The organism is Legionella brunensis (assembly GCF_001467025.1).
Taxonomy (GTDB): Bacteria; Pseudomonadota; Gammaproteobacteria; order Legionellales; family Legionellaceae; genus Tatlockia; species Tatlockia brunensis.
Genome location: NZ_LNXV01000036.1, coordinates 1 through 57,671, shown reverse-complemented (window position 1 = coordinate 57,671; position 57,671 = coordinate 1). Strand labels below are relative to the sequence as shown.

The following is a 57,671-nucleotide window of genomic DNA, read 5'->3' as shown; positions in this document are numbered from 1 at the left end:
ATCTTTTCATTACGGTTTTCTTGAGCCCACTGCATGGCAGTAAATCCCATGTAATCACTCAGTGTTACATCTGCTCCTTTCTCTACTAAGAGCTGTAACATCTCGAAATCATTGCGTTTGGCGGCAAGTAAAGCCGGTGAAGCTCCGTATTGGTCTTGAGAGTTCACATCACCATCATGCTTTTCTATTATCAATTGAGCCTGTCTACGATTGCCATCCATAATAGCCTCATGTAAGCTCCTATCTATTAGCCTGAATTGGTTTCTATCCGTCATTCTAATTCTCCATTATAAATGGCTTATTATATCAAATTTTAGTCTGCGTAGGATTTTTACCTACCTCCACCTCAGTCTCAGTCTCAGCTTTGGGAGATGTGCTAACTACAGGCGTCGGTGTTTTCTTTTGTTGCCAAAAAGTAGGCAAAACAGACACATCAAAGCTCATTTTAGCAGATTCTTTGATGTCAGGTAAAATAGCTGGCCTATTTGGGTTTGCATGTAACTCCTTGGCACTACATTTAAACAAACTCTGACATAGCTTATTGCCTGCTTCAGTATCAGGAATAAGTTTTGCCAACACTTCTAAAGCATGACTGTTATAAAGCTTTCCATTTCCCTGAGCTTCCTGAACCGCATTGTAATATCTAGCAAAAATTTCCATGCATAACGACGTATTTTGCTTGCTGACAAATAAATTCCTCGCATGCTCAGCACCCTCAAAATAATCTTTAGTTTGGTCACTATGTTTAGACATTCCTTCCTCTGAATGCCAGCTTGGGACATTGGTAAATACCCTCACTAAACTTTTAAAATGATAGTAACCATACTTCACATGATTAATTTCAACTTCAATAGGGGGTCTATTTTTATCTTCACTGGGTAATTTAAGACCTCCGGTTAACTCCACTACAGCAGGATCAGGAGGAGCCATACCCTGGCGCCAACTCTCTCGTTGGCAAGCGACAACAAGAGGCATCAAGGTGTAACGTTCATCCCCTAATTTGGCTGGGAAAAAATCGAACGTTTGACCAGGATTATATTTATCAGGAACTCGCACTCTATATGTGAGGCCGTATTGACACATGCCTTCACCAAAAGCGATGTCATATACTCCATTACAAGACTCACTTTTATGCCACTTATCTGAATTATACTTGGTACAATAATCAACCAATGTTTTTTCAAAGATTGCAGGTAGTTTGCTATCAGAACTTGTAAATACAAGCTTGTTATGTGCAGAAACATAAACTTCAGAACAGCGGCTTGCATTAAGTGCATCTTTATTTGCTGCAAACGTTAGCTCATACAATCGCTCAAAATCATTATTAGCCCAAGTAACATTAGAATCGGTCTGTAAACAAGGGTGTCCTGCATTATCGATAATGGTACGTGTTTTCACGATATCAGCAACGCTTCCCATTGATTTACAGTCTCTTAGAAAATCGAGCTCCGCTTTAGAGACTTTAGAAGATAAAAAATCTTTAATTATAATGTCTTTTCCATAGAATTGTTGTGCATCGTCAAGCATCTTTTGCTTTGCTTTTAAATAACTCGGAGAATTGTAATCTTCTCCTTTACTCCAATCTGGAATTAGAAACAGTGTAATTTCTACCTGTGGCGGGATGCCTCCTTTTTTTATGGAAGCTTTTTTAAGCCCCTCTTGCAGTCGCAAAACATCCTTTCTATTTTCCTCACTTAAAATTCCTGTGTAATATCCTGGATCTTTCTCTGTGCGTTTGGAGTAAAAGGTAATAGCTACCTTAGGCGAGCTATCTTTAAAGTTTTGAAGTTCTTTCTTCATTTGAGCCATAAGAATGAATCGCCAAATACGTGGTCAATATAAAACCATTATAGAGTAATTTTTATCGATTTGATTGTTATTTTTGCTTTTTATTGGTAAAGGAATAGAAAAGTTTTTAGAGGTGTGGCCTTAATACTCTTTTAAATGAAAGGAGTATGCAGATGACTTGATAAACAATTGTTACTGGTGAAGCTTAAAAAGGTGTAAAAGTCCTGTATTGCAAATTGCAGAATTGATGAAGAAAGTGAAACTGAAGAAGGTTAGATCTTGCAGCGGTTACTGTGCTTAGGTGAATGTCACCAAAAGTATTTTAGGCGTCTTAGTCGTTGCCAAGCTTGCTCACCATACCTTTTTTTGACTTTCAAAATTGTATTGTTAGCCGTGCAAGATTTTAACCACAATTTTATGGTAACAATTACTAAGCATCTCAACAATTGAAATAATCGTCTTTATTGTAAAGAAAATGAAAATCCCATTCATAATCCATCATCAACATTCTAATGCTAATGAGGATTCTCCTGATAGCGAGCATGAAATCCTAAATTGAACTAAATTTTCATCAATAAATTGTTTATTTCCTCTTTTACTTGGTTATTTTCATCAAGCCAATTCATTTCTCGCATCACTTGCTGGCTGCGTTTGCCACTACCTTGGTTTGATAATCCTTGAGCATGTCGTACTAATTCTTTTAAAGACATATCTTCGCTAATATAGCTTTTAGCAAAAAAACCATAGAGTCCACACCATGCCTTTTTGTCTGCAGTTAATTTTTCTTTGTATGCGTTTGTAAAAGAGTTTTTTAATCGCTCTACTTCTGCATTTAACTGTTCTGCAGTTACTTTTTCTTCCTCTGCAATCGCCTTAGATTTTTCTAGAACAAGATGGGTGTTTAAATGGTCGATGATGGGTTGGCGGCCATATTTTTTGGCAGTTCTCATGATGTCATCAATATCTTTTTGAGACAAGTCGGTGGGATTTTTATCCATGTGGAAAAAGTTGATGACTAAGTCGAGTGAGTCTACTGAAATAGCGGAACTAATGAGCTTAACAAAAATCTCATCGCTAATTTTATCCTTAACCTCACCCAAATTAGCAAGCAATTTATTAAGTGAATCAATTCCAAGTTCCCTTGCATGCTCTAGGGCTTGGTTTAATATTTCATCGTCATTTAACGCGAATTGAAAATCAGTTTGAATCCCTCTAACAAATTCCCAACTATCAGGTATATTTTGATAATTCATTTCAAGCATGGCGCAAGCAATACCATTAGCAAGATTTCTTAATCCTCTAAGAGGTTCCCAAAAAAGACCTGAGCTTTCTCTAGAGCCTGATTTTAAATCAGCTAGTGTTGGGACTAATGGCAGATTTATTCCACTAAAATCAGAGACAACGTCCCAAAACATGTAGCGTGCTACAGGTGGTTCTGTGGCGTCTGTAGACAATTCAAAGCAATAATGCTCACTGTCATCAAGAGAATTCAAAATGCTGATCGGTAATGAAAATGTGAATGCAATAGCATATTCATGAACGATTTTTTTAAGCATTTTTTGAGCAAACAGTTTATCCTTAAATTGCTCTCTCATGGCAATAAAATCAGGAGGAATGCCAATAACTTTCTGATCGCCTTTTTGATTATAAATGACAATCGATTCCTCTTGGCAAAGACTCTCAAAATCCCTTGTTACAAGAACATTAATTCTATAGTTCGGCTGTCCTGGCTCTTGAATCTCCATAGGAGAAACTTCAAAGCGTTGGGTTTTTAATCCTAAGCCATTGATTTCATCAAGAAGGAGTTTTTCAGTGAGAATTTTGTTATTCCATCCATCTTCACTTCGCCATTTGTGTGGAATAAAAAAACATTGGTTCGAGCCTTTAATTTTATAGACATTTTTCTCAGATCCGCCACCTACTCTTTCACAATCTGATTTTTTAATGACTGTACCATTCAAGACCAATGTAATATCTTGGTTCTCTGAAAAAAAGCGCTTTAGCCAATCTTTCATTTTTAGTTTAAACAGAAGGAGGAAGTGCATATATGATAACACTCGATCAAAAATCTATCAATGTGATGTTAAATTGACTGTTTTGCGACGATCGGTATAAGGCTCTGAATTGGACGTTCAAATCGGTATCGTAACTACTTCGGTTGCAGGCTTTGTGCTGTAATGTATAAAATTTGGTCATTGTCTGGTGAGTTAGCACAATAATCAGTACACTAAGCTTTTAATTATCTTAAAGTCCTATGAATTTAAATCATATTGCAAAGCTATTGGCTACTTCTTGCTCCAGCAACGAGGTAATTACGGGTGTTTGCACAGACAGTCGGCAGCTTAAACCCGGAAATTTATTCATTGCTTTAGTGGGCGAGCGCTTTGATGGGCATGACTTTATTGAAGAAGTTGCGGCTAAAGGCGCTGCTGCAGTTGTATGTAATCAAAAAAACAATAAGGTTGCGATGCCGCAATTGCTTGTCGATGATACCCTAAAGGCTTTAGGACAAATTGCTACCTATCACCGCCAAACAATGAATTGTCCAATCATTGCTTTAACTGGGAGCAATGGCAAAACCAGCGTGAAGGAAATGATTGCTTCCATTTTGCCTAAACCAGCACATGCGACCATCGGAAATTTAAATAATCATATCGGTGCACCTTTGAGTGTGCTGCAACTAAATTCCACACATCGTTATGCTGTTTTTGAGTTAGGGGCGAATCACATTGGGGAAATCGCTTATACTGCTGCAATCGTACAGCCTGATGTTGCTCTAATCAACAATATCGCACCAGCGCATATTGGTGAGTTTGGCTCAATTGAAGGAGTGGCGCGAGCTAAAGGTGAAATCTATCAAGCATTAAAAGGTGGTTGTGCGGTGGTTAATGATGATGATGCCTATGCGCACTTTTGGGACGATATTTTAGTCGGTAAAAAAGTATTGCGTTTTTCATTAACAAAGCCTGTTGATGTTTATGCACGAAATATTCACTTCAATGCGCAAGGCTTCGCTCAGTTCGATTTAATACTTCCCTCGGGACATGCTCAGGTGACATTGCAAGTTCCTGGTGAGCATACTATATCGAATGCTTTAGCTGCCGCTTCTTGTAGTTATGCTGTCGGTATTGCTTTGAGCGATATTGTTCAAGGCTTAAATAAATTTTGTGGTGTTCCTGGTCGAATGACATTTTTAAATGGTAAAAACCAATCCCTTGTGATTGATGATACTTACAATGCTAATTTACGTTCAGTGTTGGCTGCCGTCTCTGTACTGGCAAAACGTCAGGGGTACCGTATTCTTGTTTTAGGTGATATGGGAGAGTTGGGGGATTGGACCCAAGAACACCATGAAGAAATAGGCCATGTGGCACAGAAGCAAGGCATTGACTTATTAATGACTTGTGGTGTGTATAGTGCTCATACGAGTAAAGCCTTTGGTGTTAGTGCCAGACATTATAAAAACCAGGAAGATTTGGCTCAAGATTTGCTCGGTAAACTTGATGCTAACACAACAGTTTTAGTAAAAGGTTCGCGTTCTGCGGGCATGGAAAAAATTGTGCGTCAACTGGTGGGTTGAATCACTCAGAATATGATATGCTTGGCAATTTTTTGCGCGACCCTAAAATTGCGCGGGATATCTGGGGTATGTCCCCTAACTTTTTTATGAGGTATAGATAACATGCTTTACTGGTTAACGCAGCTATTACAAGGACAGTACCATGCGTTTCGAGTGTTCCAATATTTGACATTCCGCTCTATTTTGGCGGCATTAACGGCTTTACTCGTCGGTCTTTTTTGTGGCCCTGTTATGATTCGGTGGCTACGAAATTTACAAATTGGCCAAATGGTTCGAGACGATGGGCCAAAGACACATCTTTCAAAAGCAGGCACACCTACAATGGGTGGGGTATTGATCCTGTTGGCTATTATTGTAAGTAGTTTATTGTGGGGTGATCTAAAGCAGCCTGCTTTATGGTTAGTATTAATAGTAATGACTGGTTTTGGTTTGATCGGTTGGGTTGATGATTATCGTAAACTTGTTCGTAAAAATAGTAAGGGTTTGCCAGGGAAATGGAAATATTTTTGGCAATCCGTAATTGCTCTTGTTGCTGTACTTTATCTTTATTGCAATGCAGAAATTCCGGTACAAACACAATTAACTGTTCCGTTTTTTAAAGATTTATTCATTAACCTGGGGCCTTTCTTTGCTGTTCTAGCCTATTTTGTGATAGTAGGGAGCAGTAATGCAGTGAATTTGACAGATGGCTTAGATGGCTTGGCTATCATGCCTATCGTGATGGTGGCTGGTGCATTGGGGATTTTTGCCTATGCGAGTTCCAACGCTATTTATGCTCATTATTTAGCAATTCCTTTTGTGCCTAATACTGGTGAGTTAACTATTTTTTGTTCAGCAATGGTTGGTGCTGGTCTTGGTTTCCTCTGGTATAACAGTTACCCTGCTCAAGTATTTATGGGAGATGTTGGGTCTTTAGCCCTTGGGGCCGCTTTAGGAATGGTTGCTGTAATCGTTAGACAAGAGCTAGTACTTTTAATTATGGGTGGTTTATTTGTTATTGAGACCGTGTCTGTCATTTTGCAAGTGGGATATTTTAAATACACTGGTGGTAAGCGCTTATTCCGTATGGCACCGCTACATCATCATTTTGAATTAAAAGGATGGTCTGAGCCAAAAGTGATTGTGCGTTTTTGGATTCTGACAGTAGTATTTGTGCTCTGCGGTTTGGCAACCTTAAAACTACGTTAGGTGCAATTATGAGCCAATCACTTTATTTGGTCGCAGGATTAGGGAAAACAGGGCATTCTATCGCTGGTTATTTGCGTCGACGTAATCAACCTTTTGTAGTTTTCGACACTCGTAAAGAAGTAGCGGGTTTAGCTGAGTTTACTGCCGAATTTCCTGGCGTTGATGTTTTTTTAGGCGAATTGCCGCTCACGATTTATCAACAATTAGCGGGGATCATCACTAGTCCAGGAGTTTCTCTGGATGAACCCTTTTTACAGCAGGCTTTTAAATTAAACATCCCCGTGTTTGGGGATATTGAATGCCTGGCTCGGGAAATCCGGGGGCCCGTAATTGCTATTACAGGAACCAATGGTAAATCAACGGTAACAACCTTGGTTGGTGAAATGGCTAAAGTAGCCGGTTTGTCGGTTGCTGTTGCAGGTAATATTGGCTTACCCGTACTAGATTTGCTAGATGATGAACATCATTATGACTTATGGGTATTGGAACTATCTAGTTTCCAATTGGATTTAACGCATTCACTTAAATCAACCGCGGCAACTATCTTAAATCTTTCCCCTGATCATTTAGATAGGCATCATACATTCGAAGCTTATGTCGCCTCAAAGCAGCGAATTTATCGAAATGCGCAATTTCTTTTATACAATCGTCAAGACAAAGAGACATATCCGGCGTCAGAATTTGCTCAGATCAATGGAATTAGTTATGGTTTAGATAAACCCGCTGCTTCTCAATGGGGGATTGTTGAGAAAAATGGCGTTAACTATCTTGCTTATGGTGACCATTGCTTTTTAGCAGTAGATAAGCTTCGCATTAAAGGTAAACACAATTGGGAGAATGCTTTAGCCGCATGTGCTTTAGCTAAAGCTGCAGGAATAGAGTTTAAATCAATGATTAGTGTCCTTGAGTCCTTCAAGGGGCTTCCCCATCGTTGCCAGTGGGTCCGAACTTTGGACAAGGTTGACTGGATAAATGATTCTAAGGGAACCAACATTGGCGCAACTATTTCTGCTATTTCGGGAATAGGAGGTTCCATGCAAGGAAAAATTGTATTAATTGCTGGTGGTCAAGGAAAGGGGGCGGATTTTAATGAGTTACGCTCACCAGTTGCGGATTATGTTCGCTCTGTGATCTTAATTGGCGAAGATGCTGACAAGATTGAAGCAGCCCTTGCCAGTATAGTGCCGACTGTACGAGCTCCCACGCTAGATGGCGCAGTGGTGCTTGCCAAAGAGCAGGCAATGCCTGGGGATGTAGTCTTATTATCTCCTGCCTGTGCAAGTCTTGATATGTTCCGAGATTTTAATCATCGAGGAGAAGTATTCACTAATTTAGTAGGTAAATTGTGAGTACGATGCATCCTAGACACTATAATATGCATGGCAAACCCACCCATAAGCCCATTGCTCTTTATGACAAATGGCTGATGGGGGCTGTGCTTGGTTTATTGATTATAGGCTTAATGATGGTTGCCTCTAGTTCAGTAATGATTTCAACAAAATATTACCATCAGCCATTCCATTTTTTGATTAGGCAATCTTGTTACCTTTTCGCCGGCTTTTTAGCGGCGCTGGCTGTTATGCGTATAGATAGTAATGTGTGGGAAAAAATGAGTGTGCCTTTGCTGCTCATTTGTTTACTGATGTTACTAATTGTTTTAATTCCAGGGGTTGGGCGAATAGTCAATGGCTCCAGACGTTGGCTAGCATTAGGTCCTATTGGCATTCAAGTATCAGAATTGGCCAAGCTGACGATGATTTTTTATGTTTCTGGCTATTTGGTGCGCCAACAAGAAAGTGTGCGGTACTCTATCTTGGGTTTTATTAAGCCGATGATCATTTTGGGTTTAGTTTCCGTATTGTTGCTTATGGAACCTGATTTCGGGGCGACAGTGGTTATTTCTGGCACCGTCATGGCACTTTTATTTTTAGCAGGTGTCAGGCTTCGTTATTATGTCGGATTATTAATTATTGTTATTTGCTGCCTAGCTATGCTTGCGTTTTCATCACCTTATCGTGTCGCGCGATTAACTGCTTTTTTAGATCCTTGGGCTGATCAATTTAATAGTGGTTATCAATTAACACAATCTCTTATTGCTTTTGGCCGAGGGGGATGGTTAGGCGTGGGGTTAGGAGACAGCGTGCAAAAACTATTTTATTTACCGGAAGCCCATACCGATTTTTTATTCGCAGTGTTAGCTGAAGAATTAGGCTTAATTGGCGTACTGTTGGTATTAATCTTGTATAGTATATTAGTAACAAGAGGAATGATTATAGGCTTTACAGCCTATAATCAGGAACGTATGTTTGCTGCCTTTACGGCTTATGGTTTGACCTTTTGGTTAGGGTTACAAGCAGCCATTAATATGGGCGTCAACTCGGGATTGCTGCCAACAAAGGGATTAACGCTGCCAATGTTAAGTTATGGTGGTGCCAGTATGGTAGTTAATTGTGTGGTGGTCGCACTGTTATTGCGCATTGATCATGAAAATCGTTGGCAAGCTTTAGGATTAAGATCGCCAACCTAAGTAAACCGTTTGAGAGGATAAGTATTAATCAGGATTTTAAATAAAGATGAAATACTTATCTCATAATAAAGGGGAATTTTGTGAATAACATAGGGCAGTTTCTATCACCAAGGATGGGTCGAGTAGAACAAATTCATTTCGTGGGAATTGGTGGGGCAGGAATGTGTGGTATAGCCGAAGTGCTACATAACCAAGGTTATCGCATTACGGGTTCCGATCTTAGTGAAAGTCGTACTGTACAACGACTGCAATCCTTAGGGATCAAGGTTCAAATAGGGCACCGTGTTGAAAATATTGTTGGTGCAGATGTCGTTGTACGCTCAACGGCAGTTAGTGCCGATAATCCAGAAATTATTGCTGCTAATGAACAATTAATTCCCATTATTCCTCGTGCAGCTATGCTTGCTGAGTTAATGCGATTCCGCCATGGTATCGCTATTGCTGGTACCCATGGAAAAACAACAACGACAAGTTTGGTAAGCAGTTTATTGGCAGAGGGTGGCCTTGACCCAAGCTTTGTTATTGGTGGTAAATTAAATAGTTGTGGATCCAATGCACAATTGGGCAAGTCTGCCTATTTTGTTGCGGAGGCAGATGAAAGCGATGCCTCATTTTTATTCCTAAAACCGATGATGGCTGTGGTGACTAATATCGATGCTGATCATATGGGTACTTATGATGATAACTTTGATAAATTACGTAATACCTTTATTGAGTTCCTACATCACCTTCCATTTTATGGTTTAGCTGTACTCTGTATTGAAGATGCCGAAGTGAATGGAATCTTGCCCTTTGTTCAACGACCCACCCGAACCTATGGGTTTCGTGAAGAAGCTCATTACCGTGCTTTGAATTGGACACAAAATGGGTTACTAAGCGAATTTACAGTACAAAGACCTGCACCCTATAAACCGTTAAATATTAAATTTCAATGGCCTGGCCGTCATAATGTTTTAAATGCTCTGGCTGCAATTGCAATAGCTACGGAATTGGGGGTTGATGATGAGTCTATCATCAATGGCCTGTTGAAATTCCAGGGTGTTGGTCGACGTTTTCAAATGCTTGGCGAAAGGCAATTTGAGCGTGGCTCTGCTATCGTCGTTGACGATTATGGTCATCATCCACAAGAAATCAGGTCAACGATTGATGCGTTTCGACGTGTTTGGCCAGATAAGCGTTTAGTCCATGTATTTCAACCGCATCGTTATAGCCGTACGCAATCTTTATTTAATCAATTTGTTGATGCGTTAAGTTTATCTGACGAGTTGCTTTTAATGGATATATATTCAGCAGGTGAGCAGGCTATTCCTGGTTTAAGTAGCGAAATTTTACTGCAGCAAATCAGCCAGAATCAGCCCAATGCGCGATTAGTAAATGATAAAAATCTTACGCAAATCTTGGATGAATTAATTACAACAGATGATAGTGTTATTTTGATGCAGGGAGCCGGCAATATTGGTCAGTTGGCGCTTAATTTAATGCAGACTTCAGTGCGAGAATCAGCGTGAGTACCTTAAATAAAGAGGGTGCAGTTGCTTATCAAGGTCAATTGCTCATTGATGAGCCGTTGGCTGATTACACCACTTGGCGAGTTGGAGGTGTGGCGAACAAATTATATAAGCCTGCTAGTATCCCTGATCTAGCGCTTTTTCTTAAACAGTTGCCTAAAGATGAGCCTTTATTGTGGTTGGGTTTGGGAAGTAATTCCTTAATTCGGGATAAGGGCTTTGTCGGGACCGTTATTCTCACTCAGGGTTGCTTAAAAGAAATTAAACTAATCGGCGAAGATCTTGTTCATGTTGAAGCAGGGGTGTCCTGTGCTACGATGGCTAGATTCTGTGCTCGGGCTAATTTAGCAGGTGCCGAGTTTTGGGCTGGGATTCCAGGCACAATGGGTGGTGCTTTACGGATGAATGCTGGCTGTTTTGGTGGTGAAACTTGGCAGTCTGTGATTGAAGTGGAAACGATAACGCGTCAGGGTGAATTGCGAGTACGCAAACCCGAAGAGTTTGAGATAGCATATCGTCATGTTGCTGGTTTGCAAGACGAATGGTTCGTAGCCGCTACTTGCCGTTTAGTCAAAGGGGAGAAAGAAAAATCCCTGCGACTTATTAAAGAGTTGCTAGCTCATCGAGCAAATACGCAACCCACAAATGAATACAATTGTGGCTCTGTTTTTAGAAACCCCCCTGGTAATTTTGCCGCTCGCCTAATTGAGTCTTGTGGGCTTAAGGGAAAGAAAGTAGGGGGAGCCATGGTTTCGGAAAAACATGCCAATTTTATTATTAACCAAAATGGTACTGCATTGGCTAGTGATATTGAATCATTGATTGAATTAGTGCGTAATACTGTGCATCAGGAGACTAGTGTTGAGCTAATTCGCGAAGTGCATATCATCGGAGACCTTTAATGTCTACATTGATCAACCTTGTATTACTTTATGGCGGAAAATCTGGAGAGCACGAAGTTTCATTAATTTCTGCAGCTTCTGTATTAAGGGAGCTGGATACCAGTAAATATAATATTATTCCTGTAGGTATGGATAAAGAGGGAAAGTTTTATTTAAACGATTACGAGGAATTAAAAGCTTTTAAGGACAGCTTACCGGTCAAGGCAACTCGCTCATGTCCTTTAGCAAGTTTATTGGTAGAAGGGCGGCTTGCAATTGATGCGGACGTTGTTTTTCCGATAGCGCACGGTCCTCTTTATGAAGATGGTTGCATACAAGGGTTATTAGAATTAGCCGGTGTTGCTTATGTTGGTTGTGATGTCTTGACCTCTGCAATTGGGATGGATAAAGATGTTGCTAGACGACTTGCATGCACTGAGACGATTCAATCGGCGCGCTATCGCATGTTGTCATGGTTTACTACCCCTGTTGAAAGACAGCAGTTTTGTCATCAAATCGCTACAGAATTTGGTTGGCCGCTATTTGTCAAGCCTTGTTCACTTGGTTCAAGTGTCGGCATTCATAAAGCAAAAAATATGGCTGAGTTAATTGCCGCTGTTGAGGATGCATTGCGTTACGATGAAACGATCTTGGTTGAAGAGTTTCTTCCTGGGCGTGAAATTGAATTGGCAGTACTCGAAAACACCTCTCCTTCAGCAGCCCCAAGAGTGAGTTTACCTGGCGAAATTTGTGTACATCATGCTGATGGATTCTATTCTTATACAGCAAAGTATTTGGAAAGTAATCAAACAGAATTACATGCACCTGCCAAGCTTGAAACAAAAGTCGTGAAGCGATTGCAAGCGATAGCGGGAGAAATTTTCACACGATTAAAATGCAAAGGCATGGCTCGGGTCGATTTTTTTGTTAATGATCGTGATGGTAAGATTTATTTTAATGAAATCAATACTATTCCTGGTTTTACTCCCATTAGCATGTATCCAAAATTGTGGCAGGTTAGTGGTTTAGAGTACCCATTACTGTTAGAGGAATTGATTAGTTTGGCAATGATTCATCAACGCTGTCGACAGCAATTGGTGACTGATTATCAGTAAAAGGAAATTAGGTAGCGTAAAGCAATAAGAGCTAATTATGGCAATAGGTGGTGGATAAGTGGATGGGTGCTGATACTGGACGATTACGCTACGCAAGCTTTTTAACAATATTAATTCTTTGCGCTCTTTTTTTAACGGCCAGGTTAGTTTATTTATATCTGGCTGATCCAAAGAAATTCCCTATTAATACTGTCAAAATTGCTGCAAGCTACCACCATATTACTCATAAAGATCTTGAAGTCGTTTTAACTAAATATTTGGATTCAAGTTTTTTTTCAGTACCGGTGGGGAAGCTATATGCCGATCTTATTTCTTTTGATTGGGCAAATCAGGTGCAAATTGAGCGCATCTGGCCAGATACTTTGAAAATCACTTTAGCAGAAAAAATTCCAATAGCTACATGGAACGATGCCATGATGACGGAAGAGGGAGAATTATTTAATAATGGTGGGAGACTGGATTCTTCATTACCTCACCTCAGTGGTCCTGTGAATCAACAGAAGGAAGTCTTACAAGTTTTTAAAAAAATGAGTAAGATATTATCAATATATGGTTTGCATGCAGCTTCATTAGAATGGCGTGATAATCGAGCGTGGGAACTTACTTTAGCTAATGGTGTACAGTTACATTTAGGAAAGCGAGATTTGGAAACACGGATAACCCGATTCTGTAAGGCATATCCTGCTGTTTTTGCAGAAAAATCGGACCAGTTAGCGAGTGTTGATTTACGTTATCCGCGAGGCATGGCAGTGCAATGGAAAAAATAAGCGGGAAGAGAATGGCAAAAAAATTAGAAAAAAATATCATCACTGGGTTGGATATCGGTACTTCTAAAGTAGTGGCTCTTATAGGAGAGGTGACTGCTGATGGTGCTATAGAAATTATAGGTATTGGACGTCACCCTTCTCGTGGATTAAAACGAGGTGTAGTTGTTGATATTGAAGCTACTGTGAATTCTATACAACGAGCGGTTCAGGAAGCCGAGTTGATGGCTGGATGTGAAGTGCGGACCGTTTATGCCGGGATTGCTGGTAGCCATATTCGTAGCCTAAATTCTCACGGAATTGTGGCTATTAAGGATTTAGAAGTTTCACAAGTTGATGTGGAGCGAGTTCTTGATGCAGCAAAAGCAGTAGCAATTCCAGCTGATCAAAAAATTCTTCATATTCTTCCCCAAGAATTTATTATCGATAACCAGGGTAGCATCCGTGAGCCTGTAGGCATGGCTGGTGTTCGCTTGGAAGCTCGAGTTCATATTGTAACCGGGGCAGTTAGTGCTGCTCAAAATATAGCAAAATGTGTTCGTCGATGCGGCTTGGAAGTTAGCGATGTCATTCTTGAACAATTAGCTTCGAGTCATGCAGTACTCACTGAAGATGAAAAAGAGCTCGGAGTCTGTATTATTGACATTGGAGGTGGCACTACTGATATTGCTGTTTTTGCTGAAGGAGCAATTCAATATACGGCAGTAATACCGATTGCAGGTGACCAAGTAACTAATGATATTGCTATGGCACTTCGCACGCCTACAAAGGCTGCTGAAGCCATCAAAGTCAAGTATGCTTGTGCTATGCCCGAGTTATCCAATGCCAGTGAAATGATCGAAGTATTGAGTGTGAATGAAAGGCCTGGGCGAAAAATTTCCAGTAAGGTACTTTCTGATGTTGTTTCAGCACGTTATGAAGAATTGTTTTCTCTGGTTCGTAATGAGCTACGACGTAGTGGATTTGAACAGCGAGTTGCGGCTGGCATGGTAATGACCGGTGGTGGATCCTGTGTCCGTGGTGCTATAGAGTTGGCGGAAATGTGTTTTGAAATGCCCGTTCGTCATGGTTGCGCTCATCATATTTCTGGTTTAGTTGAAGCGACGGTTAATCCTTCCATGGCAACAGGAGTTGGTTTGTTGTTGCACGGCTTTCAACAACAATACGAAGGTGGTTATAATGTAACCACCTTTAGTGATAGTGGCAAAGGAATGTGGGCGCGGATGAAAGAATGGTTTAATGGTAATTTTTAGTAGGTTCAATCCAGATTGATTACAATGATAATTTAGGATAGAACCTCTTTATTGACAGAATTTTTGGGGGAGAGGTCAAATGTTTGAATTAACGGAGAGTCAACTAGACAATGCCGTAATAAAAGTTGTTGGTGTTGGCGGTGGTGGTGGTAATGCAGTTCAACACATGGTCGCTGAAAATATTGATGGTGTTGAGTTTATTTGCGCCAATACTGACGCCCAAGCGCTCAAAAATTCAAATGCTAAGATTCATATTCAGTTAGGTGAGGAGTTAACAAAAGGTCTGGGGGCTGGTGCTAACCCACAAATTGGCCGGGAAGCAGCTGAAGAAGACAGAGGCAGAATTAAAGAGGTTCTAGCTGGCGCTGACATGGTATTTATTACCGCAGGAATGGGCGGAGGAACGGGTACTGGTGCCGCTCCTGTGTTTGCTGAAGTAGCAAAAGAGTTAGGTATTCTTACTGTTGCAGTAGTGACAAAACCATTTTCTTTTGAAGGGAAACAAAGAGCACTGGCTGCTGAGGAAGGAATTCGTCGTTTGGGTGAGCATGTTGATTCATTAATAACCATACCGAACAACAAACTTCTCAGTGTGCTTGGTAAAAATATTAGCCTTTTGAATGCATTCAAAGCCGCTAATAATGTTCTCTTAGGTGCAGTAAAAGGTATTTCTGATTTAATTACCCGCCCAGGCTTAATCAACGTCGATTTTGCCGATGTACGCACTGTTATGTCCGAAATGGGTATGGCAATGATGGGGACTGGTAGCGCTACTGGTGAGCAGAGAGCCCGCCAAGCTGCGGAAGCCGCCATTGCATCACCTCTACTCGAAGATGTCAATTTCTCGGGTGCAAGAGGAATTTTGGTCAATATTACCGCTGGTCTTGATATGTCTATTGGTGAGTTTGAAGAAGTAGGCGATGTAGTCAAAGAGTTTATTTCCGATGATGCAACCGTTGTCGTTGGTACAGTGATTGATCCACAAATGACTGACGAAATGCGTGTTACAGTAATCGTAACAGGTCTTGGCGATCAACGTGGCCGTCATCAGCAACAACAAACGACTATTAGTACAAAAACCCGTATAGCGGAGACAACTCGTAGCGATGGTTCACTGGATTATCAACAATTTGATAGACCAGCTGTGATTCGCAAGCAAGCGGCTGCGGTTGCCGCAAAACCAACTGTTGAATCTTCATCTATACCAGATGTTGATTATTTGGATATCCCAGCCTTTTTACGTCGACAAGAGGAAAATGTTGATTAACCTAAAGGACTTATTGCTGGATATTTTGTAGTATTCAGGCATAACTGATTAGGCAAGCGCTAAAATTATATTGCCTGTATGAGGGTTATGCCTATGCTACAAAAAATTAGACTAATCAGTAAATTGTTGATATGATTTGGTAGTCTATTGCGCTTAAAAATGGGATATCAAGAAGGTGATTACTGAATGATAAAACAAAGAACTCCAAAAAAAGTCATTCAAGCAACAGGTGTAGGTTTGCATTCCGGGGAAAAGGTTCTACTCACTTTGCGTCCCGCTCCCATAAATACTGGCATCATTTTTAGGCGTACCGATTTGAATCCTGTGGTAGAAATCCCAGCCTTATACGATCAGGTTGGCGATACTATGCTTTGTACTTCTTTACAGTGTGGTGGCGTCAAAGTCGCGACAGTTGAGCATTTGCTTTCTGCCTTTGCGGGATTAGGTATTGATAATGCTTATGTTGATATCAATGCGCCTGAACTTCCAATTATGGATGGTAGCGCCGCACCTTTTGTATTCCTGATTCAATCAGCGGGTATCCGTGAGCAAAGTGCTGCAAAACGATTTATCCGTATATTAAAGCCTATTCGTGTTGAAGATAATGGCAAATATGTTCAATTTCTTCCTTATAATGGCTATAGAGTTTCCTTTACTATTGATTTCGATCACCCTGTGTTTAATGATAAACCACAGACCGCAACTTTTGATTTTTCCAGCACTTCTTATGTAAAAGGAGTATGTCGTGCTCGTACTTTCGGCTTCCTTTCGGACTATGAAAAATTGCGAGAAAACGATTTGGCCAAAGGCGGCAGTCTTGATAATGCAATTGTTGTGGATGATTATCGTATTTTAAATGAAGATGGTTTGCGTTTTGATTCCGAATTTGTCACCCACAAGGTATTGGATGCCATTGGAGACTTATATCTTTTAGGCTGTGGATTGATTGGAGCTTTCGAAGGTTATAAATCAGGACATGGCTTGAATAATCGACTTTTACGTGAGTTGATGGTTCGTCAGGATGCTTGGGAATATACCTATTTTGATGCGGAAAATTACCAGCCTACTGTTGCTGCTGATTTTTTACCTGCTGAAGCATAAATATCTTTTATTTTTGCGTCATCTTTACTAACGACTAATTATGGTCACCAAATTCACGAATATTAATATCGAGACTTTAGTATTAGTCGCAGTTTGGAGGCGGCCATTTGTTTTTCAAGGATGTTTTAAAATCACCAAAATAGAAACGCAAGAAAGACACTTTCTCTTCTTTAGATGTGAATCTAATATAGCAAAGCAAACAGCAATTCTAAACGATGATTTTACGCCTGATGCTTACGAATTTACTCATCTCTACCATGCTTCATCCCGGATTCAATTGGATAGTTTGGACAATGCCTGTGAGCAAGCTCTTTATCTTTTAAAGTACACACTTAACTTGACCTTGCAACATTTGTTAAAAAATTCCAAAAAATCATTAACTTATATGGATGAGGTTGCTGAGGAAATAGTTGCTCAGCGAATTAAACCTATATTAAATTATGGGTCATGGAGTGGGCTTGAAAACATTGGCTTTGCCGTGGCAGTTGATTTTAATCCACAAGAGGAAATAGGTGAGGCAGCTGCAAGCGCTTTAACTGATGAAGCAAAGCTTGGCAATTCCAAGCTAAATTAGCATCTGTTATGGGTTTTTCCTTCTTGGCTAGCTTTAATGATCAGCTTAAACTAATAAAGTTATCTCTTCCTCCATTTCTTGAGTTTTGTCTTTGGTTTGTCCTTCGTTTAGTAGTTGTCCAAGAGAGGGGAACATCGTTGGCGTTCGTTTACCTTGATAAGCTATTTTATGGAAAGACTGTTGTTGGCATAACTTATAAATTTCTTCAAAGTGATATTCAATTTTTTGTTGCAACACTGGGGATAAGCGAAATCCATTTACTAAGAGCTGCAGGCCGGGTTTATTAAACTGATGCTCAGAATTTCCAGGGTTCTCATTTAGAACATCTTCTACTGAAATATGCTCACTTTTTGATTGTTGATGTTCCGTCATATGAGAGAGGACAGATGTTTGTGAAGAGGGGAGGGGCTTTTGAGTCCGATACTTTGAAGCCCAAACGACTTCTTCATCAGCTAAATAGCATTTTTGATCTGTTGGATTAAAATATATTTGTTTAATTTCCTCACGCGTTAATTGACGGTTATTTAAAGTTATATAATTTCGTCTATAAAAGGCCTCGTCGGTAATCACTTTTCTGCCATCTACATTTTTCAAAATTTTAACTTGTGAGGGCACCTTTTCTTGGGGTACAGGTTCTCCATTATAGAAAAAATATTTTCGCTTGTCCCGCGATTGGAATTCATACATTTGCCCTATAGTAATAATTTCTCGGTTATTAACTTTTAGGGGAGTGTTTTTTTTACGTTTGGTTACTGGGGGAATTAAGTTTACGGGAACTAACTTTTCATGTAAGCGTAAATCTCCTCTCTCAATAAGATCTTTATAGATGAATTGACGCCGATACTCGCAGGATTTAGATATTTTCTTTGCGGGTTCTGATGATGACAGATTCTCGCTCTTCCTTTTACGATTTGAGTCTGACTTGACATTCTCAGCATCAACTGATTCTCCAGAAGGCTCTGTAGCTAAAAAACTGTCAGCATCAATAACCTGCAGATCGGAGAGCTCGTTATAGCTATTTTCAAATGGTGTTGTGGATTGCAATTGTCTCAAGAAAATATTTAAATCCTCCTCTGTAAGGGCATCGGGATTCAAAACATACTCTAAGCTATCTTCCTTATCCTTTTGATTTTTTTCGCCAAACATGGCCACCTCGTTGCAGATTTTATAGTAAGTTAGCAGTTATACTGAAGTATAATAAAACAATCAAATTGTTTTAAAAAAGTTGTCTTAGAGATTTAATTAAGGTGCTGTATGGATTATTTCATTTGCATGAGCGCTCAATAAAAATTGGATTTATTCTTCCTCAAACGCATTCAAGAGAAATATATACACAATGTTATCCACAGAATTTGGGGATAATATTTAGAGAATTAAACAACCTTTCAACCAAATAAATCATACTCTGGTAAGTGATCAAAAAGAAAAGAAAGAAAATAATTTCTGTAGATAAAATAAAGTTATCCACAGGCATTAAAGCATAAGATAAATTCGAATTATGATGATAGCCAAATAAATTTTGAAAAAACAGTCTTGACATGAAAAAATTAAATTTGTTTTTAATGGTTGTTTAATTTGTAATATCAGGCTAAGGTATTTTCCCCTATAGTGTTAATGGATTAAAAAATATGTTGTCAAAAGCTGCAGAAACTTTAACTCAAGCAAGTGGTAACCTACTTGATTTCTTCAATGTTGGCGGGTTGGCAAGACAACGTACCCGCGAAACATTGACTGGATTATGGACACATTACAGTTGGCGAGAACTTTTTGTAAGAGGTGGCATTATAGTTAGCACCGCAGTATTAGGTTATATGGCGGCTGACACCTGTCAAAATGAAGAGTGCTCTGCATTGGTCAGGGGCGTAGGGGGGGCCGCGGTTGGTTTTTTTGCTTCTCACACGATTGCTGTAATTCCAACTATGGTACGCAGGAATAACATTAAAGCAGAAACACAAGTTTTTTTTCAGAAAATTAACCATACGTTAGATACGACTTTTAAACAATTTGATTCAAACACAGAAGAGTTTGCCCAAGCAGAAATAGTGACTACTAAAATACGGAATTTCGCAAATTATGCCTTAAATTTGAAACTGCCAATCACAAAGCGTGGGGATGCGATACGTAATTTACTGACTATTAAAAATCTCCTACGAAAAATAGAGGCGCAAGTTAATGAGTTGCAAATGTCGCTACAAGGAGTGGGTTCTGAGGCGACACTATCATTATTAGAAGAAGCCAAAGAATTTTGGGAGCATGATTTCGAGACAATTCAACACAATTTGACTCAAGAGCAGGGGATAAGTGCAGGTTTAAATTAATCCTGAGTCTTGGCTAATTGTTGCAGGGCCTCTTTCAGAGGTTCATAGTCACATTGTTCGCTCGCGATGTGAATAGCATTGCGAGCAGCGGGTGATAAGGTGATTGTCCGTTTAGTTTTGCTGATTGCTGTGAGTGGATTATTCTCACTTTCAATGGAAATCTTTATTCCTGTCAATTGATAAAGACCTGCTTCTTTTCTTAACTTATCACGTAATTCCGGAAGATTATAACGCAATTCAGTTGCCCAGGCTGCATTAGTAATAGTCAGTGTTAATGCCCCTTTTAAAAAACTACCAACTTTGCAATAGTTGGATAAATGGGGGGGTAGATGAGTTTTGACCAGAGTAGATAATCCCTCTAGCTCCAGTGCGTTTTGACAAATTTCTTGCAATTGAGAATTTAGACAGCGATTGATGCGACGCATTAAGAGACCCGAAAATAAAGCTCATAGCATAGCAAATTTTAAGATCCTGTCACAATTTAGTTGAGCGAACAATTCAATTGTAAACGCTAAACGTAATTGATGACAGGGTTTAGTATCTGCAATATGATAATGAACTTTAGATAAGAATGATTTTAAAGGATAATAATGACGGACAGAAGTGTCGTATATTTTGCAAGACTTCATTGGATTTTATTTTTCTGGCCAATAGCACTCGCCTGTTTTGCTATTTTTTTGGGTTCTCAAATTACTCAGTTAAAAGAAGTATCGCTTATGTTTCTTTTTGTAGCTTTAATTTGGACTTTGATGACCTGGGTTACTTACCATTTTTCATCGCTGACGATTAAAAAAAACCAAGTGATTCTTCGCACAGGGATGCTCGTAAGACAAACGGTTGATATTCCCCTATCCAAGATTGAAACGATTGATATCCGCCAATCTATAATAGGCAGTATTTTACGTTACGGTTCCTTAGTCATTACAGGTACTGGTGGAACACGTCATGTTATGAATTTTCTTGATAAACCGCTGACCTGTAGGCGCTACATCGAACAACTTATGCATGAATAATAAGCATTGGTCTAAAGATTTTTTTAAACAATCGATTACTTCGGTATTCCCTTTAAAAAGTGGAGGCCAGCATCAAACTGACTTAATTACATTGGTTGATGGTAGTAAGTGGATTTGTAAAAAACTGGATGAAAATTTTTGGCTAGGGATTATAAATCCAGCGCAATTTGCGTACACAGAACTTGTTGCATCTCAAGTGGCTCATCAATTGGGATGTACCTTTTCCTCAAGATTGCTACCTACTATTAATAGTGAGTATGGGACAGTTACACAGCGATTAATCATTCCTTATTGCGAAGGCGAGGTGATTACTACAGTCACTCAAGGTCAAGCATTCTTGCTTGGGAGATTACTGGCTCAATTACATTCATTAAAGATGCCCCCAGGGGAAGCTACGGGATTTCCTCCGATTATTTTACCGAAGAAGCAACCCTATCCTACATGGCTAGAGCATTTGGTGGAACGTTGTAATACTTTTATTGACTACGAAGCGGATAGCAGAGTGATTAGTCATCGAGATATCCATTTACATAATATTATTTGGCAAAATGAAAAAAAACCTCATTTAATTGATTGGGAAAGCGCGGGCCTTATACACCCTTTTGTTGAGTTGGTTGGCTTGGCAACCAACTGCTCGGGGCTAGCTACCCAAACATTCGATCAGGCACTATTTCATGCTACTTTAATGGGTTATGCCGATTATAAGGGGAAATTACCCCCCACAAATGACATTTTATGGGAGATGAGTCTGCACAGTTGGCTACTCTGGTATGCCTACAGTATTAACAGGGATTGGCAAGAGGATGCTCGGCAAACATTAGAAACGATCAAGTCAATTAACACTAAAATGGTCGAGTTACAACGTGTTTATGCTGCCTTTAAAGCCTAAATTATTTTCAAAATAATGGGTAGGATGATGAAAAAAATAGATTTACGTAGTGATACAATGACAAAACCTAGTAAAGGTATGCTACAGGCAATGATGCAGGCTGAGGTCGGCGATGATGTTTGGGGAGAGGATCCGACAGTTAGGCATTTAGAAGAAATGATCGCTGATAAAGCAGGGATGGAAGCTGCAGTCTTTGCTCCATCAGGGACACAATCTAATTTAATGGGGGTAATGGCTCATTGTGAGCGAGGTGATGAGTATATTGTTGGCCAAACAGCACATACCTACCGTTGGGAGGGTGGCGGCGCTGCAGTTTTAGGAAGTATTCAGCCACAGCCTATTGATTTTGCCGATGATGGTAGTCTGCCTTTGGATAAAGTTGCACTCATGGTAAAGCCACTAGATGATCACCATCCACGTACAAAGTTACTCTGTCTTGAGAATACAACGGATGGCAAAGTATTACCTCTTAATTATCTTCAACAAATACCGCAATTTTGCCGTGAGCATAATCTCAAAAGTCATTTGGATGGGGCTCGAGTTTTTAATGCGGCTATTAAGTTAGCAGTTTCACTAAAAGAGATAAGTAAAAACTTTGATTCTATTTCAATTTGCCTATCAAAGGGGTTAGGCACCCCTGTAGGGTCAGTGCTTTGTGGTAACAAGGAACTGATTAGACGAGCAAGGCGGTGGCGTAAAGTACTTGGCGGTGGTATGAGACAGGTAGGACTTTTAGCCGCAGCAGGTATTTATGCTCTAGAAAATAATATTGAGCGCTTAAAAGAAGATCATGAGAATGCTTTTAATTTGGCAAGTGCTTTAGCAGAGTTAAGTGAGATTGAAGTTGAGCAGAAATCACTACAAACCAATATCCTATTTGTGAAGTTTAAAAAGCATTATGCTGAGTTACAGGCTTATTTGCAGCAAAAGGGAGTTTGGTTTCCTCGACAAGCAAATATATATGGTATGGTAAGACTTGTTACCCATTTGGATGTATCAAGGAGTGATGTGTCTTTAATCATTGAGGAAGTTAAAAATTTCTACAAAAATGTTAGGATTACCTAAGTTTGATATAGGGAGAGTAGCAATGTTAAAAAAAGTAGCATTTACCATGTATCCAGTTGAAGATATCAATCGAGCCAGAAGCTTTTATGAGGAGACACTGAAACTTACAGTAGGTAGCATTTCCTCCAATGGTTGCTGGGTGGAATATGATTTGCCAGGCGGTGGATGCTTCGCTATCACTAATCTTGCCGAGGGACTACAACCAAGCAGTACTGCGGGTGGTTCTATTGCTTTCGAAGTTGATGATCTGGATAAATTGGTTTCTTACTTAAAATTAAAAGGTGTTACATTCAAATTGGACATCTTTGCTTCTCCGGTTTGTCGTATGGCGGTGATGGTAGACTCAGAGGGTAATGCAGTGACCTTACATCAACTGAATAAGCCTAGATAGCTGTGTTGAATTAACCAGTGCCCGTATTAGCGAAATGTAATACGGGAAAATCACAAAAAATTATTCCATTCAGGATGACAAAATTTCAAGCGTCCATTCACTATAAACTACTAAAGTAGAGAATAGTTCAGAATTAAAGATTGGTTTTACTCAAGTATTCATTACTAGATTCAACGAAGAGTTTTATAATGAGAAGATGTGGAAAAGTATCTCGCCATAAAGCAGTACACCTTAGCGTGTTTTAGTACCTAATTTTACCACATTTTTAATGAATCAAATTTAAGAGTTTTGCTTGACAAAAATCATGTTGCATCTAGTATTAAGTTGACTATTTTTAATTTAAATTGATTTTAATTTTTACTCTGGAGCTAGTATGAAATCGCTCAACTTGGTGGCAATTTCATATGAAAAAAATAATGATAGTAAGGTGTTACCTGTACTCAGTGATTCTCGAGCACTCAATTTTAATCCCAATACTCCACCAATCCCTTCAGATCAATTACCGTACAGTGAAATTTATACAGAGACATATCTAAAAGAAAAGGGAAAGCAACGAAATTCTATACCAGCTCTTCTATTGCGGGGAGATACAAGAGCTTTAGAATTAATAGACAGTTTTAGTCCTCAATATACAAACCCAGATTCTACACCCAGAGAAGGAACAACAGGTGGAGTACCTGATAGCATGGATATTGAGAAACATATTGTTTCTGCTAAAGGTTCCGGATTAGTCTCGTTTACACATTCTTTAGGGACGGCAAAAGGATTTACTTATAGTGATGAGAGTGATATTGGGTATATTTATTTAATTAAAGGTAGGGGGGAAATTGTAGTCCCGCCTAGTAAAAATCAAGTTTCAGAATCGGAGCACGCAATTCCTGGCGGAGTAGATAAGGAAGATATCATCGCCTATCGCGAATACAACCATCAAAAAAAAGAGTTTAACGGTAATTTATTTATCAGCAAAGATTTTATGGCCGAGCACCCTAACTGTTTACAGGGAATTTATCAATTGTTCAGAAATAATGATGAATATCGACCAGAGTTAGCTAAAATGCTAACGTTGGCACAAATTAAACAATACGTAGACGGGCAAATTAATATCTTAGAAAAAGAAAATTCGAAAAATAGGCTGCAATACATGAAGTTAATATCAGCAGCAATTAACGTTTCTTTAGATAAATTTCCCTCTTTAGGGCAAAATGAGCAAAATAAAATAATTTCAAATGTTATTCGCCACCTTGACGTTGTATCACATCATAATCCTGGAAGTTTCAAAATACCTGCAAGTGAAAAAAGCTGGTTAGAGTTCAAATCTACACATCAGAAAGAGCTTAAAGCAATTGACCCCACGATCGATACAGATTCACCTTTAAAAAAAGCCAGAATTGCAACTTACCAACAATATAAAGAAAGATATAACCTGACTAAAAAGGATTTAGAGATTGATCTAGCAACCGAAATTCCCCCAAGAAATTCCACACAGTTACCCTAATGATCCCAGTTAATCTTCCCTTCATAAAAATGTTATAAACTTCAACAATAAGTAATTTTTTAAGAGGTAGAACCATGCCAGCCCCAACAAAAGAAGAAGTGGAACAATTTATTAGGGAAAACGAATCTTTTTTCAAAACTCCCCTATCAAATCAAAGCGATTTCAAAGCATTTTATGAAAAAAATGATGCTCTGAAGGTTATTAAGGAGTACTCTGACGGCTTGGAAAAATTGCTATATGCCAATAAAAAACGGCTTACTAAAGAGAGTACAATGGCTGTTGTATATGATTGGCGGAAAGGGGATTTTTCTTCAGCTTTAGAATTTGAGACGATTCGTCAATATATTATGGATAATAAAGATCACCCAGCAATTGCATTATGGCGTGATAAGAGTGTTACTTTTCTTAAAAATCAGCAAGTTCTTAAAGATCAACAAGTTCTTGAAGAGCAGCGAATGCTCAAGGAGCAGCAGCAAATACGAGATGTTCTTGAAACTTCAGGATTGAATTCTTGCTTAGAGCAAATTAAAGAAAAAGCTACTGATTTTAAAGGTAGTTACCCTAAAGCGTGGCGCGCAGCCGATACTCTATATAAAGATTTAACTAGCCAAAAAGAACAATTTATTAGTAAAAAAATTACTAAGGAAGACTTTGTCACGAATTGCAAAAATCTGATTGATGATGCTGAAAAGGGAGAGCTTAAAAATCATCGAGGCTTTTTTGGAAGAATCTTCCATAATATTCAGAAAGCATTAAATGTTATTACCCTTGGCCTTGTCGGGGTAAGCCCCACTGATTCATTGGTAAAAATGGGTATGTTTAAAGATTCCCTGAAAAAAGTTGACAGTGCAACACTCCCGGAAGAAAAAACCGAGCAGCAGATCCAGTTAAAGTAAATTTTTTGCTTACCCCTGATAAATTTACCTAATTCAGGGGAAGGCATGATTTCCAGGCTATTGGCACCAGTTTTGGCGCTTACATTAGATGTTTAAAAAACATGATGCTCGAAGTCAGTCTGTGTTTTCCGTATATCCGCATCCCTCATGAGGACAAATGATTTGCCGTCCGGCGCGCTTGGTTTCTTTGACAGTCAACACAGGCCAGGCGCATTTGGGGCAGGGTTTATCAATAGGTTCATTCCAGAGTGCATAGTCACATTTTGGATAACTACCGCAAGAATAAAATATTTTACCTTTGCGTGACTTGCGCTTTAAAATTTTAGCATTATGGCATTTTGGACATTCTACACCAGTGTCTGCAGGTTTCTCTAAGGGTTCTATATATTTACATTGCGGGTAATTACTACAGCCAATAAAGCGACCGTAACGGCCTGTCTTAATGTGTAAGGGACTAGAACATTCTGGGCAAACTCGTCCTTCAACGATATCTGCTTCTGGTTTTTCATTTTCCTGCGTATTTAAATCTTGCGTGAAATCACATTCAGGATAACCGGTGCAGCCAATAAAACGGCCGCGTTTGCCTAAACGAATAGCTAAAGGCTTTTCGCATTTAGGACATTTCTCTTCAAGCGTTTCTGTAGTGATATCCTTACGCTGTACCTGTGTATCTGTTTCCTGAATTTGGTCAATAAAAGGTTTCCAAAACTCTTCTAAAACAGGCACCCATTCTCTTTCTCCTCGTGAGATGGCATCTAAGGTGTCTTCCAGTTGCGCAGTAAATTTATAATCCACATAACGGGTAAAATGACCGGTCAGGAATCGGTTGACGATCCGCCCAACATCTGTAGGGACAAAACGTTTTTTATCAACAATGACATAATCACGTTGTTGCAGAGTATGAATGATGGCGGCATAAGTTGATGGGCGACCGATGTCATACTCTTCTAAAGCCTTTACTAAAGACGCTTCGGAATATCGCGGTGGCGGTTCGGTAAAATGCTGGTTTGCAAGAATATCTTGCAAATTAACCTTTTCACCTACCTTTAGTGTAGGTAATAAGACGGAATTTTGATCATCTTCCTGAATATCATCATGTCCTTCTTCATAGACAGAAAGAAAGCCAGGGAAAAGAATTGTTGAGCCAGTAGCACGGAAAATATTGCCTTGGCCGCAACTTAAATCAACGGCTACAGTATCAATGACAGCGTCTGCCATTTGACAAGCAACCGTGCGTTTCCAGATGAGATTATAGAGTTTAAATTGGTCAACAGTCAGTGCTTGTTGTACCATCTCAGGGGTGCGTTTAATCGAAGTGGGACGAATGGCTTCGTGGGCTTCCTGAGCATTTTTAGATTTGGTTTTATAAATGCGGGATGTGCTGGGGCAATTATCATTTCCATAACGTTCGGAAATAAAACTACGGATTTCTTCAATTGCTTCATTGGCCAGATTGACTGAATCGGTACGCATATAGGTGATTAAACCCACGGTTCCTGTGCCAATATCAATTCCTTCATAAAGTTGTTGAGCCACCATCATTGTTTTACGAGCAGTAAAACCCAGTTTTCTAGCTGATTCTTGCTGTAGCGTAGAGGTAATAAAGGGAGAAGCCGGTTTGCGTTTACGTTGTTTTTTTTCAATGTTATCAACTAACAAAGATCCTTGGGCTTGTTTTAATAAGCTGTCTTTAACATGATGTGCCCTGGTAGCTTCATTGATAGTAAACTGTTGTAGTTTTTCATTTTCGAAATGAGTAAGTCTTGCTTCGAAATTACTGTTGTTATGTTGGCACGAAGCAAGTATTCGCCAGTATTCCTGTGGAACAAAACGCTCTATTTCCTCTTCTCTTTCTACAATAAGCCTTAGGGCAGGACTTTGTACGCGGCCTGCTGAAAGACCTCGTCGAATTTTTTTCCATAGCAGGGGGGATAGATTAAAGCCTACAAGGTAGTCTAGAGCTCGTCTCGCTTGCTGAGCATTCACTAAATCCATGGAAATGGAACGAGGGTTGCTAATAGCGTCCTGGATGGCGGATTTAGTGATTTCGTTGAAGAAAATACGATGTACTTCTTTATTATTTAATAAGTTTCGCTCTTTCATTAACTCATAGACATGCCAGGAAATGGCTTCACCTTCACGATCTGGGTCAGTTGCAAGAAGAAGTGAGTCGGAATTTTTTAAGGCTTTAGCGATAGAATCAATGTGGCGCAAATTTTTTTCAATAGGTGTGTAAGTCATGTGAAATTGTTTATCGGGATTCACAGAACCTTTCCGCGCAGGCAAATCCCTGACATGTCCATAGGAAGCCAACACGTCATAATCTTTGCCTAAATATTTTTGTATGGTTTTAGCTTTCGCGGGTGACTCCACAATAACCAAGTGTTTACTCATAAGAAATTAACCTTCCTTGTGATAATAATTAATGCAATGCCAGCTTGTCTTCTTTTTGGTATAGCACAAGATCAAGAAAAGCTAGTTGATTTGCATCAAGGTTGTCAGCAAGTGTATTGCGGATGGTCCATTTTGTTTCTTGAAGAGTAACAAAACGTGATTCAGAAAATAAGAGTTGATTAATAATCAATTCTAAGGTTTCTTGAGCAATAATTCCCCAGAGCATGAGTCGTGTTAAAAATTGATAACTTGCTTTGGTAAATTTTCGTTGTTCGTCTTCCGTAAAGACACGCAAAGCTGTATTTTGCGCGTCTCTTACGAAAACAGTACGGTTTTCTAAACTCGCATTATCCAGCTCTTGGTTATCGGTGTCAGCTGTTTGACCCTCTTTTAGTTGTGCCAAGCTCTTTTCAAAAAAACTCATTAACATTTCAAACAAGCTATCTTTCATTACGCACACCTCATGTAACCGCCGGGAACTGCCTTAACAATGCCCTTTAATTCTAATCTAGCCAGGGAGCTGACTACCTCTTCGAGACCTAATCCGCTTCGTGCAATAATTTGATCTACTGTTGTTATTTCAAAGCCAATGAACTTTACTAGGTTTTTATTATCCGTGGCAAGGGATAGTATTGCGTTAGTTTCAATGACTTGCTTTCTATCCAGATTTAACTCATCCATAATATCCTGTATGGAGGTCACTAACTTTGCTCCTTGTTGCAAAAGATAGTGACAACCTCTGGCTTGAGGGTTCAGAATAGAACCTGGTATAGCCAGGACGTCTCGATTTTGTTCTAACGCTAGTCGAGCCGTGATTAAAGAACCACTTTTGATTGCTGCCTCAACAACCAATGTGGCCAATGATAAACCGCTTATTATACGATTTCTACGGGGAAAATGTCCAGCCATAGGTGGTGTTTTTAGGGAAAATTCACTTAATAAGAGTCCGGTTTGGCTAATTTTTTCTGCAAGAGCAGCATGTTGACGAGGATAAATGCAATCAATCCCTGTTCCCATTACGGCAACGGTTTTGCCACAAACAGATAGACAACCGCCGTGAGCCTGTGCATCAATTCCTAAAGCTAATCCACTGACGATAGTTAATTGATTGGCGGCTAATTCCGAGGCAAAGCGCCAGGCTGTTTCGCTACCAAGCACAGAAGGCTTTCGGCTGCCGACCATTGCTACCGTGGGTTGCTGTAAGCACGATAAATCACCGATTCCATAGAGTACAGTGGGTGGGTCGGCAATTTCTTTAAGCAAATGAGGATAATTTTCATCTTCTAAGGTTAATAAATGGTGATCGTCTGTTTCTTGCCAACGGATGTCAGCTTCTACCGTCTTAAAATCAAATTGACTTATGGCATGCGCTACACGCGTGGAGAACCCCATTTGCTCTAATTGCGGGCTTGGTATGCGAAATATCTCTTCCAAATTTGGCCAGGAATGCAATAATTTTGCGGTGGTCCGCGGGCCAATAAAAGGGATTTTGTTTAAAGCAATAAGGTAGGCCCTGTTTTTAATCAAATCAATTAATCCATTAATTGCGGCAAATAGCCGTCGCAAGCTTTTAACAAGCTTTAGATGAGGCATCTTGCAGCGATACGAGGTGTTAGGCGATAATAGCATGCATTATTGCTTTAAAATAGATAACTATGGCTATTCGTAAGATTCTTTATTTACCCGATGAACGATTGCGACAAATTGCAAAACCTGTTGAATATTTTGATGACGCATTGCAAACATTAATTGAAGACATGTTTGAAACCATGTATCAAGCAAACGGCGTAGGCTTAGCAGCCCCACAAATCGGCGTCAGTTTGCGTTTATCGGTTATTGATATCATTGGTGATAAAACTCGTCAGTTAGTTTTGATAAATCCCGAAATTATTGCTTCAGAAGGGGAGATGGAGTATCAGGAGGGTTGCTTATCAGTCCCAGGGGCTTATGATACTGTTGTCCGAGCAAAGAAGGTGACAGTCCGTGCTCTTGATCGTTTCGGTGCGCCTTATGAAATCACTGCCGATGCCCTGCTGGGTGAATGCCTGCAACATGAAATTGATCATATGAATGGGAAATTATTTGTCGATTTGCTATCACCGCTTAAGCGTGCGATGGCTCGAAGAAAATTGGATAAGTACAAACGAAACAAAGCTCGTAAATAGAATCGAGAAGTATAAATCCAGCCCTATTTGGTCTCAAAAAAACCAAGCCCCTTCCTGTCCAAACTGAGGAGTAAATTTGAATATTGTATTTGCTGGAACCCCAGAATTTACTTTACCCTGTCTTCATGCACTTGCTGATTCTTCGCACCATTTATTAGCGGTATATACGCAACCAGACAGGCCAGCAGGGCGTGGTCGTAAGTTGCAGCCTTCCGCAGTAAAAAATTGGGCAAACACGCAACAAATACCTGTTTACCAACCGGCAAACTTTCGCAGTGAAGAAGCTGTAGCTGAACTTGCTGCTTTAAAGCCAGATTTGATGATAGTTATCGCTTACGGGCTTATTTTGCCCCGTAAAGTATTATCAATACCAAAATTAGGCTGTATCAATGTTCACGCCTCCCTTCTTCCTCGCTGGCGAGGAGCCTCCCCTATCCAACATGCTATTCTCCATGGAGACAAGGAAACGGGAGTAACCATTATGCAAATGGATGTAGGTATGGATACAGGCGACAAATTGGCTGAAGTGCGATGTCCTATTTTGCCTGATGATACGGCAGGAAGTCTCCATGATAGGCTAGCAGAGTTAGCGGTAAAACCTTTATTGGCAACTGTGGATGCATTAACGCTAGGACAAGCGAAGCCAACGGCTCAAGATAATAGTCAGGCAACTTATGCGAATAAAATTAATAAAGAAGATGCAGTCATTAATTGGTACAGAACAGCCTACGAAATCAATAACCAAATTCGTGCTTACAATCCTTGGCCAATAGCCTATACCATGCTTGGCGAAGAGACATTACGCATTCATCGTGCTCATATAATTGAGGTGGGGGCTTCTGAGCTACCAGGAACTATTCTTTCTCTGGACAAGAAAGGCATGCTCGTGGCAACGGGACAGCAAGCACTCATGGTCGAATATATTCAATTCCCAGGGTCTAAAGTAATGAAAGTGGCGGATTGGTTAAATGCTAATCGCTCACAACTGCAAGTGAACCTTGTTTTGCAATGAAAAAAACAGAACGCCTCCAGGCATTAAAAATTCTAACTAGAGTTATGGAAGACAAAACACCTCTTTCATATCTTTTGCAATCCACTAAGGATTTAACCCCGTTTACCAAGGAAATTTGCTTTGGTGTATGTCGACATTATTTTCGCCTTGAAGCAATCGCTAATTTTCTTATTGATAAGCAACCTAAAACCCTTGAAGTTTGGCTTGTATTGCTTATCGGCCTTTACCAATTGCACTTTATGCAAAAACCAGATTACGCCGTTGTCAAAGAAACTGTTAATCTACTTGAGCAAATCAAAAAACCTTGGGCAAAAGGTCTGGTTAATGCTGTTTTAAGAAGATTTTGTCGTGAGCAGCAAACGATATTAGCGCAATTACAAGCCGATGAAGGCTTCATTTTGGGTCATCCGCGGTGGTTTGTGCAGCGTTTGCAAAGCGATTGGCCAAGTGACTGGCAAGCTATTTTAAAAGCTAATGATAGCCATCCGCCTATGAGTTTGCGAGTTAACAAGCATCATACGACAAGAGAGCGTTATTTAGAGCAATTACAACAGGTGGGTATCCAAGCCTATCCTCACACTTATTCTACAGCAGGCATCAGACTTGAAACTGCTTGTGACGTTTATAGCCTACCGGGATTTAATCAAGGGGTGGTTTCAGTCCAAGATGAGTCTGCTCAGTTGGCGGTATCCTTGCTTTCTTTACAACCTGGATTAAGACTGCTCGATGCTTGTTGCGCTCCAGGAGGTAAAACCTGTCATATTTTGGAATCTGAGCCGCAATTAAAAAGCTGTATTGCCCTTGATATAGACGAGAAACGCCTGCAGCGAGTAAAGGAAAATTTATCTCGTCTAAAACTAGAGGCAACATTGATGCAAGGTGATGGTTTAAATCCGCATGCGTGGTGGGATGGTAAACCCTTTGAGCGCATACTTCTTGATGCCCCATGTTCTGCAACAGGTGTTATTAGACGCCATCCGGATATTAAACTCTTAAGAACAGCAGAAGAAATTATCACAGTTGCCAAGTTGCAATTAAATTTGTTAAAAAGTTTATGGCCTCTACTTGCGCAAGGCGGCCTACTGGTTTATGCCACTTGTTCTGTGATGAAAGCAGAGAATGAACAACAGATTGCCCACTTTGTGGCAAGTCATAATGATTGTACAGTGGTGACTGATGATATGCCTTGGGGTAAGAATACAGGCTATGGGTGGCAAATCTTGCCGAAAGAGAGCGAGGGTGATGGATTTTTTTATAGCGTGCTTAGGAAAATATGAATATGCAAATTAACTGGCCATTAATCACAGTTCTATTCTGCTTGTCTCTACCAGGAGTGTTCATTGCCGTGCCAAGGTTAATAAATCTTTTATTGCCTAAGAATAGTGATGAATTAAAAAACCGAGTTAACCGTTTTGCAAAAGGACAAACGTTATTTATGGTGTTATTAATGACCTTTGGTGGCAGTGTTTTATCCCTAAAAACAGGGTTAAATGCTTCGGTTCTTGACACTTTGTTACAGGGCGGAGCAGTTCTTGATCAGATTCAAGCCATGTTACTCCCGGTATTGTTGGCAACTATTGGCGGCTTAATTGTTTTCTTCTTTCTCTATTATGGTTTGGTTGCCAGTATTTTAGATGAGAAAACTTTTCATATTATGCGTCAAGTGAGGGTTGTTTTAGGTATTGATGGTTGTATTCTCTACGGAGGGGTAGTTGAGGAAATTATTGCCCGTTGGGGGCTTATGAATGTGGTGGCATTTTTTGCCATTCTTTTTGCTGGTCAAAAGAGCCCTTTGATTATTTGGAGTGCAATCTTGTTAAGCGGATTAGTGATTGCTCTAGGACAGCTTCCTGCCTATCTTGCAGCCGGTTGTCAATCAAGTCGCCGCTTTATCTATAGCATGTTATTGCTGAATGTCTGGCAAGCTTTATTATTCGGTTGGCTTTTTTGGCAATTCGGCTTAGTGGCAGCAATAGTTGCACACATGCTATTTCATGTCGGGTGGTATCTTTACGATAAAACGTAAAGATTTCGTAAAATTTTGCAAAACTAAATCCTCTTAATATTGAGTTAATTTTTATCAATTATTGTTTAGCTTTCATCACTAATAATTAGTAATTATGCCCAATATCAGTGAATTGAGTCATTTAGAGCAAACTGCTAATGATTATCAAAGCAAAACAGAAGCAATTAATGAATTAAAGCACTTGAAAGCCTTAGCGACGCTCAAGGGAAATGCTGTTTCGGCTTATAGGGCAGCCCAAAATTATCCGCAAAATTCCAGCCAGTATATGAAGTGGATGAAAATCGCGCTGGATCAGGGTTTAACGAATGCTATGCTGGATATGGCGGTAGCACTTGCGGCAACAGGTTCTGAGGCTAAGTTACAACAAGCAGCAAGTTATATAGGACAAATTCTGGATTCTAATGACAGTTTCATCAGGACACAAGCAAAAGAGTTTTTAAGCAGTAATCCACTTTTATTTGCAGAGGTATCCCGTCTATCTGCTGAGGCATCCTGTCAAATTACCAACAACAGTGTTAGCTTGTCTACCATAGGCTTTTTTGCTCGTGAACCATTGCCAGCAGCGGCCAAGCTATCTTTTGATGACTCTTTACAATTAAATCCCTAGTTTTTGCACATTTTTAGTAAACACGATTATGGAATTTTGAAATCTTATGAAACAATAAGCTCACTTAGTTTATGTTTCTTCAATATGAAAACAGTCTATAAATTAATCCCTATTGAATTTTTGCGTCCCGGTCGTTATCAGCCTCGAAAAAATTTCACACAATCTGCCCTACAAGAATTAGCTGACTCTATTGCTTCTCAAGGCTTAATCGAGCCTTTAGTCATTAGGGAATTGGCAAAAGATAGTTATGAAATTATTGCTGGTGAGCGGCGGTGGCGTGCAGCAATGATGGCCAATTTAACGGAGCTTCCCTGTTTAATTGGTGACTATTCGGATGAGCAAGCAGCTGCAGTGACGCTTATTGAGAACATTCAGCGCGAGAATTTAAATTTAATTGAAGAAGCAAATGGCTATCGTCGTCTTCTTGATGATTTTTATTTTCAGCAAGATGAAATAGCTGTGTTGGTAGGTAAGTCACGAAGCCATATTGCCAATATTTTACGCCTATTAACGTTATGTGAATCTATACAAGAGCAGGTGAGGGCCGGGCGACTGTCCATGGGGCATGCGAAGATGTTGGTGGGGCTGTCTGTTAACCAACAACGTTCTTTAGCAAAACAAATTGAAGAGCATGAATGGTCTGTGCGTTATTTGGAAAAGAAAGTCAAAGAGATTAAAGAAGGTGAGCAGACTCTACGAGACCCTAGCCGCGATCGTGATATTGTGCGTCTAGAGAATAAAATAGCTGAGCAAATAGGTGCTCCTGTACAAATTGTTGCTAATGAAGGTAGTGGAGGATGGCTACAAGTTAAGTTTTTCGATAATGATACCTTAGCAGGGCTTCTGGAGCGTATGGGCTTGCGTTATGATTAACATTTCCTTATTAAATTCCAGCATAAAGGAACCGAAATTGATGAAAAGGATGTTGTTGGGCACATTATTAACTTTGTTAGCGGCATCTTCCTATGCCAGTCTTCAAACCGGTGTTGATAAGTTAATCAATCAGGTCTCCTCTTCTCTTAACATAGGGATCGAGGTGGTTGATTTAACGACGGGAGCTACTTTGTATCGTCGAAATCAAAGCCGTACTTTTGTCCCGGCTAGTAATATGAAATTATTTTCTGATGCCGCGGCACTAATGGTTTTGGGGCCAGATTATCGCTTTAAAAATCAACTAAGTACTAATGCGTCACAGTTGCAAAAGGGGAGATTAAAGGGTTCTTTATATCTGCGTCTTTCTGGTGATCCTTCATTTAGTCATGAGCGCTTGGCTAACTTGTTTGCAGGATTAAGAACTTGGCATATCAATCGCATTCAAGGAAATGTTTATATCGACAGCAGCCATGCTTTGGTTAATCCTTATCCTCCAGGATGGATGGCTGAGGATTTTGTCTATGGTTATGGGGCACCTTTGGCGCCCGTAATGATTGATGCTAATCGCGTGACGGTGACAGTTAATCCTTCAGCGGAGATAGATGAGCCTGCGATTGTTGAGACCAATGATCCTGGTGGAAGCATAGTCATTAATAATCAGGTAAAAACAAAAGCGAAAGGGAGTCGTTGTGGGGTTGATTTTTCAATGGATGAACAAAATCATTTGAGTGTTCGTGGTTGTGTTACAGTTGGGCAATGGGCAGTACAGCAACAAATGGCTATTCGCAATCCTTTAACGTTTGCCCAAGGATTAATCAAGAGCCAATTAGCTGAGGCTAACATTGTTCTTGAAGGAAATGTTTTGCTGGGCAAGGCGCCCTCTGGTTCATTGCTTATAGCAACAGAATCATCCAAGCCTATCGCTCAACTGATGGCAGATACGTTAAAACCATCTGATAATTTATATGCCGACAGCCTATTCCTTCATGCGGCCGAGAAATTAAAGGGTTCTCCAGTAAACTGGGGAGAGGCGCAACCCATTGTTAAAAACTTTATCCAGCAGCAAACAGGTGTTCAATTAAACAATGCAGTACTGACAGACGGCTCTGGGTTGTCACGTCATGATCTATTAACACCCAGTCAAACAACCAGTTTATTGCGTTTTCTCTACGAGAGATTTCCTCTATCTTATGAATACATAGCAGCATTACCAGTATCGGGCCGTGATGGTACTTTGCAGCGACGCTTTAAAGCACCAACACAAAGAGACATGGTACGTGCTAAAACAGGAACCATGAAAGGAATAGTAAGTCTTTCAGGCTATCTATATACTGCAAATGCTCATATTTTGGCGTTCTCCATTTTTATTAATAATGTTCCTGGCACCAAGCCTGCAGTTTCAGGAAAGTATCGCTATTTAGTTGATGCACTATGTACCTATTTCTTACAACAAAAACCGGGCAACAATACCTGGGCAAGGGTATTTGCACCGCAGAAGAAACTTAAGTTTCAACAAAATCCTACCCAAGCAGAGGTACAAAGAGGTCGACAGTCAAGATGGCGACGTCTTGAAACAGTGGTAAAGGATGCTCTCAAAGGACAGGCAGTTACTGTGATTTATCGTGGCAATGAACTTGTCCTCAAAGATAACCAGGCAGATGCATCCGGAGTATTAAATGTATTAAAAAATTTAAGCAAGAAATATCCTTTTGCAGTGGCTTTGTCTTCAAAAGTGATTCCTGGTGGTATAGGAGTCAAGCCACTTGTTTTATGGATGGAAGTGACAGAAATGCCTGATAACGTGCAGCGTATTTGGACTATTCGCGAAGCGGTTATCTAGAGGTATGAGGAGATGGCAATTGCTCTTAAGTAGCCATCTCTTACAATAAAAGAGCTGAAAATCTCAAGGGATACTAATTATTAATACACCAACAAAGATTAATAATCCGCCAATAATGACTGAAGTATCGACGTGATTTTCTCTAAAGAGTAGCCAAGTAAATAAAATGATAAATAAAGGATAAATTAATTCAACAATGCCTGCTAAGGTAGCATTTTTAAATTGTATGGAATAAACAATAAAAAAACTGGCTAAGATAACAATTGCTACTTCAAGGATGGTTAGCCATAAAAGAGTAGGTTCTGTGCTTAGTAATGCTAAATCTTTTTTAAAGGTTGTAAAGTAAGAAACAAGTGAAAATATAATGGCACCAATGAGCATCTCTAAAGCTAATAAAGTAACCGGCGAAATACTATGAAGTATTTTCTCTGCAAGTGAGTAATTTAATCCCCATAGTAATGCAGCGGCAATAGCAAAAATTAACCACATATATTATCCCCTATTATCAATGAGTCTCATTAAGTGACTGCTCGCTATTAAGAAAACTGACTACTCTCGTTAAAACCTCTGGAGATTTTAAAATGCGTCGATGACCCAAACCTTTGGTATATAAATACTCATAATTTTTTAATTTTTCAGTAAGTTTTAAGGCTTCCCTATAAGGAATTTCGGCATCATTTTTGTCATGAACAATAAGAATGGGCTTTTGAAAATGAGCGATAATTTCTTTAAGTTGCACGTCTTTCACTTTAAGCGCTGCTTTTTTTTCGATATAAGCTTGAAAATATTGTGTAGAGCGAAAGGATAGGTTCATGAATTGGGTAAAACGGTCAAAAATTTCCTGTAAATCGCAAGGTGAGGAAATCAGGACAAGTTTGTTGGCAGAGAATCCTTTGTCGATAGCTACCATAATCACTGGGCATCCAAAAGAATGGGCAATAACCCCATAAAGATGACCAAGCTCGCTTTGGATTGATACTATTTTTTTTGCGAATTCTCCAAGATTAGTTCGTTTGCCTGGGGAATCTCCGTGAGCAGGGCCATCAATGGCAATAACTTGGAATCCCATATTTACCAAAGGCTCAACAAAAAATCCTAGTTGACTACCTCTGCCATTCCAACCGTGGATTAATAAAATTTTAGGCCCTTCTCCCCAACACCATGATTTAATATCATTGGCGAGAATTTTTTCTTCCCCTTTTTTAATAATATTTTTTTCCCAATAGGGTCTTGGGTGTCTTGTGGGTGTTAAAAAGCGTTTAGCACTCATGACACCGGCAAAGTTTGGCAGCACATAGCTGGTAATTGATAGAGTAAAGCGATAAATCCTAAATAATAAAGGTAGCTTCATCTTTTGTCTCCCTACTAAAAGTTAGGCTAGCTTTAATCCGTAATCAAGAAATAAAAGCTTTTTCTCCGCTAAGAGCATAGTTCAAGGCTTTTAACGGCTTGTTATTTTACTGGGAAATTAAAGTAATTATGAGGATATGGTTCATTTCGCAAAGTAAAATGCCACCACTCCTCCCTATAAGGCTTAAAACCGTAACTAACCATAAGATTACGTAGCAATAGACGGTTGCTTTTTTGTTCCCGGGTTAAATCTTGATAGTCGGTATGGGCGCTGATATCAAAACAATCAAAACGAGTACCAGTATTGATAGAGTTATCATTAATATGTGCTCTGGTTTTTCCATAACAAAAGGTAGGAGTTGCAGAGGCAACCGGTTTCTTGGCTCCTAGTTTGATAAGCGTTAGATCGACGGTGCTACCCCGACTATGACCTGATGATTTTGCAATGTAGCCTTTATCAAAAAGTGTTTCTTTTTCTTCGCGCGGGTAAAAATCCATTTTCATTTTTTGGTCGCTGGTTTTTTGACTCCATATATAAAAAGAGTTAACTGCTTTTTGTGGGCGATAACAGTCATAAACTTTAAAAGTATATCCCATCGCCAAGGCTTTTTTTCTGCTTTTGCTAATTGTTGAGCCGCTGGCAGTGTTAGGATGCAGCGATTGGCCAGATAGCCAGGAACAGGTCGCCCCATAAAATTGTCAGCAGTTACATAACGTAAATCCTCAACGACTTGCGGTGCTATTTGCTGTAAATAAACAAATCCTTGGGGTAAGGCGTGTGCTTGTAAGTTGAGAAGGGGTAAACCTAGGAGTAAATAGGGTTTCATAATATCTGTAAATAGTATCGTAATAGGTCATCATACTTACTTAATGTCCTTATGAAAACTCCAGCGCTCCTTTTGTTTGGCGAAGTGTAACATTTTTGTAAATTATTTTATAAGATATGCTCAACTAATACTCTCTTAAGCTAAGTTCTATACTTTGAATAGTAGTTCTCTATTTTTTGGAAATAGCCATGTCTCTCCGTAAAGAGCTTGAAGCTTACATCGCTAAGAAAGGCAATTCTCCACATGATGTAATGAAGAAAAAATTTTTCCGAGAAATCATTGACTTAATCAAAGATAAAAAGCTGACTGTAGAGAGGCTAACCGAAAAATTAGCTTCACTGAAGCCAGAAGATCGTGAATTGCTGTTTTGGTTGGGAAGTAAAGCAGGTAAATCACCTAACTCGCAAGCGGCTCTATGGGTTGCAGCACTTTACCGCACCCTCAATGTTCCATTAGATGATATCTCATTGGCGATTATTGTAGCTGAAGATATCTCTGGTCCAAATAAAACAACATTAATTAAATATAATTATCATTTTTGGCAAAAAAACCGCTTATCGAAAGAGGGTAAAAGTGCTCTTGATCGTGAATTAAAGGGCTTGCTGGGGGTCGATGGCTTGCAATATCAGCATAAGTCTTTGGCGCAAAGTTTGGAAAAATGTTATGAGTCTGGGTTTTACGAACTTGAACGACAATTAGAAAGGTTATCAGACGTTGCTCCCGAATATATTCCTCAAGTAGTGAGTGAACTTTACAATCTTTATATAGAGAAACCCAAGCATGAACTTGGAGAAGAGAAAGCCCTACAATTGATAGAACAATTAGTGGTGCTTGTTAACAAAAATCAAGAATTATTTAAACCTTTAAGTAATTCACATCCTCAAATTGCCGCCGCTTTAATTAAGCAGCAACCCAGACGTTTCTTCGAGCTTTCTCAGGCTATGCAGCAAGAAGTGCATCAATTATTGCATCAGGAGCCTGGATTTTTTGAAAGTGTAGTTAATTTCATAAAGGAAATGCCCTTCTTTAATGGGGGCACTCAATTTAATGAGAGATTAAAACTACTCCAAAGTGCTAGTCTCCGTAATCAAGCAGCAGCACCAAACCATGAAAATCATGAATTATTTGTTGAACTTAAAGACAAGTTATATGAGCGTTTAGCCCCCGGAAGCAATCAATTGATTGCCAAGCATCAAGCAATATCTGCTCTTGAAGAGATAGATGCCTATCTACTCAAGGGGCCTAATAAATATAAAACCAAATTTTTCCAAAAATTGGCTACAGATATTGCTAAAGAAGGGCTGACGGTCGAGGTACTTAATAAACACCTAGGAAGTTCAAATAAAAAGGAATTATTTGCAAGCTGGGGTGGTGCTCAGAATTCTCGGGCGGCGGGGTTAATGTTTCAACTCTACAAATTGGCAAATATGACAAGCCAAGATGAAGATGTTGCCCACATGAGAAGAAATCTACTTGATCCACAAGGTGATGAAATATCTGAGATGTTAGATATGGCTAGCCGCAAAAAAAATTTCCTTGAGGAGAAGATTGACCAGGTATTACGGCATCCTGAACAAACCAATAACCATTCTCCGCTTGAAAAAAAGATTACTGAAATGGTGCAAGAATACGAGATGGTTGGCCAATTCGCCCAACAAGCGGCAGGCAGAGGAAAAGCGTCTGCTGAGGCTATTTATCATAATTATCTCGTGAAAAAAGGTCTGGCTCAGGCTCGTGCCAATATAAAACAAAAACATTTGATTTTTGATCCCCAGGGACACGTTATTATTCCAGTGAAATTGGATGAAGACGATTATGCGAAAATTTGTGCGCTAATTAGCAATCAAGACAATGGAACTAAGAAGGATTTGGAAAAGCTGCTTGGCACGACGCTTACAACGACAACACTTTGTAATCTTGATATAGCTCATGTCGAAGAGTTCAGAGCAGCTTTTAAAGAAAAGGTTGATCCTTCCAAGAGCCTGGATAAAGTTCTTGATGATTATTTGAGCTCTGACGATAGGACTAGTGTCAGTGCTTTGCAAGCAGAAATGATGATGCACGTCTCTTTAAGTCTTCGTGGGTTAGAGCAAACAGTCTTAGATAATAACCCTAGCTTACTTCATCAAGGCCAGTTACTTAATGAAAACCAACGTGCTGAGCTTATGGCTGAAATAAATACCAAGGTTTTGGCGAAGTTTAAGGATATTTTACAGAAAGTTAGTGGCTCCCAAGGCATTGATTATATTGAGCTCAATAAGCAATTGGACGAGGCTCGTATAGAGTTGGCAGCTGCATCACGACAAGAGTTGGTCAATGCATTATTTAACTCAGGAAGAGATTTTACGGCATTGAGCGAAATATTCTCTGAAAAATTAGATGACCATGCTTTTACATCGACGACTGCTACTGGCTGGGATTTCTTATGGACTGATATCAGCAATGAAAGTGCTGTTCATATCAGTGCTACCGAGAAAACGGCCCATGATAAAAAAATTGGTGCTAAAGAGCTGGCGGTGCGTGTAATCTCTCGTTCTCATTATAATCCTGAAGATAACTCAGTAGCTCCCTATGAAGATCGCACTGTTGAAGCCCGAGTCCCTTCAATCGCTGTGAAATCTGTAGGACATGCAACCGCAGTGCAAGATGTGGCTGCTAAACTTAAGTATGTACATGAAATATTAGTAGCAAGAAAACCAGGGTATACTGGGCCCGTTGTTTATAATTTGCTAACATCACTGCACTCTAAACCTTTTGATACGTTATTTGATTCTGCTAATAGGCAGCGCGCTAGCGCTGCACGTATCATGAAGGGTTCTCATCTTTATAATTGGAGGCAATTGAGTCGTGGTGAGGTAAATGCTTTAGTTTATGTGCAAAACATCCCTGTAAACCAACACACCAATGAGTTAAGTTATACTGCTTATGATGGAGCTACTAGAGAAGCTGCTGTCATGACTGATTTGGCACTATTGGCAACGTTTAACCAGCATGCAGCAGTTTTTCCTCCTGCCTTGCGTCAAAGTATTACAGCAACATTTAATGTTTCCCATACCCGTTATCTACGCTTTCTCCCACAAGCAAAAGACGGTGATCATTACTTCAAAGACTCCGTTGATGGTAAATGGATGATGGAGGATTTAATAAAAAAGAAAGCGGCGTGGAAGGAGTTAGAGCCTATGACTCCTGCAGAAGATATGCCTTCTTTGGCAGTGCAGGCGCTATTTAAAATAATGGCCAATAATGAACATCAAAATAAACAATTCGGCATGCTCGCACAATCACTATCCGTATATGTCGAAGAGATGTCATTAGCCGGATGTAAAAGTGCAAATGAGCGGGAGCAGGCAGTAGCAGGACGAGTAGGTTTACTAAAGAGTATTAATCCAGCCAATATTGAAAAATTATCTTACGAAAAGCGTGATGTTATTAAAGCAATGGCAGACTATGTTTCTGGAACAGGTAGTGTAGATGCTTTACAACAAAGTATAGATAGTGCCTATAATAAGCATAATCTTCATGGAGCAGTTGCCTCCGTTAGCATGGAAGACCAAGCAGCAGCTTCCAAGGTTAAAGCGACCAGAAATAAAAAGCGTGGGGTTGTTTGTGAGATCAATACTAATTATGCAGAGTCTGGATTTCTAGAGCGGTTATCGCAAAATAATACTGATGCTATGCAAGCACATAAAGCTCACTTAGCCACAGAGTTTAAAGAGCTTTGTAAAACAAAAGTTGCCGAAATGCATGCAAGCAATGCCCTTATAATCCACTAAGCTTAAACTAGTTTTGTAATCAAGACTCCTTATAAGGAGTCTTGATTCAGTTGTGAGTTGAAGGTTAGTAATATTCAACAGTAGTGGTTGTTACATCCACCGGTTCTGTATCAACAATATTAACTGAATCATAAACTATTGGCGTTGTTACCACAGGCGCAACGACTGTTGAGCCACAGCAGCTGGGAGTGGTAATTACCGCAGCGGTAGAAGTGGGACAACATCTGTTAGGTGTTTTAACGATGGTAGCACAACACCGTTTAGTAACAACGGGAGTAGTAACAACACGGGTTGTAACAACAGGAGTAACACTGACTTGTTTATACTCAACCACATCAGTGTTTGTATAACCACAAGCTGTCAAAATGACTGACATAGGCACTAATGCTATCCGTTTCATAATTGACCTCAAGTCTGCTTCGGTAGATAAATTGTAGAATATTTGAGCAGTTTTTGCCAGTTACTGGTAATCTTGTGGAGCTTTACCATTATGATAATAAAGGAAAGTTAGTAGTTGAGCTACCGCTACATACAGCTTAGGTGGAATTTCCTTATTTAATTCTACTTGAGCGAGTAGCCCTGTTAATTGCCCATCGTGTTGTAAAGGAATTCCATGCTCTTTGGCAATCTTAATAATTTGTTCAGCAATAATGCCGTCTCCTTTGGCGGTTACTTTGGGGGCGGATTTGCCATCATAGCGTAAGGCGACTGCTTGCATTTTTTCTTTTTTCATATTCTTATATCCAATAGACGTAAGTTGCTGGTATCTATTTCTTCCTCAGTTAATAAGCCTAAATGAACATTCCAGCTGCTTAAAGTTAACTCTAATTCCTGCAAAAGTTCGCCAAAAGTCTGTTGATTATCCGATAGGAATTCAACAGTTTCTGCTTTATCAGTATGGATTTGAATATCAATGGTTTTGTCTTGCAATGTTACTTTAGCCTGTATATCTCCAAGGTTGTTAAAATGAGCGGCAAAACTAATGGACCAGCTTGAGACCGTTGTCGTATTTTGTTTGCGCTGCTCCTCAATTTTGAGCGGAATAACCTCAAGACCTGTTAGTGTTTTTATAGGGAGTTCAAGCATAACACTGTAAGGCTCATCTGGGGGGCTTAGTAAATGTAAAAGTTGGTTGGTTTCAATTCTGGCTATAGTTTTACCAGTATGCTCATATAACATTGCTAAAATATGTTCAATGGTTTGCCCCGCATAAGAAAGCGTGGGTAGGCCTCGAAGAGGTTGAGGGATACTGCCTGGTAATGGCAATTTATCAGGTTCATAGGGGGTGGTTGAATTCGCTAAGCGAGGTAAAGCAGGCAACTGCTCATTTAGCAAATTAAATAAACGCAGGCATTGCCCCTTAAAGTCTAGATTTAATAATTCTCGAGAGCTTTCTTTACGCCAGTGTAATAAAGTATTTTCCCAAAAAATGCCACTGTAGTTGATTGCTTGACCCAATTGCTGAGGTAGCTGTGTTAATGGCGAAATACTGACTAATAGCTGCTGGATTTGTCGATGAATACCCGCTGGTAAATTAGGAAGGGTTGCTAAACCACTTAAGGAGGATAATAAATAAGTGGGTGAGGCTTGGTGCGGTAGGATTTGCATTAATGCAGTATGCAGAGGGTTTGATTGCGGTGGACTGCGCAAAACTTGCAGTATTGTTTCACCCGCAGTTTGTAATACTTTCACTTGTAATAATTCACCGGGATCTACATGGTGTGAAGTTCTGGCATTAATGTTTTGGCCATTAATGTTGATAAGTACTTGGTTCTCACTCAACGCTTTTACCACAACAGTCTTTAATATTTGTCCAACATAAAGTTCTGTGGCAGCTTTTGTCAGCTTTAGTTCTTGCATGGGCTCCAGTCTGACTATCGGAGTGCTATTTGACATATCAACAGCCATATTTCTCCCTTTGACTTAATTTACTTGTCTTTTATAAAGGCATTTAACTATACTGATGCCCACTGTATCGGCTGAGATATCAATCACTTGATGCTGACCAGAAAGGATATCACCCCTATAGGGGATACTAAGACAGGGTGTAAAAAATGCTAGATAGAGCCAGTGTAGTCGATGAACAATTTATCAAGCGTATAAAGAACGCAGATTTCCCAACAATTAGAAGCTCTACCTTGCCCGCAGATGTAGGCATGGATAAGAAAACGGCCATTGAATTATTTGACTCACAAATTAAATCGCGGTTACTTGATCTCATTGCTCGCCAATTAAAAGAAAAGGGTTTGTCTTATTACACCATAGGTAGCAGTGGTCATGAAGGAAATGCAGTCTTTGGCAAGATTTTTAGAGCCAGCGACATGGCTTTTTTGCATTATCGCAGTGGAGCGTTTTATTTACAGCGAGCCAAACAGCTTTCAAGCACTGATGGTGTAAGGGATATCCTATTATCCTTAGTAGCTGCTGCTCAAGATCCCATTGCTGGGGGGCGCCATAAGGTATTTGGCAGCATTCCTCTAACGATTCCACCACAAACATCGACGATTGCTTCTCATTTGCCTAAGGCATTAGGGACAGCCTTGTCGATTACTCGAGCCAAAGAGTTAGCGATTAGCAGTAAGTTGCCCGCTGATGCGGTTATTTTGTGTTCTTTCGGTGATGCTTCAACCAATCATGCGACAGCACAAACAACACTTAATGCCTGTTCTTGGATTGCGATACAACCTTATCCTCTGCCTTTAGTTTTTATCTGTGAAGATAATGGAATTGGTATTTCAGTGCCTACACCAAGTACCTGGATTGAGACTTCTGTAAAGCAACGTCCAGGTTTACATTACATAAGTTGTGATGGATTAAATATTGCTGATATTTATCAAAAAGCCCAGGACGCTCAATATCTGGCAAGAATAAAAAAACAACCTGTATTTTTACACATGAAATGCGTGCGTTTATTAGGACATGCTGGTTCTGATATCGAATCACAATACAATACACAGTCTGAAATTGAACAACGAGAAGCAAACGATCCCTTGTTGTATACGGCAGCAATACTAAATCGTGAGGGGTGGATGACGACAAAAGCCATGATCGATTTATATCAAGATAACCGTGCCCTTATTGAGGCCAAGGCAATGGAGGCCATTCATTTACCGAAAATGACTAGTGCTAAAGAGGTTATGTCTTCCCTGGTACCGAAAGTGCGGAATAAACGAGCTTATTTACCTCCCGATGAATCAAGACGACAGCAAGTTTTTGGTAGTAGTTATAACCAGCTAACGATGAAACGTAACCTTTGCCAGAACATCAATTTCGCCTTAACGGATTTGATGATGCAATATCCAAATATGTTGATATTTGGAGAAGATGTTGGCAAAAAAGGGGGGGTATATCGTGTTACCGCGGACTTACAAGCACGTTTCGGTCAAAGACGTGTGTTTGATTCTCTACTCGATGAAACGACTATCTTAGGCACGGCAATCGGTTTGGCTCACAATGGTTTTTTACCTGTCCCGGAGATCCAATTTTTAGCTTATTTGCATAATGCTGAAGATCAATTGCGGGGTGAAGCCTCAACATTGTCTTTCTTTTCTAATGGTCAATATCAAAATCCGATGGTGCTACGCATAGCTTCTTTAGCTTATCAAAAAGGCTTTGGCGGGCATTTTCACAATGATAACTCTATTGCTGTATTACGGGATTTGCCGGGGGTGATAGTGGCTTGTCCTTCAAATGGCCCTGATGCGGCGATGATGCTGCGTAGCTGCATGAAACTAGCCCATCAAGAAGGCCGTGTAGTTGTCTTTTTGGAGCCCATCGCTTTATATATGACCAAGGATTTACATGAAGTCGGAGATAATGGCTGGTTATTTGAATACCCGCCAATTGATAAAGTCATTGAAGCAGGTGAAGTAGGTGTTTATGGTGAAGGAGATACCGTTATCCTTACCTATGCCAACGGCTATTATTTATCAAGGCAAGCGGCAAAACTTTTAAAAGAACAGCATAATATCGATGTGAAATTAATCGATTTACGTTGGTTAAGTCCCCTTCCTGCCGAAGCAATCATTCGCGAAGTCGCAAAAGCGAAGCGTGTCTTGATAGTTGATGAAGGGCGTCAAAGTGGTTCAGTAAGTGAAGGTTTAATGACTTTATTGATGGAGCAGGCACCCAACCGTTTAAAAATAAAACGAATTACAGGGGAAGATTGTTTCATCCCATTAGGTACTGCTTGGCAGTATTTGTTGCCTAGCCGAGATTCAATTGTCGCGGCGGTTTTGGCATTACATTCAGTTAAAAGGGAGAAGGAACGTGGACGACTTGTTATTTCTTGACGAACAATTGCACGATGATGAGCGTATGATTCGCGACAGCGTTTCGCGTTTTGTAAATCAAGATGTTATACCGCTAATGGCCGAAGCTTTTGAGCATGGTGCATTCCCTAAGGAATTGATAAAAAAATCAGCAGAATTGGGGTTGTTAGGCTTGACTTTACCTGCCGAATACGGTGGCGCTGAAGCTTCTTACGTTTCTTATGGCTTGGTATGCCAGGAATTAGAACGTGGTGATAGTGGTTTGCGTAGCTTTGTTTCCGTACAAAGTTCATTATGCATGTATCCTATTTTTCGTTATGGTAATGAAGAGCAAAGAAAGCGTTTTTTACCTGCAATGGCTGCTGGTGAAGTGATAGGCTGCTTTGGTCTGACTGAGCCTGATTCGGGTTCCGACCCAGCCAGTATGCGGACTCACGCTAAAAAAGTAGAAGGTGGCTGGCGTTTGAACGGTGCTAAAATGTGGATTACCAATGCTCCCATTGCGGATATCGCCATAGTATGGGCTAAAACAGAAGCAGGAATTCGTGGTTTTATTGTCGAAAAAGAATTTGAGGGATTTAGCACCCCGGAAATAAAGCAAAAAATGTCACTACGGGCTTCGATTACCGGTGAAATAGTGCTTGAAGATGTATTTGTACCTGATGAAAATCTGTTGCCTGCCAGTGATAAAGGTTTAGGCGCTGCTCTTAGTTGTTTAAGCCAGGCACGTTATGGTATAGCTTGGGGGGCGATGGGGGCTGCAATGGCTTGTTTTGATATTACGCGCGATTATTTACTTGAACGGAAGCAGTTTGATAAGCCGCTGGCATCTTTCCAATTAATCCAAAAAGATTTGGCAACGATGTATACGGAAATTATTAAAGCGCAGTGCCTTAATTTGCAGATTGGGCGTTTAAAAGATCAGCAACGTGAAACGCCGGTAATGATTTCTTTGGCAAAAGGGAATGCTTGTCGGGAAGCATTAAAGATTGCCCGTGCTTGTCGTAATTTATTGGGAGGTAATGGAATCAGCCTTGAGTATCATGTCATTCGTCATATGCTGAACTTGGAGTCAGTCTTTACCTACGAAGGCACCGACAATGTGCATACCCTCGTACTGGGGCGGCATATTACTGGTATTAATGCTTTTGGTTAGCCCTCTTCAAAATTAAGGGCAGTAACTGCCCTTAAAACTATTTAAATCGTTGCAACTATAATTAAATAAAGACTATTCGATAGTTGAGACGAAAATGAGTGACTTAGAGAAGTTAACAGAAGATACATTAATTCAACCAGAGCTCGATTTTGGTGAGGAGCTGGAGTTAGAAGGAAGCTCTAATCAATTAAATCAGAATCAATTTATCGGTGGTGATGAAGTTAATTTACTTGGAGACGGCGTTCCTGGTTATGAAACGACAGGAGAAACAGATCCTGAAGATGAAGTTGCCAACAATCTACCTTCTCCCTAAGATTGCCGCCACTATACGTTAGGTTTTAATGACATAACCTGTTCGTCTACTTTGTTATCTTTGGAAACATCAATGATAGATACCCCCTAATGGAAACCTACTAATTGTTGATGAGCTTCAGTTTTATAATTTGGATCATGCAGGTGAAACCATAAATATTCGTTGACGTGTTCTTTATTAAAATTGGCGATCATTAGTTTAACTTTAGTACATTATGCTATTTTATGTGCCTTGCTTGAAGACATGGAATGCCACTTAATGACTCGTTTGTATAATATATGATTAAATGGTATCATGTTTATTCAGTTTTGTTTGAGTTAACGAATCAAATGAATAAATTTAATTTTATCTTTTGGGGAATTCTTTTTGGTGCGAACAGTTTTGCTGCTACTCCTGCACCTGTCTTTAGTCCTTATGCGGACCTTACGATAAACACTTATTGGGACTCACAGACTCAAAGCATGGAACCCATGGATTTGGCAAAGATTGCTGCAGACAATGGTATTAAAGCCTATCATTTGGCATTCATCACCGACAGCGGTAGTTGTCAGCCTGCATGGGGGGCACAAGCTGATTATGAAATTAACACCAAATGGGCCAAACGCCTTACCGATCGCTTAACTCAACATGGGGTTGATGTTGCTGTTTCTTTCGGTGGAGCAAGTGGTACTGATATTTCTTTTAATTGCGACAAAAATCAGCTTGTTGCTATATTTGAAAAAGTTGTTACTACTTATCAAGCGAAGACTTTGGATTTTGATATTGAAAACGGAACTGCCGATGTGCCGAAATTGATGCAAGCGCTTCGGGTATTCCAACAAAAAAATCCAAAGATTAAACTGAGTTTCACCCTCCCTGTAATGCCTGAAGGTTTAACCTTCCAAGGAAAAGAGGTTTTAAACGCGGCGAAAGCGGCCAATCTAAATTATCTCGTTAATATTATGGCAATGGATTATGGCCCAGCGTATACAGGCGATATGGGAAACTATGCCATCGATGCGGCAACTGCACTACATGACAATTTGCAAGCCTTATATCCTGAAAAAAAGGTAGAAATACTTTGGCAACAGATTATAGTGACTCCTATGATTGGCGTTAACGATGTTAACCCAGAACAGTTTACTCTCGCGAATGCGGATACTCTAAGACAATTCGCACAAACTAAAGGTCTAGGTGGTTTAGCCATGTGGTCTATCGCCAGAGATAAACCCTGTGCTGACAAATGGGCAAGCCCCACTTGCAGTGGGAATAGATTACAAACCAAAGACTATGAATTCGTGAAGCATTTCCTGAACACGAATCTCAAACAAACCCAAGAACCATAAGCACTCTCAATTTAAAGATGCCAACTTTTGCAGTTGGCATAAGTTCTCAAAAGTAACTATCCTCTAGATAGTATGCTTCTAATCTTGTTATTTGTACCCAGACAAGTTATTATGCGCATCCAATCGGGGCGTAGCGCAGCCTGGTAGCGTACTAGCATGGGGTGCTAGTGGTCGAAGGTTCAAATCCTTCCGTCCCGACCATAAAATACCCCTTAGAATCAGTAAGTTAGCTATTAAATTTAAACCTCCTCTTCTCTGATAAAAATTCTTGGCTACACTTCTGGCTACACTTTTCGGCTCTTCCCAATTTCCTGGGCGTTAATCAAGGACACAGAGCTGCTCAAATTTGGCTCTTCCCCATTTCCGGGGCACTAATCAAACCTTAACCCTTAATCTGTAATTTTCAAAATTTCTAAACCCATAAGCACGTCGTTGTATCAATTTATTCATAACTTGTGCTGTTGCAGCCAATACTCAAGCAAACCAACTTGCCACAGCTTGGAAATACCTGAAGGCGTAAAATTCTTCGCTGAGTTTGTAAATAAGCTTTGAACTGTTTGTAAATTAAAAATACCTCTCTGTTTTATGTTTTCAGGAGAAAGTACTTCACGCATTAACTCCAAAGTATTTCCCTCTAAATACTTCAACGCTGGAACTGGAAAATATCCTTTAGGACGATCTACAATTTGTTTAGGAAGCATTTTTCTTCCAAGCTGTTTTAAGATATATTTACCTCTTTGGGGTAATTTATATTGAAGGGGCATAGAAGTTGCAAGTTTGAGCATCTCTTCATCCAAAAAAGGTACTCTTGCTTCGAGACTTGCTGCCATTGTCATATTATCAACTCGGCTTAAAGGACCGTTCGCTAATGCGAAGGTACTTTCATATTTAAGTAAATTATCAATTGGGTTTTTAGAATTATTTGTTTCACAAAGCTTAATTAAAAAATCCGAAGCATGAAATGTTGTTTGAAAATCTGGCATTACAAGTTGCTGATATTCTTTAAAAGAGCGATCTGCTACTTTGTTAAAAATTATTTGCGCTGACTGTGATGGTAAAGCTGGACTTACATGTATATTTTGAAACCAATGATAACCTGCAAAAATCTCGTCTGCGCCTTGGCCTGAAAGAACTACTTTAACATATTTGGATACCTCATGTGACAGAAGATAAAAGCCAATATTGTCATGACTCAACATAGGTTCTGACATTGCAGAAATACAATTTCCTAATGAATAGGCTAATTGCTTATTTGAAATAAAAATTTGCTGATGCTGTGTATTAAATTCTGAAGCAATGAGATTCGAATACAAGAATTCATCTCCTTGCTCTCCATTTGCACTTTCAAACCCAATAGAGAATGTTTGAATTTCTTGTTGTCTAAGTTGGGAAGCTATCGCCACAAGTAATGAAGAATCTAAACCTCCAGAAAGTAAGATACCCACAGGAACATCTGCCGCTAGTTGGCGATGCGTTGTTGATTTTAATGCTTCATAAGTTTTTTTTATCCAATAATTTTCATCACGATAATGATCTGCATTTGTATTATCGAATTTCAAATCCCAATAACGTTCCTCTTCAATTTTTCCATCTGGATGGACGGTCATTAGAAAACCTGGAGAGAGTTTTTTTACACCAGATAAGATGGTAAGCGGTTCAGGAACCGCATGAAAGGTTAGGTAATAGTGAAGTGCAACTCTATCAATTGATGTATTGACATTACCAAATTCAATTAAAGCAGGTAATGTGGATGCAAATTTGAATCCATAGTTTGCATCAGCAGAATAATAAAGTGGTTTAATGCCTAATCGATCACGGGCAAGTATCAATTTACCTGTATTTTGTTCCCAGATTGCAAAAGCAAACATACCATAGATACGATGTACACAATTTTTTCCCCAAGCATGGTAGGCCTTAAGAAGTACCTCTGTATCACTATTGGAAATAAAAGAGTATCCTTTAGATTTTAGAACATCACGTAACTCAGTAAAATTATAAATTGCTCCATTAAAAACCAACGCCAAACCTAAATCTGAATCAACCATGGGTTGCATTCCTAGATTTGTTAAATCAAAAATTTTAAGTCTTCTATGCCCCAGCGCCAAACTTTTCGTCAGGTATATATGACCGTCATCAGGCCCTCGGTTAAACTGCCTAAGTAGAGCTTTTTCTAGATTAATAAGAGGAATATTTCTTTTATTGAATTGGAATTCACCGGCAATACCACACATTGTTACTTCTCCTTTGTTACAGTTTTGCAGATAAAACGCTAGATTCATCTACCTGGGGCACATCTGTTTTTAATGGTTTAAAAAATAATAGGCGTGGTTTATCACAGAACTTAGTAAATTCTTCCTGCTCCTGATGTTTCAGAGTTTTCTGTAAGATTCTTTTGGAACCTTCATTTGAAGGGTGAACTGTAGCAACGATTTCTTTAATGTTCTTTTCTAAGGTTTCATTCTCACTTTCAGAAATAATATGTTTTATAAACTTTTTCCCTAAGATTGCAATTTCAGTTCCATAACCTTTTCCCCAAAAAGCGTGATCAATAATATAAGCAATTTCACCGACATTTTGATGGCCGACTCCCACATGGGAGAAATCATCTAAAGAATGTTTTATGTGGAGATAACCAATAAATTCTTGAGTAGTTGAATGGTAAATCGAAAGCACCGAGAATTTGTTACCAGAGTTCCAACGTTTCGTTTCATCCTGTATGAACTTTTTTACGGCAGAGGATTCCCAGGTCTTTCCTTCACCAAACATCTTTATATTTTCAGGGGTCTCTAAAAGAGGAGTATATTTATCAATTAAAAAGCTCTCTTCATCTTGATTAAGGGATCTGGCCTCTAACCTATTCGAATAAATGGTGTAATGATTCAATTCGCTTTTAATCGTTACATTCCCCAATTTTTTTGATGTATAAGTTACTTGTTTCATTATTATTTTCCTCCTCGATTATTTTTATTAAACAGCGGTTCCCATCAAGGGGTTGTAATGGCAGATTCGAGTCTGTATAGAGGTGTTTGAAGTAAGAACTCACTGACGTTATGTTTCACAATATCTTTAAGGGAATGATTGTGAGCAAATACTTTACGTTGTCGTTCAGAACTTGTCCCTGAATTCATAATCACTTCAAGAGTAGAAAAATAAGTTTGATAATCCAATTTTTTAATGTAAGGTTTTAATTTTTCAAACCATTCATGGATGTCTTCGCGCATCAATTTGGTTTTACCTTCGGTGTTTATTACTAATTCAGCATCCAAACCGTAACGAATGGCCCTCCATTTGTTTTCACGAGAAAGCCAATAAGGAGGATAGGCTACTGATTCAAGCCAACTTCCATTATCAGCAAACCAATAGGCAAGTGTATGAATCAAGGCAACTAAAGCAAGCGTCTCTGATAAAGTGGCTGCTCCATCACAAACACGAATTTCTAATGTTCCAAATCCAGGACTTGGTCTTAAATCCCACCATAAGTCTTTAAGCGATTTAATCGAACCACATAATTTTAATGACTTATATAAATGCTCAAAATCTTGCCATGTTCGCACATGATAGGGTTGTCCTGCAGTTGGTAATGCTTCATAAGTAGTTGGTCTGCAAGAGGAAAGCCCTGTATCTATTCCTTGCCAGAACGGAGAGCTTGAAGACAGCGCTAATAAATGAGGCAAAAAATACATAAAAAAATTGTTAAAACGAATGCAGTCTTCACCACTGGACATGCCAATGTGAACATGTAAGCCATATACGCTCATACGTCGGGTAAGCCATTGATTACGATCAATTAGCTCTTGATAACGAGTCGTAGGAGAGACTACCCAATCGGAGTATTTAGAGAAAGGGTGGGAACCGGTTGTGGAAAATAAAATCCCTAAATCCTTTGTTGCTAATTGTAGAGAAGAGAGTGTTTTATAAAGATCATCTTCAACTTCCTGAGCAGTGATGCATTTATCTGTAGTCACTTCTATAGTACTTAAATAAAACTCTTGTTTAATTTTTTCGAGATGGGCTGTAGCATTAAGTACATCAGTTGCTTTTGAGCATAAATTATAATTTTTAGAGTCAATGAGCTGGAGTTCAATTTCTACTCCTAATGTTAACACTCCATTACTATTAAAATAAATTTCTTCCTCTGTAGGAGTGCAGGTCAATTGCGATGCATCCCTGGTTGATTTTAAGAGTTTGTTAATTTGATTATCCATTCGATAACCTCCTTTGTTGATGATACTTGAGAATTACTAAAGTGACTGGCGTATTGAAAATTAATTTCAATATTATTTTTGAGGATACTTCTATAGTTATATTCAATACTTGGATACAATAGTTAATGCCCTTAAAAATCTATATCTGTTGAAATGATTTGTACACAAAGTATTTCTCATGGTACTGGGTAAATTAGTTCATTGCAATCGTTAATAGGTAAAGAATCATTCATGAGTGATATCGAGAAAAAATCGCTTGACAACAAAATCACAGCTGCTCAACAGTCAGAACAACGTTCCAAAAACATCATCCTTGCCTTACGAAAAATTATGCAGCAGATGGACTATCATTCCAGAAGATTAAACAAATGCTATGGTTTAACTGTTCCTCAAATAGTCTGTTTGTATGAAATTTATGAGAATGGAAGAATGACTATATCTGCTCTTTCAAAGAACATTTATTTATCAATGAGCACTATTGTAGGCGTAATTGACCGTCTAGAAGAAAAACAATTTGTTCATCGAACACGTGATATTCAGGACCGCCGTATTATTTACATTGATATTACAGAAAAGGGGAATGAATTTGTTTCTGCTGCTCCTTATCTTCTGCATAATAGATTGAACGATAACTTACAAGTTTTAACTGAAAAAGAACAAATAGCTCTTGCTAATTCAATCAATTTATTAGTCGATCTTTTAAGGGATATATAATGTTATTTTCTTAAATAAAAAAAATTCTGCAATATTATCCATGAAAATCTTTCTTTCGATGATTGCGTGCATACAGTTTTTTCACTAATGGACCGATAGTCAGCCCTTGAATCAAGATTGAAAAAACCACCACGATATAGGTCATCATTAAGATAGCTTCAAAGGTAAATTCATTTTCTTTTCCGATTATTATTGCCCAGAGAAAGCGCCAATGCTACCGAAATCCCTCCTCGTAATCCGCCCCAGGTGAGAATCTTGATACTATGCGGTGTGAATTTTAGTTGACGACGCATTAAAGTTAATGGCACTCCCACTGAAATCCAGCGCGCCAGTAGGACCACTGGAATCGCAATTATTCCAATCAACAAATATTGTTTATTGATAGTTAATACGAGCACTTCTAGGCCGATTAGAACGAAGAGTACGGCATTTAATATTTCATCGAGTAATTCCCAGAAGGTATCTAGATGTTTGCGTGTTTTATCAGACATTGCAAACTGTCGTCCATGATTACCAATAAGCAATCCAGCCACTACCATTGCAATGGGGGCTGAGATATGAATCCGCTCTCCTAACGCATATCCCCCCATTACAAGGGCAAGCGAGATAAGAATTTCAACCTGATAGTTGTCGATGGATTTTAACATTTTGTAGGCGATATAGCCGGTTACTAATCCAAACAAGGCACCTCCCATAGCTTCTGTAATAAACAGTATTAATAAATGTGAGATACTAAGTTCATGTGGGCTCGAGACAACTTCAAGAATGCCCAGAAAGAGTACAACACCTATTCCATCATTAAAGAGCGATTCTCCAGCGATTTTCATTTCTAAATTCTTAGGAGTGCCTAGGGTTTTTAAAATGCTCATCACAGCAATCGGATCAGTAGGTGAAATAAGAGCGCCAAAGAGTAGACAGTAGATAAAAGAAATCTGAATATTGATTAAATCGAGTAGCCAATACATTAGCAAACCTACAATGGCAGTGGAAATTAGGGTGCCGATGAAGGCTAGCACAGTGATAACGATTTTTTGTTCAGCAAGTTGGCTAATGTTAATATGAAGCGCACCAGCAAACAACAGAAAGCAAGCATTCCATGGAGTGAGGTATCATTAAAATTGATCTGCTCCAAGAAAACTTTAGAACCTGAAATAATTTCAGGCCAGATTGAACCAGATACATTCAAGCACAAAGAAAGTGCTAGGGCGATGGCCATCAGTCCGATTGTTGGAGGAAGCTTGAACGAGGTTTTAGTCGATTTTTTTTAGGCAGTGTGGCTGATAATATCATCCGTATAGCGACAGTACCAATTCTTTTAATTCGTGGTTCTGGTCATTAGATTTGCATAAGATACATAACTTTATTAATTATTAGGTCCGAAGATAATTATTAATTAAGTGATTGGGTAAATTTCTGCTACTTGGTTGTTATCCATAAAGATGAAATGCCAACAAACAGGAATAGCAGTTTTATCGCTAGTTATACGTGATCAGGAAATCACTTGTCATAAAATAAGGTATGAAAATCATTCCACGCTACGAAATTTTCATTTAGGATTACTAATTAGATATCCTATAGGCTCTAGGGATTTTATTTCATCACAGATCACTTTTGTTATTGCCAGTACGGGAAGCGCGAACATAATACCAGTTATTCCGAGTAATAATCCGCCAATTAACAACCCCAATATCACTGCAAAAGGGTTGACGCTCACTTGGCTGCCAACAATATTAGGAGTTAAAAAATTACCTTCAAGGAATTGTACAATTATAAAAATAATAATCACAGCAAAGGCATATCCAAACGATCCTTTTGTCAATAAAACAAATAAGGCAGGAAGTAGAGAACCGATAAAAATACCAATGTACGGGATAAGTATTAAAACAGCAGCCAATACACCAAACAAAATCGCATGTTCTACCCCTAAAAGCCAAAGCCCTAAAGTATTCAAAAGAGCAACGATGAAAATAATAAGAAGCAAACCAAATATATAATGACTGACAACAGATAGAATGCGAGTTAAAATCCGATTTAAATTGGAATGGTATTTCTCTTTAACTATTTTGAATAAAAATTTTTTAAAAAATTTTCGATAATTAAGGAAAAAAAATAATGCGATAATAAAAATTGATATTGAAGCAACAAGCGATGTGGTAAAAGATAACGTATGATTGAATAAAACCGTGCTGTTTTTAATTATTATTGTAAACAGTTCGTTCAGGAGAGAAGTCTGCTGCTCTTGGCTAATGCCAAAAAAATTACTAATCGAGCTTTGGATATAGGTTGGCATCGAGACCATATTTTGACTAATATGACCTAGCTTAAAATCGATATTTCGTATTTGAGCTTGAAAAAAAAGAATAAGGCCCGCTAAAACAATGACGAATGTAACCACTGAAATAAGAGAAGCCAAAAGACGAGGAACCTTAAATTTTTCAAGAAAAGTTGCAAATGGTTTTAAAGCCAAAGCTAAAATAAGCGCTGCGAGTAAAGAGTTAAATAAAGGGGCTGAGATAACCAGTATATAACCTGTAAGTAGGATATTTGCAATAAAATAAAAATACTTTTGTGAAAATGGAGTCATCATTTTTTAATTTCTCCAAGTTATTTGCTCAGCCTATACCTATTAAAATATACTCATAATCAAAAGGATAAAAGCCATTAAAGCCATCCCTATATCTTCCGTAAGGGTGACTGTAGATAAAGGCACATCTAGAACAGTACCCATACAAGGACAATTGATATCAAGTCCTTGTTGCAATCCCTTGATCACGCCAATGGCACCAATGGTTAAAATAATAATCGTGATGAGGTAGGTTAGTATTGGTAAAAAAAACGAGAGGTAGGCGAGGCCCAAAAGTAATTCAATCAAAGGATAACAATAAGCATAAATTCGGGAGCGTTTGGCGATAATATCGTACATCTCGAAGCCATCGGCAAAATCTAGGGGATGAAATAGTTTTAAGGTACTGAAAATTACCAGAAAAATACCCATAAAATAATGCATCCAGACCCGCATGTCGCCACCAATTTGCCAATTAATGCTTAGGGCTGCTAGTAATGAAATGATAATCAAAGAAATTAAAGGCCAGTATTTTTTTAATGATGGGTGATTTGATTGAGGTAGTGTTTAAATAACTGTGTCATCTCTTTTAACTTGTTATAATTTCAACACTTAAAAGAGGTGCCCATGAGTAAGAATAAAAA

The 57,671-nt window shown here is 39.3% G+C and carries 51 protein-coding genes, 1 tRNA gene, 1 other RNA gene and 3 pseudogenes (1 of these 56 running past the window's edge); 34 read left to right on the top strand and 22 right to left on the bottom strand.

Features of this window, described 5'->3' with window-relative positions; translation table 11 throughout:
- The 4 genes from Lbru_RS14575 to Lbru_RS14565 all read right to left on the bottom strand — a co-directional run.
- Positions 1 to 275, bottom strand: partial view of an ankyrin repeat domain-containing protein gene (locus Lbru_RS14575; protein WP_058442864.1) — the 5' portion only. Its footprint begins 49 nt before the window's first position; 275 of the gene's 324 nt are visible here — the first part of the coding sequence; it begins with the start codon at positions 273 to 275; its stop codon lies beyond the left edge, outside the window.
- 31 nt (positions 276 to 306) lie between these two features.
- On the bottom strand, positions 307 to 1,800 hold the full coding sequence (locus tag Lbru_RS14570; RefSeq protein ID WP_238583899.1) for a hypothetical protein: 1,494 nt from the start codon (positions 1,798 to 1,800) through the stop codon (positions 307 to 309).
- Positions 1,801 to 2,045: 245 nt separating this feature from the next.
- A non-coding RNA gene (ssrS, locus tag Lbru_RS16650) (6S RNA) lies at positions 2,046 to 2,205 on the bottom strand.
- Between the two features lie 143 nt (positions 2,206 to 2,348).
- Positions 2,349 to 3,803 (bottom strand): hypothetical protein, encoded by a 1,455-nt coding sequence (locus Lbru_RS14565; protein WP_131793550.1) that lies wholly within the window; start codon positions 3,801 to 3,803, stop codon positions 2,349 to 2,351.
- A 239-nt stretch (positions 3,804 to 4,042) separates the two neighbouring features.
- Between Lbru_RS14565 and Lbru_RS14560 the strand changes: the two genes are divergently transcribed.
- From Lbru_RS14560 to Lbru_RS14505, 12 genes are all read left to right on the top strand, one after another.
- Positions 4,043 to 5,368: a UDP-N-acetylmuramoyl-tripeptide--D-alanyl-D-alanine ligase gene (locus tag Lbru_RS14560; protein ID WP_058442861.1), complete on the top strand. Its 1,326-nt coding sequence runs from the start codon at positions 4,043 to 4,045 to the stop codon at positions 5,366 to 5,368.
- 102 nt (positions 5,369 to 5,470) lie between these two features.
- Entirely contained in the window at positions 5,471 to 6,556 is a 1,086-nt protein-coding gene (gene mraY / locus Lbru_RS14555; RefSeq protein ID WP_058442860.1) for a phospho-N-acetylmuramoyl-pentapeptide-transferase, read from the top strand.
- A gap of 8 nt (positions 6,557 to 6,564) precedes the next feature.
- Positions 6,565 to 7,905, top strand: coding sequence for a UDP-N-acetylmuramoyl-L-alanine--D-glutamate ligase (gene murD / locus Lbru_RS14550; RefSeq protein WP_058442859.1), 1,341 nt, complete (start codon positions 6,565 to 6,567; stop codon positions 7,903 to 7,905).
- Positions 7,906 to 7,910: 5 nt separating this feature from the next.
- Positions 7,911 to 9,083 (top strand): putative lipid II flippase FtsW, encoded by a 1,173-nt coding sequence (gene ftsW / locus Lbru_RS14545; protein ID WP_058443170.1) that lies wholly within the window; start codon positions 7,911 to 7,913, stop codon positions 9,081 to 9,083.
- Positions 9,084 to 9,163: 80 nt separating this feature from the next.
- Positions 9,164 to 10,591, top strand: coding sequence for a UDP-N-acetylmuramate--L-alanine ligase (murC, locus tag Lbru_RS14540; RefSeq protein WP_058442858.1), 1,428 nt, complete (start codon positions 9,164 to 9,166; stop codon positions 10,589 to 10,591).
- The gene (gene murB, locus Lbru_RS14535) at positions 10,588 to 11,493 is read left to right on the top strand and encodes a UDP-N-acetylmuramate dehydrogenase (RefSeq protein ID WP_238583898.1); all 906 of its coding nucleotides are present in this window, start codon (positions 10,588 to 10,590) and stop codon (positions 11,491 to 11,493) included. Before murC ends, murB begins: the two co-directional genes overlap by 4 nt.
- Complete coding sequence (locus Lbru_RS14530; protein WP_058442856.1) at positions 11,493 to 12,587, top strand: D-alanine--D-alanine ligase family protein; 1,095 nt, start codon at positions 11,493 to 11,495, stop codon at positions 12,585 to 12,587. The genes murB and Lbru_RS14530 overlap by 1 nt, the downstream gene beginning before the upstream one ends.
- Before the next feature lie 62 nt (positions 12,588 to 12,649).
- Complete coding sequence (locus Lbru_RS14525) at positions 12,650 to 13,354, top strand: cell division protein FtsQ/DivIB (protein ID WP_058442855.1); 705 nt, start codon at positions 12,650 to 12,652, stop codon at positions 13,352 to 13,354.
- 11 nt (positions 13,355 to 13,365) lie between these two features.
- Positions 13,366 to 14,604 carry a cell division protein FtsA gene (gene ftsA, locus Lbru_RS14520; RefSeq protein WP_058443169.1) on the top strand — a complete coding sequence of 413 codons (1,239 nt, stop codon included), beginning with the start codon at positions 13,366 to 13,368 and terminating at the stop codon, positions 14,602 to 14,604.
- Positions 14,605 to 14,683: 79 nt separating this feature from the next.
- Entirely contained in the window at positions 14,684 to 15,871 is a 1,188-nt protein-coding gene (gene ftsZ / locus Lbru_RS14515; RefSeq protein WP_058442854.1) for a cell division protein FtsZ, read from the top strand.
- Between the two features lie 186 nt (positions 15,872 to 16,057).
- A complete protein-coding gene (lpxC, locus tag Lbru_RS14510) occupies positions 16,058 to 16,972 on the top strand; it encodes a UDP-3-O-acyl-N-acetylglucosamine deacetylase (protein ID WP_058442853.1) in 915 nt (304 codons plus the stop codon).
- 40 nt (positions 16,973 to 17,012) lie between these two features.
- A complete protein-coding gene (locus tag Lbru_RS14505) occupies positions 17,013 to 17,546 on the top strand; it encodes a hypothetical protein (protein WP_058442852.1) in 534 nt (177 codons plus the stop codon).
- A gap of 45 nt (positions 17,547 to 17,591) precedes the next feature.
- Here the strand turns inward: Lbru_RS14505 and Lbru_RS14500 are convergent, their stop codons facing one another.
- Positions 17,592 to 18,692, bottom strand: a complete 1,101-nt coding sequence (locus tag Lbru_RS14500; RefSeq protein WP_058442851.1) for a hypothetical protein — start codon at positions 18,690 to 18,692, stop codon at positions 17,592 to 17,594.
- Positions 18,693 to 19,174: 482 nt separating this feature from the next.
- Between Lbru_RS14500 and Lbru_RS14495 the strand changes: the two genes are divergently transcribed.
- On the top strand, positions 19,175 to 19,864 hold the full coding sequence (locus Lbru_RS14495) for a hypothetical protein (protein WP_058442850.1): 690 nt from the start codon (positions 19,175 to 19,177) through the stop codon (positions 19,862 to 19,864).
- Here the strand turns inward: Lbru_RS14495 and Lbru_RS14490 are convergent.
- The gene (locus Lbru_RS14490; protein ID WP_058442849.1) at positions 19,861 to 20,289 is read right to left on the bottom strand and encodes a DciA family protein; all 429 of its coding nucleotides are present in this window, start codon (positions 20,287 to 20,289) and stop codon (positions 19,861 to 19,863) included. The two genes, Lbru_RS14495 and Lbru_RS14490, sit on opposite strands and share 4 nt — an antisense overlap.
- Positions 20,290 to 20,454: 165 nt before the next feature.
- Here Lbru_RS14490 and Lbru_RS14485 point away from each other — a divergent pair, with 165 nt between their 5' ends.
- From Lbru_RS14485 to Lbru_RS14460, 6 genes are all read left to right on the top strand, one after another.
- Positions 20,455 to 20,877, top strand: a complete 423-nt coding sequence (locus tag Lbru_RS14485; RefSeq protein ID WP_058442848.1) for a PH domain-containing protein — start codon at positions 20,455 to 20,457, stop codon at positions 20,875 to 20,877.
- Positions 20,870 to 21,766 (top strand): phosphotransferase, encoded by an 897-nt coding sequence (locus tag Lbru_RS14480; protein ID WP_058442847.1) that lies wholly within the window; start codon positions 20,870 to 20,872, stop codon positions 21,764 to 21,766. Before Lbru_RS14485 ends, Lbru_RS14480 begins: the two co-directional genes overlap by 8 nt.
- 24 nt (positions 21,767 to 21,790) lie before the next feature.
- The gene (gene ltaE / locus Lbru_RS14475; RefSeq protein ID WP_238583897.1) at positions 21,791 to 22,831 is read left to right on the top strand and encodes a low-specificity L-threonine aldolase; all 1,041 of its coding nucleotides are present in this window, start codon (positions 21,791 to 21,793) and stop codon (positions 22,829 to 22,831) included.
- Positions 22,832 to 22,853: 22 nt separating this feature from the next.
- Entirely contained in the window at positions 22,854 to 23,222 is a 369-nt protein-coding gene (locus Lbru_RS14470) for a VOC family protein (RefSeq protein ID WP_058443168.1), read from the top strand.
- Positions 23,223 to 23,595: 373 nt separating this feature from the next.
- A complete protein-coding gene (locus Lbru_RS14465; RefSeq protein WP_058442845.1) occupies positions 23,596 to 24,717 on the top strand; it encodes a hypothetical protein in 1,122 nt (373 codons plus the stop codon).
- A gap of 74 nt (positions 24,718 to 24,791) precedes the next feature.
- Positions 24,792 to 25,613, top strand: a complete 822-nt coding sequence (locus Lbru_RS14460; RefSeq protein ID WP_058442844.1) for a hypothetical protein — start codon at positions 24,792 to 24,794, stop codon at positions 25,611 to 25,613.
- A 114-nt stretch (positions 25,614 to 25,727) separates the two neighbouring features.
- Here Lbru_RS14460 and topA read toward each other — a convergent pair whose 3' ends face one another.
- From topA to dprA, 3 genes are read right to left on the bottom strand one after another with little or no spacing between them, the layout of a single operon-like run.
- The gene (gene topA / locus Lbru_RS14455; protein WP_058442843.1) at positions 25,728 to 28,007 is read right to left on the bottom strand and encodes a type I DNA topoisomerase; all 2,280 of its coding nucleotides are present in this window, start codon (positions 28,005 to 28,007) and stop codon (positions 25,728 to 25,730) included.
- A gap of 28 nt (positions 28,008 to 28,035) precedes the next feature.
- Positions 28,036 to 28,458, bottom strand: coding sequence for a DUF494 family protein (locus tag Lbru_RS14450; protein ID WP_058442842.1), 423 nt, complete (start codon positions 28,456 to 28,458; stop codon positions 28,036 to 28,038).
- Positions 28,458 to 29,531 (bottom strand): DNA-processing protein DprA, encoded by a 1,074-nt coding sequence (gene dprA, locus Lbru_RS14445; RefSeq protein WP_058443167.1) that lies wholly within the window; start codon positions 29,529 to 29,531, stop codon positions 28,458 to 28,460. Before dprA ends, Lbru_RS14450 begins: the two co-directional genes overlap by 1 nt.
- Before the next feature lie 131 nt (positions 29,532 to 29,662).
- On the opposite strand from dprA, the gene def reads away from it, so the two are divergent.
- From def to dacB, 7 genes are all read left to right on the top strand, one after another.
- Positions 29,663 to 30,172 (top strand): peptide deformylase, encoded by a 510-nt coding sequence (gene def / locus Lbru_RS14440; protein WP_058442841.1) that lies wholly within the window; start codon positions 29,663 to 29,665, stop codon positions 30,170 to 30,172.
- Positions 30,173 to 30,248: 76 nt separating this feature from the next.
- Positions 30,249 to 31,184 carry a methionyl-tRNA formyltransferase gene (gene fmt / locus Lbru_RS14435; protein WP_058442840.1) on the top strand — a complete coding sequence of 312 codons (936 nt, stop codon included), beginning with the start codon at positions 30,249 to 30,251 and terminating at the stop codon, positions 31,182 to 31,184.
- On the top strand, positions 31,181 to 32,461 hold the full coding sequence (gene rsmB, locus Lbru_RS14430; RefSeq protein ID WP_058442839.1) for a 16S rRNA (cytosine(967)-C(5))-methyltransferase RsmB: 1,281 nt from the start codon (positions 31,181 to 31,183) through the stop codon (positions 32,459 to 32,461). The genes fmt and rsmB overlap by 4 nt, the downstream gene beginning before the upstream one ends.
- A 2-nt stretch (positions 32,462 to 32,463) precedes the next feature.
- Complete coding sequence (locus Lbru_RS14425; protein ID WP_058442838.1) at positions 32,464 to 33,210, top strand: hypothetical protein; 747 nt, start codon at positions 32,464 to 32,466, stop codon at positions 33,208 to 33,210.
- Between the two features lie 94 nt (positions 33,211 to 33,304).
- The gene (locus Lbru_RS14420; protein WP_058442837.1) at positions 33,305 to 33,817 is read left to right on the top strand and encodes a hypothetical protein; all 513 of its coding nucleotides are present in this window, start codon (positions 33,305 to 33,307) and stop codon (positions 33,815 to 33,817) included.
- 84 nt (positions 33,818 to 33,901) lie between these two features.
- Positions 33,902 to 34,690 carry a ParB/RepB/Spo0J family partition protein gene (locus Lbru_RS14415; protein ID WP_058442836.1) on the top strand — a complete coding sequence of 263 codons (789 nt, stop codon included), beginning with the start codon at positions 33,902 to 33,904 and terminating at the stop codon, positions 34,688 to 34,690.
- A 40-nt stretch (positions 34,691 to 34,730) separates the two neighbouring features.
- Positions 34,731 to 36,530 carry a D-alanyl-D-alanine carboxypeptidase/D-alanyl-D-alanine endopeptidase gene (gene dacB / locus Lbru_RS14410; protein WP_058443166.1) on the top strand — a complete coding sequence of 600 codons (1,800 nt, stop codon included), beginning with the start codon at positions 34,731 to 34,733 and terminating at the stop codon, positions 36,528 to 36,530.
- A 63-nt stretch (positions 36,531 to 36,593) separates the two neighbouring features.
- Here dacB and Lbru_RS14405 read toward each other — a convergent pair whose 3' ends face one another.
- The 3 genes and pseudogenes from Lbru_RS14405 to Lbru_RS14395 all read right to left on the bottom strand — a co-directional run bounded on the left by Lbru_RS14405 (position 36,594) and on the right by Lbru_RS14395 (position 38,707).
- Positions 36,594 to 37,019, bottom strand: a complete 426-nt coding sequence (locus tag Lbru_RS14405) for a DMT family transporter (RefSeq protein ID WP_058442835.1) — start codon at positions 37,017 to 37,019, stop codon at positions 36,594 to 36,596.
- A 16-nt stretch (positions 37,020 to 37,035) separates the two neighbouring features.
- A complete protein-coding gene (locus tag Lbru_RS14400) occupies positions 37,036 to 37,881 on the bottom strand; it encodes an alpha/beta hydrolase (protein WP_058442834.1) in 846 nt (281 codons plus the stop codon).
- A gap of 101 nt (positions 37,882 to 37,982) precedes the next feature.
- A pseudogene (locus Lbru_RS14395) lies at positions 37,983 to 38,707 on the bottom strand (M15 family metallopeptidase).
- 188 nt (positions 38,708 to 38,895) lie between these two features.
- Here Lbru_RS14395 and Lbru_RS14390 point away from each other — a divergent pair.
- Positions 38,896 to 42,480: a hypothetical protein gene (locus Lbru_RS14390; RefSeq protein ID WP_058442833.1), complete on the top strand. Its 3,585-nt coding sequence runs from the start codon at positions 38,896 to 38,898 to the stop codon at positions 42,478 to 42,480.
- Positions 42,481 to 42,544: 64 nt separating this feature from the next.
- Here Lbru_RS14390 and Lbru_RS14385 read toward each other — a convergent pair whose 3' ends face one another.
- The 3 genes from Lbru_RS14385 to Lbru_RS14375 are packed head-to-tail and all read right to left on the bottom strand — an operon-like array spanning position 42,545 to position 44,388.
- A complete protein-coding gene (locus tag Lbru_RS14385; RefSeq protein WP_058442832.1) occupies positions 42,545 to 42,880 on the bottom strand; it encodes a hypothetical protein in 336 nt (111 codons plus the stop codon).
- Positions 42,881 to 42,940: 60 nt separating this feature from the next.
- Entirely contained in the window at positions 42,941 to 43,213 is a 273-nt protein-coding gene (locus tag Lbru_RS14380) for an EscU/YscU/HrcU family type III secretion system export apparatus switch protein (RefSeq protein WP_058442831.1), read from the bottom strand.
- Positions 43,210 to 44,388, bottom strand: a complete 1,179-nt coding sequence (locus tag Lbru_RS14375) for a flagellar hook-length control protein FliK (RefSeq protein WP_058442830.1) — start codon at positions 44,386 to 44,388, stop codon at positions 43,210 to 43,212. Before Lbru_RS14375 ends, Lbru_RS14380 begins: the two co-directional genes overlap by 4 nt.
- A gap of 146 nt (positions 44,389 to 44,534) precedes the next feature.
- On the opposite strand from Lbru_RS14375, the gene Lbru_RS14370 reads away from it, so the two are divergent.
- The 5 genes from Lbru_RS14370 (at position 44,535) to Lbru_RS14350 (ending at position 49,746) form a co-directional block, all read left to right on the top strand.
- Complete coding sequence (locus Lbru_RS14370) at positions 44,535 to 46,772, top strand: thiamine pyrophosphate-dependent enzyme (protein ID WP_058442829.1); 2,238 nt, start codon at positions 44,535 to 44,537, stop codon at positions 46,770 to 46,772.
- The gene (locus Lbru_RS14365; RefSeq protein ID WP_058442828.1) at positions 46,750 to 47,907 is read left to right on the top strand and encodes an acyl-CoA dehydrogenase family protein; all 1,158 of its coding nucleotides are present in this window, start codon (positions 46,750 to 46,752) and stop codon (positions 47,905 to 47,907) included. The genes Lbru_RS14370 and Lbru_RS14365 overlap by 23 nt, the downstream gene beginning before the upstream one ends.
- A 94-nt stretch (positions 47,908 to 48,001) precedes the next feature.
- The gene (locus tag Lbru_RS14360; RefSeq protein WP_058442827.1) at positions 48,002 to 48,220 is read left to right on the top strand and encodes a hypothetical protein; all 219 of its coding nucleotides are present in this window, start codon (positions 48,002 to 48,004) and stop codon (positions 48,218 to 48,220) included.
- A 329-nt stretch (positions 48,221 to 48,549) separates the two neighbouring features.
- Complete coding sequence (locus Lbru_RS14355; protein ID WP_058443165.1) at positions 48,550 to 49,545, top strand: chitinase; 996 nt, start codon at positions 48,550 to 48,552, stop codon at positions 49,543 to 49,545.
- 124 nt (positions 49,546 to 49,669) lie between these two features.
- Positions 49,670 to 49,746: transfer RNA gene (locus Lbru_RS14350), tRNA-Pro, on the top strand.
- A 174-nt stretch (positions 49,747 to 49,920) separates the two neighbouring features.
- Here Lbru_RS14350 and Lbru_RS17275 read toward each other — a convergent pair.
- The 4 genes and pseudogenes from Lbru_RS17275 to Lbru_RS14335 all read right to left on the bottom strand — a co-directional run.
- Positions 49,921 to 49,989: pseudogene (locus Lbru_RS17275) on the bottom strand (transposase); the annotation flags it as partial.
- Positions 49,990 to 49,991: 2 nt separating this feature from the next.
- Entirely contained in the window at positions 49,992 to 51,776 is a 1,785-nt protein-coding gene (locus Lbru_RS14345) for an N-acetylglutaminylglutamine amidotransferase (RefSeq protein ID WP_058442826.1), read from the bottom strand.
- Positions 51,777 to 51,792: 16 nt separating this feature from the next.
- Positions 51,793 to 52,485, bottom strand: coding sequence for a GNAT family N-acetyltransferase (locus Lbru_RS14340; RefSeq protein WP_058442825.1), 693 nt, complete (start codon positions 52,483 to 52,485; stop codon positions 51,793 to 51,795).
- 44 nt (positions 52,486 to 52,529) lie between these two features.
- Positions 52,530 to 53,750, bottom strand: coding sequence for a carboxylate-amine ligase (locus Lbru_RS14335; protein WP_058442824.1), 1,221 nt, complete (start codon positions 53,748 to 53,750; stop codon positions 52,530 to 52,532).
- 231 nt (positions 53,751 to 53,981) lie between these two features.
- Between Lbru_RS14335 and Lbru_RS14330 the strand changes: the two genes are divergently transcribed.
- Complete coding sequence (locus Lbru_RS14330; protein ID WP_058442823.1) at positions 53,982 to 54,464, top strand: MarR family winged helix-turn-helix transcriptional regulator; 483 nt, start codon at positions 53,982 to 53,984, stop codon at positions 54,462 to 54,464.
- 170 nt (positions 54,465 to 54,634) lie between these two features.
- Here the strand turns inward: Lbru_RS14330 and Lbru_RS14325 are convergent, their stop codons facing one another.
- Positions 54,635 to 55,543 carry a cation:proton antiporter gene (locus Lbru_RS14325; RefSeq protein ID WP_238583896.1) on the bottom strand — a complete coding sequence of 303 codons (909 nt, stop codon included), beginning with the start codon at positions 55,541 to 55,543 and terminating at the stop codon, positions 54,635 to 54,637.
- A gap of 164 nt (positions 55,544 to 55,707) precedes the next feature.
- Between Lbru_RS14325 and Lbru_RS17865 the strand changes: the two are divergent.
- Positions 55,708 to 55,803 (top strand): annotated as a pseudogene (locus Lbru_RS17865) (universal stress protein); the annotation flags it as partial.
- Between the two features lie 207 nt (positions 55,804 to 56,010).
- On the opposite strand, the gene Lbru_RS14320 reads toward Lbru_RS17865, so the two are convergent.
- Both Lbru_RS14320 and Lbru_RS14315 read right to left on the bottom strand, forming a co-directional pair.
- Positions 56,011 to 57,051, bottom strand: a complete 1,041-nt coding sequence (locus tag Lbru_RS14320) for an AI-2E family transporter (protein WP_058442822.1) — start codon at positions 57,049 to 57,051, stop codon at positions 56,011 to 56,013.
- A 39-nt stretch (positions 57,052 to 57,090) separates the two neighbouring features.
- Entirely contained in the window at positions 57,091 to 57,471 is a 381-nt protein-coding gene (locus Lbru_RS14315; RefSeq protein ID WP_338011175.1) for a MauE/DoxX family redox-associated membrane protein, read from the bottom strand.
- Positions 57,472 to 57,671 lie beyond the last annotated feature (200 nt).

Excerpts from the sequence above, each read along its gene's own strand:
- Lbru_RS14570 (WP_238583899.1), bottom strand. The coding sequence starts at position 1,800 with ATGAAGAAAGAACTTCAAAACTTTAAAGATAGCTCGCCTAAGGTAGCT.
- Lbru_RS14565 (WP_131793550.1), bottom strand. The coding sequence starts at position 3,803 with ATGAAAGATTGGCTAAAGCGCTTTTTTTCAGAGAACCAAGATATTACA.
- Lbru_RS14560 (WP_058442861.1), top strand. The coding sequence starts at position 4,043 with ATGAATTTAAATCATATTGCAAAGCTATTGGCTACTTCTTGCTCCAGC.
- mraY (WP_058442860.1), top strand. The coding sequence starts at position 5,471 with ATGCTTTACTGGTTAACGCAGCTATTACAAGGACAGTACCATGCGTTT.
- murD (WP_058442859.1), top strand. The coding sequence starts at position 6,565 with ATGAGCCAATCACTTTATTTGGTCGCAGGATTAGGGAAAACAGGGCAT.
- ftsW (WP_058443170.1), top strand. The coding sequence starts at position 7,911 with ATGCATCCTAGACACTATAATATGCATGGCAAACCCACCCATAAGCCC.
- Lbru_RS14530 (WP_058442856.1), top strand. The coding sequence starts at position 11,493 with ATGTCTACATTGATCAACCTTGTATTACTTTATGGCGGAAAATCTGGA.
- Lbru_RS14525 (WP_058442855.1), top strand. The coding sequence starts at position 12,650 with ATGGGTGCTGATACTGGACGATTACGCTACGCAAGCTTTTTAACAATA.
- ftsA (WP_058443169.1), top strand. The coding sequence starts at position 13,366 with ATGGCAAAAAAATTAGAAAAAAATATCATCACTGGGTTGGATATCGGT.
- ftsZ (WP_058442854.1), top strand. The coding sequence starts at position 14,684 with ATGTTTGAATTAACGGAGAGTCAACTAGACAATGCCGTAATAAAAGTT.
- lpxC (WP_058442853.1), top strand. The coding sequence starts at position 16,058 with ATGATAAAACAAAGAACTCCAAAAAAAGTCATTCAAGCAACAGGTGTA.
- Lbru_RS14505 (WP_058442852.1), top strand. The coding sequence starts at position 17,013 with ATGGTCACCAAATTCACGAATATTAATATCGAGACTTTAGTATTAGTC.
- Lbru_RS14500 (WP_058442851.1), bottom strand. The coding sequence starts at position 18,692 with ATGTTTGGCGAAAAAAATCAAAAGGATAAGGAAGATAGCTTAGAGTAT.
- Lbru_RS14495 (WP_058442850.1), top strand. The coding sequence starts at position 19,175 with ATGTTGTCAAAAGCTGCAGAAACTTTAACTCAAGCAAGTGGTAACCTA.
- Lbru_RS14490 (WP_058442849.1), bottom strand. The coding sequence starts at position 20,289 with ATGCGTCGCATCAATCGCTGTCTAAATTCTCAATTGCAAGAAATTTGT.
- Lbru_RS14485 (WP_058442848.1), top strand. The coding sequence starts at position 20,455 with ATGACGGACAGAAGTGTCGTATATTTTGCAAGACTTCATTGGATTTTA.
- Lbru_RS14480 (WP_058442847.1), top strand. The coding sequence starts at position 20,870 with ATGAATAATAAGCATTGGTCTAAAGATTTTTTTAAACAATCGATTACT.
- ltaE (WP_238583897.1), top strand. The coding sequence starts at position 21,791 with ATGATGAAAAAAATAGATTTACGTAGTGATACAATGACAAAACCTAGT.
- Lbru_RS14470 (WP_058443168.1), top strand. The coding sequence starts at position 22,854 with ATGTTAAAAAAAGTAGCATTTACCATGTATCCAGTTGAAGATATCAAT.
- Lbru_RS14465 (WP_058442845.1), top strand. The coding sequence starts at position 23,596 with ATGAAATCGCTCAACTTGGTGGCAATTTCATATGAAAAAAATAATGAT.
- Lbru_RS14460 (WP_058442844.1), top strand. The coding sequence starts at position 24,792 with ATGCCAGCCCCAACAAAAGAAGAAGTGGAACAATTTATTAGGGAAAAC.
- topA (WP_058442843.1), bottom strand. The coding sequence starts at position 28,007 with ATGAGTAAACACTTGGTTATTGTGGAGTCACCCGCGAAAGCTAAAACC.
- Lbru_RS14450 (WP_058442842.1), bottom strand. The coding sequence starts at position 28,458 with ATGAAAGATAGCTTGTTTGAAATGTTAATGAGTTTTTTTGAAAAGAGC.
- def (WP_058442841.1), top strand. The coding sequence starts at position 29,663 with ATGGCTATTCGTAAGATTCTTTATTTACCCGATGAACGATTGCGACAA.
- rsmB (WP_058442839.1), top strand. The coding sequence starts at position 31,181 with ATGAAAAAAACAGAACGCCTCCAGGCATTAAAAATTCTAACTAGAGTT.
- Lbru_RS14425 (WP_058442838.1), top strand. The coding sequence starts at position 32,464 with ATGCAAATTAACTGGCCATTAATCACAGTTCTATTCTGCTTGTCTCTA.
- Lbru_RS14420 (WP_058442837.1), top strand. The coding sequence starts at position 33,305 with ATGCCCAATATCAGTGAATTGAGTCATTTAGAGCAAACTGCTAATGAT.
- Lbru_RS14415 (WP_058442836.1), top strand. The coding sequence starts at position 33,902 with ATGAAAACAGTCTATAAATTAATCCCTATTGAATTTTTGCGTCCCGGT.
- dacB (WP_058443166.1), top strand. The coding sequence starts at position 34,731 with ATGAAAAGGATGTTGTTGGGCACATTATTAACTTTGTTAGCGGCATCT.
- Lbru_RS14405 (WP_058442835.1), bottom strand. The coding sequence starts at position 37,019 with ATGTGGTTAATTTTTGCTATTGCCGCTGCATTACTATGGGGATTAAAT.
- Lbru_RS14400 (WP_058442834.1), bottom strand. The coding sequence starts at position 37,881 with ATGAAGCTACCTTTATTATTTAGGATTTATCGCTTTACTCTATCAATT.
- Lbru_RS14390 (WP_058442833.1), top strand. The coding sequence starts at position 38,896 with ATGTCTCTCCGTAAAGAGCTTGAAGCTTACATCGCTAAGAAAGGCAAT.
- Lbru_RS14385 (WP_058442832.1), bottom strand. The coding sequence starts at position 42,880 with ATGAAACGGATAGCATTAGTGCCTATGTCAGTCATTTTGACAGCTTGT.
- Lbru_RS14380 (WP_058442831.1), bottom strand. The coding sequence starts at position 43,213 with ATGAAAAAAGAAAAAATGCAAGCAGTCGCCTTACGCTATGATGGCAAA.
- Lbru_RS14375 (WP_058442830.1), bottom strand. The coding sequence starts at position 44,388 with ATGGCTGTTGATATGTCAAATAGCACTCCGATAGTCAGACTGGAGCCC.
- Lbru_RS14370 (WP_058442829.1), top strand. The coding sequence starts at position 44,535 with ATGCTAGATAGAGCCAGTGTAGTCGATGAACAATTTATCAAGCGTATA.
- Lbru_RS14360 (WP_058442827.1), top strand. The coding sequence starts at position 48,002 with ATGAGTGACTTAGAGAAGTTAACAGAAGATACATTAATTCAACCAGAG.
- Lbru_RS14355 (WP_058443165.1), top strand. The coding sequence starts at position 48,550 with ATGAATAAATTTAATTTTATCTTTTGGGGAATTCTTTTTGGTGCGAAC.
- Lbru_RS14345 (WP_058442826.1), bottom strand. The coding sequence starts at position 51,776 with ATGTGTGGTATTGCCGGTGAATTCCAATTCAATAAAAGAAATATTCCT.
- Lbru_RS14340 (WP_058442825.1), bottom strand. The coding sequence starts at position 52,485 with ATGAAACAAGTAACTTATACATCAAAAAAATTGGGGAATGTAACGATT.
- Lbru_RS14335 (WP_058442824.1), bottom strand. The coding sequence starts at position 53,750 with ATGGATAATCAAATTAACAAACTCTTAAAATCAACCAGGGATGCATCG.
- Lbru_RS14330 (WP_058442823.1), top strand. The coding sequence starts at position 53,982 with ATGAGTGATATCGAGAAAAAATCGCTTGACAACAAAATCACAGCTGCT.
- Lbru_RS14320 (WP_058442822.1), bottom strand. The coding sequence starts at position 57,051 with ATGATGACTCCATTTTCACAAAAGTATTTTTATTTTATTGCAAATATC.
- Lbru_RS14315 (WP_338011175.1), bottom strand. The coding sequence starts at position 57,471 with ATGCATTATTTTATGGGTATTTTTCTGGTAATTTTCAGTACCTTAAAA.